The organism is Pedobacter aquatilis, assembly GCF_032678405.1.
Lineage (GTDB): Bacteria > Bacteroidota > Bacteroidia > Sphingobacteriales > Sphingobacteriaceae > Pedobacter > Pedobacter aquatilis_A.
This window is the reverse complement of sequence record NZ_JAVTSJ010000002.1, coordinates 461,372-519,042: the sequence shown is the minus strand read 5'-3', so window position 1 is coordinate 519,042 and position 57,671 is coordinate 461,372. Positions and strand designations below refer to the sequence as shown.

Here is a 57,671-nt window from a genome sequence, read left to right as displayed (position 1 = left end):
CAATTCGGCCTGTGTTACCCTAACACGGTGTATTTTCGATTTTAATATCGTGATAATCATTTGGCAAAGTTAGCAATAAAGGATTGGATGAAAAAAGTAGAAAATGTAAATGGGATGTAATAAGGAAAATGGATGATGGAAAATGGATGATTTCAAACAGGCATACACCCAACTACATCATCCATCGTACATCTTACATCTTATATTATTTTATAATCACATTATCGATCAGCCTTGTTGAGCCTACTTTTGCAGCCACGAGCGCCACAAGGTTATCATTATCTTTTGATTTGGCCGGTGTTAAAGTATTTCCATCAGCGATAGTGAAATAATCTAGCGTTACTCCATCTATTCCTTTATAAAAGGATTTTGCTTTTTCCTCAAGCTCCGGCAAAGTGTAATCATTAAAATGATCGATAACGAATTGTAAAGATTCGCTTAATACCAGTGCATTTTTTCGATCTACAGGAGATAAATGAATGTTGCGGCTGCTCATTGCAAGACCATCATCTTCACGGATAATCGGACAAACGATAATCTCAATTGGCAATTTAAAATGAGCAAGCATGTTTTTAATCATCAATACCTGTTGAAAATCCTTTTGTCCAAACATCGCTATATCAGGTTCAACAGCATCGAAAAGCTTTTTTACAATCTGCGTAACGCCCTGGTAGTGTCCTTTTCTAAATTCTCCCTCCAGCAGAAACTCGGCTTCACCTAAATCTATATGCCAGGTTTCGTCCGCTCCTGATGGGTACATTTCTTTTACATCAGGCATGAAAACACCATTGCATCCGGCATCATTTAACATCGCCAAATCATGCTCAATAGGGCGAGGGTATTTTTCGAGGTCTTTCGGGTCGGTAAACTGGGTTGGATTTACGAAAATACTGCATATAATAATGTCAGCATTTTTTTGTGCCAGCTTAATTAACGAAATATGGCCGTTGTGCAATGCACCCATTGTAGGCACTAGTGCAACTTTTTTGCCTGCAGCCTTAAGCGGTTTTAAGTAAGCTTTAAGCGCTTCTTTTGTTTTAAATACGTCCAACTTAAAAAATATGAGTTAAAGCCGTAAAGGTGTAAATTAATCTAAATGAAACCAAACAAATACTTGCCATATTGCTAAATAGTATTATTATTCTTATCTTTGCAGCTCATTATCTTTTATTTAACTTAATATTTTCTTTAGAATATGGAGATGGCAAAAACGAAGCTGCTGATTGTTACACACGAGATGTCGCCTTTCCTCGAGCTTACTAAAATTTCTGAAATCACGCGTCAATTACCACAGGCAATGCAAGATAAAGGATTCGAAATCCGCATTCTGATGCCTAAATTCGGTAATATCAACGAAAGAAGAAATCGTTTACACGAAGTAATACGCTTATCGGGAATGAACATTATTATTGATGATAACGATAACCCTTTAATTATTAAGGTAGCTTCCATCCCCGCTGCACGTATGCAGGTATATTTTCTGGATAATGAAGAATATTTCCAGCGCAAACAAGTATTTGCTGATGCAAGCGGAAAATTCTTTGACGATAACGACGAACGTACCATCTTTTTCTGCAAGGGCGCATTAGAAACCGTTAAAAAATTAGGTTGGGCTCCTGATATTGTTCATTGCCATGGCTGGATGAGTTCGTTGGTTCCTGCTTATATTAAAACAACTTATAAAAACGATCCTACCTTCAAAAATTCAAGAGTAGTTTATTCTATTTACGAAGGTGGTTTTAGTGAAAAGTTAAATGCTAACTTCTCTAAGAAAGCTGTAATGGCCAATATGACTGAGGCTGATACAAAAGCTTACGAAGGCGCAGATGTAAATAGTTTACACATTGGCGCTGTAAGCCATTCAGATGCAGTAGTTTTAGCCGACGAGAACCTTGATGCAGCTGTGTTAAAATATGTTAAAGATTCAAATAAGCCAACTTTAGCTTATAACTTAACCGAAAATTTTGAAAACTTCTATACTTTTTATGAAGAAATTTCAGATGAAGAATTGGTTTCTGTTGCTTAATTAGGTATTATTATTTTTAAATATGAAATTTATAAAACAAGACTTATTAACCCTGTTGATAGGTCTTTTTCTTTTTGCTTCCTGTAAAAACCCAACGGGTGTAGGTTTAGATGTTGATCCGAATTCTGCTATCCAGGGTACCCTGGTAAGCGATCAGCCGATAACATCGCAAACAGTGCAGGAACCTGCTATTAGCACTTCGGCCTTATCTCGTTATCCTCTTGGCTACATGACTGATCCTGTTTTTGGAAAAACGGAATCGAGTGTAGCAATGACTGTATATCCTTCTGAACTCAGTCTTGATTTTGGAACATCACCCGTTCTGGATTCGGCTGTGTTGGTACTTAACTTAAGTACGCAATTTTATGGCGATACAACATCATCAAAATACAGTATCGACGTTTATCAGCTAACCAATACCATTACAAATTATAAATCATCTGATGTACAGGCACACAACAGTCAGTTATTGGGTAATTTTAACAGCAAGATATTTCCTAATACACCTATTAAGGTTACTGATATAGTAGTTGGCGCCAAAGATACCATGAGAACAGTTCCGGCGCAGATTAGAATCCCTTTAAATAAAGCGTTTATTCAAAGTACTATTTTAAGCTTGCCAACAACGGGTACATCAAGCAATGTAAAGTTTGCCGAATATTTTAAGGGTCTTTACGCTGAAATTAATAAAACTTCATCAACGGGTACCGGAGGTGTTGCATTTCTGGATTTTGCCAGTACGAGTTCTTATCTTCAGTTGGTATACAAAAAAACAAGCTCAACCAGTGGAATTGATACGGTTTCAAAAAGTTTTCCAATTACAGCAACTACTACGCAGCTTGTTGCTGCAAACATAAAACACGATTATACAGGAACGCCTGTAAAAACACAATTGGATAATCCTGCAACGCAATATAATGTCACCTATTTACAAGCGGTTGCCGGAGTTAAAACTAAAATTTCATTCCCTAACTTAAAAAACTTCACAAGTGTTTACGGTAAAGCTGTTATCAACAAGGCTGAGCTTGTGGTAGATTTAAGTACAGGAACATTTGGCTATCCATTCAACGCCCCTCAAAGGCTATCCCTTTACCGTTGGGATATTGCGGAGCAACCAGTGAATGTTCCTGATCATGATCAATCCGGAACTAACTACACCGGCGACTCGAGGGCATTTACCGATGCTATTTTTGGTGGTTACTTTGATTCAATTAATAACAGATATGTATTTAATGTTACCTCATACGTACAGGATTTGATCGATAAAAAGAAAACTGATTATGGCACTTTTATTGCGCCGTCTTCATTGTCTGAATTTGATATCACACCATCAGGCTCGTCTGCTGCACGTGCTGTGATAGGCACTTTCGGTAGCACAACTAACCGTTTAAAACTAAACATTTACTACACTAAGATTAATTAATCTGGTTATAAAAATACGCAAGCCTCGCTGTTATACAGACGGGGCTTTTTTTATTTCAAAAAAGCGGTTCCAAATATAAAGACAATCGTTTGTTTGTTATATTTGCTGCAAACATTTAGAAAAACATGTGTGGAATTGTAGGTTACATAGGCTATAGAGAAGCCTGGCCAATTGTATTAAAAGGGCTTAAAAGATTAGAATATCGTGGTTATGATAGTGCAGGCATTGCGTTAACAAACCAGGATGGGCAGCATATTTATAAAAAAGTAGGTAAAGTTGCTGCTTTAGAAGAGTATGCAGCAGATAAAGACAAAACCGGAAACATTGCAATGGGCCATACCAGGTGGGCAACGCATGGTGTCCCATCAGACCGCAATTCACATCCACACACCTCTAATAACGACAAACTTTCCATTATCCATAACGGGATTATTGAGAATTACGCAACCATAAAGGAAGAACTTTCTTCACGTGGGCATGAATTTAAAAGCGACACAGACACTGAAGTTTTAATTCACCTTATTGAAGAAATTCAAAAGATAGAGCAGATCGATTTGTTCGAAGCTGTGCGTTTAGCTTTGCATGAAGTTAATGGAGCATATGCAATTGTAATTATGGACAAGGAGAATCCTGACCGGTTAATTGCAGCAAGAAAAGGTAGCCCTATGGTTATTGGCGTTGGCAAAGGTGAATATTTCATAGCTTCAGATGCTACCCCTATCATAGAATATACTAAAAATGTTATCTACCTAAACGATAATGAAATTGCTTTAGTTACTAAAGATGATTTATTGGTAAAACACCTAGATAATGTTGTTCAAACACCTTTAGTACAGGAGTTAGAATTAAAGCTTGAAATGCTTGAAAAAGGCGGTTTCGATCATTTTATGCTAAAAGAGATCTACGAACAACCTAGATCAATCAGGGATTGTATGCGTGGCCGTATTTACCCTGAAGAAGGAAAAGTACAACTAGGCGGTATTAAGGAGTTTGTGGAGAAACTAAAGAATATCGATAGAATTATTATAGTGGCATGTGGAACTTCATGGCATGCTGGCTTAGTTGGCGAATATCTGATTGAAGAATACGCCCGTATACCTGTTGAAGTAGAATATGCTTCAGAATTCAGATATCGTAATCCAATCATAACCGAAAAAGATGTTGTAATTGCGATTTCGCAATCGGGAGAAACAGCTGATACTATGGCCGCCATAGAAATGGCTAAAGAACGTGGTGCTACCATTTTTGGAATTTGTAACGTAGCCGGAGCTTCAATACCGAGACTAAGCCATGCGGGTGTTTATACACATGCCGGGCCAGAAATTGGGGTCGCATCGACGAAAGCTTTCACGGCGCAGGTAACGGCACTAACCCTGATGGCTTTTTATATGGCGCAGCAGAAAGGAACCATTACACAATCTAAAATGATTAGCCTGTTAACAGAGCTGGATCATGTTCCGGAGAAAATTCAGGCTGCTTTAGCTTCGAATGAATTAATTAAGGAAGTAGCAGAAAAAATTAAAGACTCCAGAAACTGCTTATTTTTAGGTAGAGGAAGCGGTTTCCCGGTTGCCCTTGAAGGAGCCCTTAAACTTAAAGAGATTTCATACATCCACGCAGAAGGTTACCCTGCAGCTGAGATGAAACATGGACCCATTGCTTTAATTGATGAAGAAATGCCTGTTGTATTTATTGCTACACAGAACTCGTCTTACGAGAAAGTAATCAGCAATATACAGGAAGTTAAAGCCCGTAAAGGAAAAGTAATTGCAATTGTAACACAGGGCGATACCGAAGTTCAGAAAATGGCTGATTACTGTATAGAAATTCCAGATTCGGATGAAGCCTTTTTACCACTATTGGCTACCATACCTTTACAGCTTTTATCTTATCATATCGCTGTAATGAGAGGATGTAATGTAGACCAGCCAAGAAACCTTGCTAAATCGGTTACTGTAGAGTAATGACATAAAGAAAAGGCCCCGGATATCCGGGGCCTTTTAGCTTATATATTTTAATTTTCACCTAAAAAGGCAGGTCACCATTTTCATCATCAGGTTGAATGGTGAATTCATCTTCAATTTTCGTTTCGTTATTCTGAACATGATTTACCGTTTGTCCTGGTTCGAAATCGCTCTTCCGGCCCAACATAGTAAAGTTTTCAGCAACAATTTCTGTAACATACTTCTTAACCTTTTCTTTATCCTCAAACGAACGGGTCCTTAATTTACCTTCTATGTAAACGAGCTTGCCTTTCTGAAGATATTTTGAAGCTACCTCTGCCAATCCTCTCCATAAAACGATATTATGCCATTCGGTTTGCTCAACCCGCTTCCCATCTTTATTGTAAGTTTCTGATGTAGCTAAAGGAAAGCTGGCAACTGTTACGCCTCCATCTAAATGTCGCACTTCAGGGTCTTTACCCAAGTGCCCGACTAAAATAACTTTGTTAATACCGGACATAAAATATTTTTTTTGGTTAGTTTTTATTCATAAATGATTTACTAAACCTAATTAAAGAAGGTTAGTTAATCCTTCATTGCATCAGAAATACTCTTCTATAAAATTTCTGATCACATTAGGTTGTGGCAATTCATCTAATGTATTTAAAGAAACCCAATTAAGTTCCTTTTGTTTACTAAAGTTAAATATATAATTTTTTAAAGCAAAAAAACGTACATGGATAATTTGGTGCGTTAAAACATGCTTTCTATAACTGATAAATTTAACAGCTGCTTCCGGCCCAAAATCTGTTTTAACCTTGTTATCAAAGGCTTCACTATCATCCTCAAAAGTATTTGTTTCGATACAGGGAAAATCGTACAAATGCTGCCAGATATCGCCCGCCTGACGCTCTCTGACCAATATTTTATCATCAGCTGTACAAACCAAGTAGTTAAAATACCTGTGCTTTTGCTTTGCTTTCACCAGTTTTACCGGTAATTGGGAAATACGATCGTTTTCAAAAGCATAACAGCTAACACTAACAGGACATATGCTGCAATCGGGCAATTTAGGTTTACATTGTATAGCACCGAACTCCATAATTGCCTGGTTATATAAAGCCGGATTAGCTCGGTCGAGCAGCTCATTCGCAAGCTTAAAAAATTGTTTCTTACCTTCAGGGGAATTGATCGGTGTATCAATTCCGAAATATCGGGCCAAAACCCTGAATACATTTCCATCAACAACAGCTCTGGCTTCGCCTGATGAAAAAGAAGAAATTGCCGCTGCGGTATATTCGCCTATTCCTTTTAACTTTATGAGATCATCATGCAGCGTTGGAAAGTTTCCATCATAATCGTTCATTACCACCTGCGCAGTTTTATGCATATTCCTTCCGCGTGAGTAATAGCCCAAACCCTGCCACAGCTTTAATACTTTGGCTTCAGTAGCAGTGGCGAAATCGGTAACGGTAGGGAAATTCTCCAGAAACTTATTAAAATATGGCAAGCCCTGTTCAACCCTTGTTTGTTGTAAAATAATCTCCGAAAGCCATATTACATAGGCATCATTTGTATGCCTCCAGGGCAAATCCCTTTTATTAATCAGGTACCAGTTTACGATGCTGTTTTGGAATGTCATTGCTGCAAATAACGGTGTAATTATTCATTTTTTAAAAATCTTGCATTCACCTGATATGACCGGAGATAAAAAAATCATCTTTTATTTTCCTATCTCATTAAAAAGCAATACTTTTGCAACCCCAAATCAGTGGTAATATTAAAAATACACAATACACAATACACAATACACAATACATAATAAATAATTAAATATGACTAAGGCAGATATTATTTCAGAAATATCAACAAAAACCGGAATTGAGAAGGTTGATGTGCAGGAAACAGTTGAGGCATTCTTCAAGGTGATCAAAACCAGCATGATTGGCGGTGAGAATGTTTATGTTAGAGGCTTCGGAAGCTTTGTTGTTAAAAAGAGAGCACAAAAAACTGCAAGAAACATCTCAAAAAACACTGCAATAATTATCCCTGAACATTTTGTTCCTAGCTTTAAACCAGCAAAAGTATTTGTTGATAAAGTAAAAAGTAACTCAAAAAAAATTAAAGTAGAAGCCTAAACCATTCGAATCGTGAACAGCAGCATCAGATTAAAACAAACCATCATTATCGGAGCGATTTTATTGCTTGTTGCCTTCTTGTTTACGCGTGATATTAAAGGTTTAGTAAAGCCAACTGAAGAGAATGGTAAGATGCCTTCTTCGGCTCAAATGTCAGAATCAGCTGCTGTTTCTTCAGGCTTAAGTATTCAAACAACATCTCAGGCTGCCAAAAACGTAATTAATAAAAGTCTAGCTACTGATATTACAGCGTTGGAAAACAGTTATAAAGGTGCAAATGGTGCTGAAAAAGTAGCACTTGCCGAACAATTAGCCCAGAAATGGGATGATGTGGAGCAACTTACCCCATCAGCACTCTATTTAGAAGTTGTTGCCCAGGCAAAACCATCATCAACAAGCTGGTTAGCTTCAGGAAACAAATTCTTAAAAGCTTTTGAAAGCACACAAGATAGTTTGGCACAACCTGCTCTATTGCAGAAAGCCAATGCTTCTTTTACAAAAGCACTTGAATTTGACAAGGAAAACATTGATGCCAAAACAGGATTAGGCGTAACAATAGTAAATGGCTTAGGCGCACCAATGCAAGGTATTGCAATGTTGCTTGAAGTTGTTGCTAAAGACCCTAAAAACGTTAAAGCAAATATGAACCTTGGTTTATTCTCAATTAAATCAGGACAGTTCGACAAAGCAATTCCTCGTTTTAATACAGTTATTGCTACAGCGCCAACACCTGAGGCCTATTTTTATTTAGCTACGGCTTTAGAAAACTTAGACCGGAACAAAGAAGCTGTAGAAGCTTATTTAAAAAGCAAAAAATTAGCGGCAAACCCTACTTTATCATCGTTTATTGATAAAAAAGTTGCTGAACTAAAGAATAAAAATTAATTAACAGATTAATAAAAACATTTAAAACTTAAAATTATGCCAAGCGGTAAAAAAAGAAAAAGACATAAAATGGCTACCCACAAACGTAAAAAACGTTTAAGAAAAAACAGACATAAGAAAAAATAGTTTCTTTTGATTTAGCCTTTTAAACCTCATAGTAAAACACTATGAGGTTTAAAATATTTATATGATTTTATAAATTGTATAGATTGTGCTATATCTCTGTTTTCTTATTTTTACTATCCATTTGTTAATAGGCGAAAGCCTTAAATCTGTAGCTGTTGGTAAAAGAATTAATAATCAATTCGACTCCTGCCGGAGTTACCATAGCTTTGATTGAAGACAAACAACTTGTTGAGCTTCATAAAGAACAAATCAATAATAACTACGCCGTAGGCGATATTTATTTAGGCCGCATTAAAAAAATTATGCCCGGCCTGAATGCTGCGTTTGTGGATGTTGGTTATGAAAAAGATGCATTTTTGCATTATTTTGATTTGGGCCCTCAGGTACAATCTTTAATTAAGCTAACTAAAATCAAGCGTAATGGCTCGGTTACAGGCACTCTATTAGACAATTTAAAGCTGGAAGCCGATATAAACAAGGCAGGCAAAATTTCTGATGTGCTTAGTAAAAACATGCTCCTTCCAGTACAAATTGCTAAAGAACCAATTTCTACGAAAGGACCACGTTTAAGTTCCGACCTATCTATTGCCGGCAGGTATGTGGTACTGGTGCCATTCTCCAATACCATATCCATATCAAAAAAAATAAAAAGTAATACCGAACGTAATCGTTTAAAGAAGATTATAGAAAGTATTAAACCTCAAAATTTTGGGGTAATTATCAGAACCGTTTCAGAAGGAAGAGGAGTTGCCGAAATGCAAAAAGATCTTTTAGATTTAGTTGCAAAATGGGAGAACTTCATAAAAAAACTTCCTACAGCCGAACCTTCGAAAAGGGTTTGGGGAGAAATGGACAGATCATCGACGTTAATACGCGATATTCTGAACCCTGATTTTACAAATGTTTACGTGAGCACTCCAGAGCTGTTCGACGATATACGTTCTTATGTACACGATATTTCTCCTGAAATGGAAAAAATCGTAAAACTATACAAACAGAAAGAACCAATATTCGATCATTTTGGAGTAGAAAAGCAGATTAAAAATGCTTTTGGCAAAACAGTAAACTTACCGGGTGGTGCTTATCTTGTTGTAGAACACACAGAAGCATTACACGTAATCGATGTTAATAGTGGTAACCGTACTGCCAGTAAAGAAAATCAGGAAGAGAATGCTTTACAGGTAAATAAAGAGGCGGCGAAAGAAATTGCCCGTCAGTTGCGTTTACGCGATATGGGCGGTATTGTCGTTATCGATTTTATCGATATGCACAAACCAGCTAACCGCAAAATATTATTCGATTATCTACGTGAGCTGATGTTGCTTGATCGTGCCAAACATACCATTTTGCCACCGAGTAAATTTGGTTTGGTACAAATTACCCGTCAGCGTGTTCGTCCGGAAATGAATATCGTTACGGTAGAAAAATGCCCTACCTGCGATGGAACAGGTGAAATTAAAGCAAGTATCGTTCTCATGGATGATATCGAAAATAACCTGAACTATATTTTAAGAGAGCAAAATGAAAAAGGTGTTACGCTCTGCGTTCACCCGTACATTGAAGCGTACATTACCAAAGGTATTTTTAATTTGCAACGCCGCTGGTTTTTCAAATATGGCCAGTGGATTAAAGTAAAGGCACAATCTGCTTATCACTTAACCGAGTTTCATTTTATATCTGCAAAAGATGAAGAAATAAAACTTTAAAAATTATCTTTAAAAAACGCCTGATCCCTTTTCCTGGAATCAGGCGTTTTTTTGTGTAAAACTGTTTTAGTTTTTACCCCCGATAAAATCTAAATTCGTAAGACTAAATAAAACATAAATCAATTGGCAAAAACTAAAACAGCATATTTCTGTCAGAGTTGTGGCTATGAATCGGCCAAATGGCTGGGAAAGTGTCCTTCCTGCAATCAATGGAATACTTTTGTTGAAGAAGTTGTTGAGAAAAACCCGACAGCCGTTCCAACCTGGAAAACTGATGCCGTTTCAACAAGAAAAACAAGCAAACCCAATAAAGTAAATGAAATAGAAAGTTCTCCTGAAAGACGCATACCAACCGGTGATAAAGAATTAGACCGTGTGCTTGGCGGCGGTTTGGTTGAAGGTTCCTTAACTTTAATTGGTGGTGAGCCTGGTATAGGGAAATCTACATTGATGCTTCAGCTGGCGTTAAATTTAAAAGGGAAAAAATTACTTTACGTTTCAGGGGAAGAAAGCGAACAACAGATAAAGATGCGGGCAGAAAGAATAACGGCATCCCCATCTGCTGATTGTTATATCCTCACTGAAACCTCTACCCAGAACATATTTAAGCAAATTGAAATTCTCGAGCCTGAAATAGTGGTTATCGACTCGATTCAAACCCTGCATTCTGCACACATTGAATCGACGCCAGGAAGTGTTTCACAGGTTCGTGAATGTACGGCTGAATTGTTAAGGTTTGCGAAAGAAACCGGAACACCAGTATTTTTAATTGGCCATATTACCAAGGATGGCGCTATTGCAGGTCCTAAAATCCTGGAACACATGGTTGATACCGTTTTACAGTTTGAAGGTGACAGACACCATGTATACCGAATTTTACGATCGATAAAAAACAGGTTTGGCGCTGCTGCCGAACTTGGTATCTATGAAATGCAGGGTAGCGGTTTAAGGGAAGTTTCAAATCCATCTGAGATATTATTAACACAACGAGAAGAATCGCTAAGTGGCATTGCAATCGCAGCAATGCTAGAGGGTGCAAGGCCAATGCTCATTGAAACACAGGCATTGGTTAGTACTGCAGCTTACGGTACGCCTCAGCGATCGGCTACAGGTTTCGATACCAAAAGAATGAACATGCTCTTAGCTGTCCTGGAGAAGCGCTGTGGGTTCCGCCTGAGCACGCAAGATGTATTTTTAAACATAGCAGGAGGAATAAGGGTTGAAGACCCTGCAATTGATCTGGCCGTACTGATTGCTATAATTTCATCCCATCAGGATATTGCCGTTTCTTCAAAAAATTGTTTTGCAGCCGAGGTTGGACTATCGGGTGAGATCAGAGCTGTAAACCGTATTGAACAACGTATTGCCGAAGCAGATAAACTTGGCTTTGATACCATTTATATTTCAAAGTATAATTTAAAAGGGATAAGCAAAGAAAAATATAATATCGAAATTAAGGCCGTAAGTAAAATTGAGGAAGTTTTTAGCCATATTTTTGGGTAAAGATGATAAGCAAATTGGGGAATATAGTGCACGAAATTCCACAACTAGGATATTGATTTCCCCAATTCCCCAAAATAAAAATAAAATGGCAAAACCACTTAAACAAATAAAAACCTGAAATACAAATAGTTACAAGCAAACCTATTAACAATTAAGTTTTGGATTAACATTTGCCTAATGTATTATGTTGTACGTCATGGGATGTGATCTATAACAATAGGGATGATTTTCCTCGTTAGTGAGAGCTAGCGAGGATTTTTTTTGCCTTCACTATTTAGAAAAATTTTAAATAACTTTGCTACAGATAATTACCGGAAAAATAAATTAATATAATCTCAAAAAACAATGTTATGAAAAAAATTATTTTAAGCTTAGGATTTTGCCTGATTACAGCCCTCACTTTTGCGCAAACAGCATATACAGGTCAAAAATTTGGTGAGGCCGTTACACCTGGTGATGTTAAGCCTGCTGCTAAAATGGAAGCTGCAATGGGCGACAAAACAACTACGGATATGAAAATTGAAGGTAAAGTTGTTGATGTTTGCAAGAAAAAAGGCTGCTGGATGACTTTAGAAATGGCAAACGGCGAACCAATGCGTGTTACTTTTAAAGATTATGCTTTTTTTATGCCAATGGATGTGGTAGGTAAAAAAGTCGTTTTAGATGGTATCGCTAAAAAACAAACCATTTCAGTTGAAACACTTCGCCATTATGCTGAAGACGCGAAGAAATCTCCTGAAGAAGTTGCCAAAATTACTGAACCTAAAAAAGAATTAGCTTTTGAGGCAAAAGGTGTTGTAATCCTGGATAAATAATTAAAAAACCTTAAAGGTAAAAGCAAAAAGCTTTGCCATAAAAAAAGCCCCACACTAAAAAGTATGGGGCTTTTTTTATAAGCTGAATATTGCTGTTATAAAACCCAATTCCAGCCAAACTCATCTGGAGCAAGGCCGTAACGGATATCATTTAATCTTTTTGCGATACCATTTGAAATGGTCCTGGTTGAAGCATCGGTAAGTTTATAAGTTTTACCCAAATAACCAATTTCTCCGATATGAGTTACCGTTGCGGCTGTACCAGCAGCAAAAGCTTCAGTTAAGTTTCCGTTTTCAATCCCGTCAATAACTTCCTTAACCGAAACCCTTCGCTCTTCTACTTCTACGCCAGCATCCTTTGCCAATTTAATGATTGTATCTCTTGTTACACCATCCAAAACAGTGCTCCTAACTGATGGCGTAACTAATTTACCGTTAATTACAAAAATCAGGTTAGCTGTACCTGCCTCCTCAATATATTCATGATTAATAGAATCAGTCCATATTAACTGGTCAAAACCTTCTTTTTTTGCTTCTTCAAAAGGATAAAGCGAACGGGCATAATTTCCTGCAGTTTTTGCAAAACCTACACCACCATCATCTGCTCTTGTATATTCCGTTTCAATCTTAACTTTCAACGCATTGCTGTAATAAGGACCAGTTGGTGTGGTAAGCAAAGCAAATTTATAGGTATCTGATGCTTTAACGCCTAAATAAGGATCTGTTGCATACATTACCGGACGAATATATAATGCATAATCATCCTGAGAGGGCACCCATTTCTCATCGATGTTGATTAATGCTGCAAGGCCCTGCATAAAAATTTCTTCCGGGATAGTCGGCATCGACATTCTCGCAGCAGATTTATTAAAACGCTCGAAATTCTTGTCTGCACGAAAAACGCTAATCTTTCCATCCGGCTGACGATAGGCTTTTAAACCTTCGAAAATTGCCTGACCGTAGTGAAGTGCAGAAATTGCTGGGCTCATTGGAATTGGTCCATATGGCAAAATCTGAAGATTTTTCCATTCGCCATCTTCATAATCAGCGGTAAACATGTGGTCGGTAAAAACTTTACCGAAAGGTAATTGCGAAAAATCGGTAACCGATAAACGTGTTTTATCAGCTTTTGCAATTTTTATATCTAATGTCTCGGTCATACTTTTATTCATTTTGAATGACTGATTTAGGAATGAGTGAAATGATTCGCTTCTTGCAATCCAAACCTTTTGTCATTCTTTAATTCAATCATTAATTATTTTGCGCAAATTAAGAAAAATGCGGCTATCTTAATAGTATTTTCAGATATTAATCTTTGTTCTTTAGTGTTTTAAGCACACTAAGCACCCAACCTTTGCCCCATTCATCCATCTGTTCTTCAGTCCATAAAAAGGGATAAAAAATTCTTTTCTGGAAACGGGGTGGTAAATATTTTTGCCAGTTAGTTCCGCCTGTTGCAGCTACATCTACCGGATCTTTCTCCAGGTAACGAACAGCCGATTTATAATGCGCCAGCGGCCACTCTACATTTACATATAAATCGAGTTTGCGAAGCTCCTCACCTAAAGCTGTTACATCGCTTCCATTTGCTTTAAATTGCTGATAAAGTGCTGAGAAATTCGTCAGCGTTCTATCTTTTGCCAATTGTAAAAACTGAGCAGAATATTTTTTAATGAATTGTTTTAGTGTAAGCGTTTGTTTGCCAGATGAGAGTTCAGTGGCACCAAATTTCCAGTAAATATGCTCAAACTGATCTTCCAATGTTGCTGTACTTAACTCGGCTCTCTTACTTTTATCTACCAGCCGGATAAAATCGGTTGCACAGATTTCGATCATCCGGTATTGTCCCGACTGAAAACCACTTGCCGGCAAAAGCGACATTCTGAATTTCAGGAACTGTTCTTTCTCCATGCCCTCAACCATTACCTCGAATGAAGTGGTCAGTGCATTGAAATAAGCATTAATACGTTTTATGCGGGCCGTAAAAAAATCAACGGTTAAATTCTGATATTCGGCAATTTGCTTGCATTCATGTAAGGTTAACTTGAAATAAAGCTCTGTAATCTGATGATACATGATAAAAATTTCTTCATCAGGAAAAGGTGTTTTCGGGCTCTGTAAGCTTAAGAGTGTATCAAGATGGATATAATCCCAATAGGTAAGAAAATCTGCGTAAAGCAATCCGTCGAGATAGGAGGCCATATCCTGTCCCATTGCGGTATATTTTTCCTGAAGCTGATCGAGCTTATCTTTTATTTCGGGCGTAAATTCCATACAACAAAGTTAATATTCCTAAATTGATAAACATATTTTGCAGCAAATAGTAAATTTTATACATTTGAATAATGGCGATGGGGTACCGCCAAAACCGCCCAAACAGGCTGATGACTCCTACGATTTTATTTAAAATTGATTTCTAATGCCTGTTAAAAAATTAACAGAAGGTTTTCTTCTGTCTTTCAATCGCTTTATCAAACTCGAGTTTGGTGTTTTATTATTGAGCAGTTTCAAATGGCTGCTGATATCTTCTATTTTAGGTAGCATAATAGGTTCTGCATCGGCGCTTTTCTTAGAAACGTTAAATCTGGCAACCGATTACCGCGAATCTCATTTATGGATAATTGTTTTTTTACCTCTTGCGGGTTTATTAATAGGCCTTACTTATCATTACTGGGGAAAAAATGTTGTAAAGGGAAATAATCTTTTAATTGAAGAATTGCAAAGCCCAAGGAATGTGATTCCCTTACTTATGGCCCCCTTAATTTTTGCGGGGACAATAATTACGCATTTGTTTGGCGGCTCGGCCGGAAGAGAAGGTACAGCCGTTCAAATTGGCGGCGCATTCGCTGATCAGTTTACAAAGATCTTCAGGCTGAAACCAAGAGACAGAAAAGTTATTCTTATTTGTGGGATAAGTGCAGGTTTTGCTTCGGTATTTGGCACCCCCTTAGCCGGAGCAGTTTTTGGCCTCGAAGTTTTCATTGTAGGCTCACTTGTGTACAATGCAATACTACCTTCTTTTTTAACCGCAGTAATTGCCGATTATATTTGTAAAATGTGGGGAGTTGGCCATACACATTATTCAATCGCATCGATTCCACAAATGGATGGTATTAAAATCCTTTTATCGCTTGGCGCAGGAATAATTTTTGGCTTGGTTGCCCGCAGTTTTTCCGGCTTAAACCATCGCCTGTCTGCATTATTTGGCAAAATAAAATATCCGCCACTACGCCCTGTTATTGGTGGTTTTATGCTAATCGTTATTATTTTCCTTTCTGATACAACAAGATATGTTGGACTGGGGATTCCGGTTATCTCCGAATCCTTTACTTTTCAGGAACCTTACTACACTTTCGCTATTAAACTTTTTTTAACGGCATTAACCTTAAGTTCGGGTTTTAAAGGGGGCGAGGTTACACCTTTGTTTTTCATTGGCGCAACATTAGGCAGTTTTTTAAGCCTTTTTATTCCACTACCCGTTGGATTACTTGCCGGAATGGGTTTTGTGGCCGTTTTCTCGGGAGCGGCAAATACCCCGCTGGCCTGTATTTTTATGGGTATAGAATTATTTGGCGCAGCATCGGGCATTTATATCGCACTGGCCTGTGTTGTTTCCTATTTATTTTCAGGACATACCAGCATTTACCGCTCCCAAAGTATTGGCAGCCCTAAACACCTGTTATTAAAAAGGCATCAATTTTTGAAGTAAAAACGCATGTTATAAAATGGTCTGTATGCCACAAACCATTTTATGTAGCTATTGATTTGCAAAAATATTCTTAATACAACACCCTGAATTTTATCGTATGTTCGATTTTTTTAAGGGCTTTAAATAACTGCTTATCATATTCGGTATTAATATCGGTAATGGCATAACCAATTTCCGGGTTTGTCATTAAAAACTGGCCAACAATATTAATATTGTGTTTTGCAAAAACAGTATTAATCTGCGCCATTATACCCGGAACATTTTTATGGATATGGATTAAACGATGTGCTTTATCGATTTTTGGAAGCTGTAAATTTGGATAATTCGCACTTAAATAGGTCGTCCCCGTATTCATAAAATCGATCATTCTTTTTGGGATAAAATCCAGGTTACGGGGATTAGCTTTCACATCATCAAAAACAACAATACCCATTTTTGTACAAATGCCGGCATCAATCTTATTCTTCGAATTGCCCAGGTAACCAATAGTTTTTAACTTAACCGCATTTTTCAACTGCTCTTTATCAATTTTTTCACCATCTGCCAAGAGCATGATCCCAACATCCTTGACATATTTTTCTTCGAATGATGTTTTGTGCCTGATTGATAAACCATCATTTTTAAGCAGCGCAATGCTCCTTGGGTCTACATCACCAATAACCAGACATAAAATCCTGTTCTTTGGATAAGAAATCGCTCTTGGTAAATCGTTAACATATAAAAACTCATCAAAACTTGGCGTAATGTGATCTGCTTTTTCTATAATGGTTTGGCGGGCAATGTTCTCAGTGAAGGCAAAAAATTTATTAATCATACCGCTTTCGCGAAGCTGAAAATCAGAATAACCATCTCCTATACCAAATAATTCGCCTTCTAATTTCAAATGCTGAAGTAGTTTAACTTTACCGCCTTCTTCACTCAAAGGATTTGCATGATCGTAATCAATAATTTTGCCATCACCGGTTGTTACAAAAGTGTTGGCATAAATATTCTCCTTTTTGATATGATACTGGCTTACAACTGGTGTAATAAACTCTTTAAATCCTCCAGATACAATTAAAACCTCATCGGCATGTTTTTTAAAAAAAGCGGCATTACGTGAAAAAGATGTCGAAACTTTTTTCTTAAGGTGCTTGATCAACTGCTTTAAATGGTCTTCATTTGCTTCCAGTAATTTTACCCGCTGCGCAAGGCTTTCGGAAAAAGAAAGCTTTCCTTCCATCGCCTGATTGGTATAATCTTCAATTTTTTGAAAAATCGCCTCTTTTTCAGGATGTTTTTTTAAAGATATTCTGGCAAGCTCATCTAGTGCTTCAACCTGGGTGAAAGTGCTGTCAAAATCAATAATGTAGTAGGCTTTTTGTTTAGGCATTATTTTAAGTATTGAGTAATTTCCTGAATGCTTTGTGCTATTGGTTTAAACTGAATACCTGTAGCACTGATTATCTTTTGGTTATCGTAATAGCTTAATGCAAGGCTGCTTTTTGCTGTATCTTTAGTAATTGATGGTTGTTTACCGGTAAAAAAGGCGAAAAATTTCAAGGCTCTCCATGCGATTCCAAGCATCCATGGCTTTGCTTCTTTTACCGGGGGCTTAACGTCAAAACCATTCGCTATTGCTGTAAACAAATCTTTGTAATGGTAGTTATCTGCCGAAATAATGTAACGCTCGCCACTAACCGGGGTTTCCATCAGCAATATCATGGCTTTAGCAACATCCTCCACATCAACAAATCCCGAAGCACCATCCGTGTAGAATGAAAAACCATCTTTAATTAACTTAAATATGGCACCACTTCCTTCAAAACCCACATTTTTCCCTATGATAACAGATGGATTTACGATCAATGCATCTAAACCTTCGGTAATGCCCCGCCACACTTCCATTTCGGCTTCATATTTTGACAAACCGTAAGCATGTGCGTTGGCATCGTACTCCCAATAATCCATCTCTGTGATTTGTTTGCCTCTTTTAGCATCGCCTAATGCAGCGACTGAGCTTACGTGTAAAAGGCGGCAGTTATTTTCAAGACAAAGGTTAACAATGTTCGAAGTTCCTTCAATATTTACATGGAACAGCTGCTTTTTATCTTTAGGATTAAAAGAGACGAAAGCCGCACAATGAAACACTTTTGTAATCCCAACAAAAGTATCTTCTAAAGCAGCAGGTTCGTTTATATCCGCTTCAACCCAATCAACAAGCTGATTATTTGCGATGATAGCAGGAATTACAGAAGTTTTTCGTTTTAATGCCCGAACGGCTAAACCGCTATCGGTTAACTGTTTTATTAATTCAGATCCTAAAAATCCCGTGCCACCTGTTACGAGTATCATTTATTTTTTTTGGGCTACATGTGAAAATACGCATTCAAAAATAGATATTTGAGGCGATAGTTTTAAATATATGTCACTAACCGATTTCTTTTCACCATTAAATGCCGAACAGTTTACGCCAAAAGATGGGTTTTATACCAGTCAGCTGGGTTTAAAAACTCAATTTTATACCGAATCTTTTCCTGATCTGGAGGAATCGAAATTCGACATTGCAATTTTTGGTGTGCTTGATGGCAGAAGTGCCATTAATAATGAAGGTTGTGGCATTGGCCCGGATTATTTCAGGGAAAAATTTTACCGCTTAAATGAGGGTGCTTTCACCAGTCGTTTGGTCGATTTAGGTAATATTCGTCCTGGTGCATCACTTGCCGACACCTATATTGCCGTGAAAATGGTTGTTTCTGAACTGATAAAAAACGACATTGTTCCGGTGATTATTGGCGGCGGACAGGATTTAACCTATGCGCAATATATGGGCTACGAAGACCTTGAGCAAAAAGTTGATCTCGTTATCGTAGATAATCAGTTTGATATTGATGATGACAGTCATGATGGCATTGCAACACGTTCAGATTGTTACCTGAATAAGATTTTTCTTCATCAGCCAAACTATTTATTCAATTTCAGCAATATTGGCTACCAGACTTATTTTGTAAACCAGGAGAGTTTGAGTGTGATGGATAAACTTTATTTTGATGTGCATCGCCTTGGAGAGTTTGCACAGGATATTACTTTAACCGAGCCCATTATCCGCAATGCAAATATGATAAGTTTTGACATTGGCGCCATTCGTTCAGCTGATGCTGCTGCAAATGCCAATACTACACCTAATGGTTTTGATGGCGAAGAAGCCTGCAGAATTACCCGTTATGCCGGAATGAATGATAAACTTACTTCCATTGGTTTTTACGAATTTAATCCTGCTTACGATAATAATGGCCAAACAGCTTTTTTGCTGGCGCAGATGGTATGGTACTTCGTAGATGGGTTTTATGCCCGCAAGAAGGATTTCCCGCTTACCCCAAAATCGCAGTTTATCATTTACAGAACCAGTTTAAAAGATGGCTCCGGAGAGATGACCTTTGTGAAAAGCAAGAAATCAGACCGCTGGTGGATGCAGGTTCCATACCCAACCGGGGAATCAAAAAACGAACGATACCATTTGGTTCCTTGCCGTTATGATGATTACCAAACAGCAATAAACGGGGATATGCCCGACCTATGGTGGCGAACTTATCAAAAGCTATCATAATTTTACACAACAAGTTACGTTAAAGAACCACAAATATTTACCTTTACCAACTGACGAAAATTATAACCATGAAAAAAATACTCTTATCTGCAATGGCTTTATTGCCTTTGGCAGCATTAGCTCAAAAGCCATTTACCATAAAAGGCGATGCAAAAGCATTAAAAACAGGTGATAAAATATACTTTGTTTATACTGCAAATAGTGAGCGTAAAACTGATTCAGCTGTAGTAGCAAATGGCAAGTTTGAATTTAAAGGGACTACTGCTAACGACCCGGTTATGGGGAACCTTTTTAAAAACGTAAATCCTTACGTTAAAGGGAGCAATACCCGTAACATGGATTATGCAAGCTTATATGTTGAACCCGGAAATATCACGGTAAGTTCTACAGATTCTATTAAATCTGTTAAAGTAACTGGCACACCTGCAAACGATGATAATACAAAATTAAAAGCTAGCCTAAAACCAGCAACCGATAAAATTGAGGCTATAAATACCGAATATGCTAAACTTAGTGCAGAGCAAAAACAAGATAAAGCCATAGTGGCCGGTATTCGTGAGCGCTATGAAAAAGCATCAGAAGAAATGACACCAATTTATCTGGCTTTTGCTAAAAACAATCCAAAATCTTATGTTAGTTTAGTTTCCTTATCACAATTAGCCAGTGATCCGGATGCTCTTATACAAGTTGAAACGGCTTATGCTGGCATAAGTCCTGAATTAAAAGCGACTAAAATTGGAACCACTTTAGCGAAAACTTTAGAGGCTTCCAAAAAAACTGCTGTAGGTGTTATGGCAATGGATTTTACACAAAATGATGCTGAAGGAAAGCCGGTTAAGTTATCTGATTTTAAAGGTAAATATGTATTGGTAGATTTCTGGGCATCGTGGTGTGGCCCTTGCCGCCAGGAAAACCCGAATGTGGTTGTTGCATACAACAAGTTTAAAGATAAAGGCTTTACCGTTCTAGGTGTTTCATTAGATGGAGGTTCTACTAAAACCACTAAAGAAGCATGGCAGAAAGCAGTTGTAGACGATCAACTAACATGGACCCATGTTTCTGACTTACAAGGCTGGAGCAATGAAGTTGCCGTAATGTATGGTATCCGTTCTATTCCTGCCAACTTCTTAATCGACCCGACTGGTAAAATTATTGCTAAAGGTTTAAGAGAAGAGGCTTTGCAAAACAAGCTTCAGGAACTTTTAGGTAGTAAAACTAAATAGACTGGAAGATTGACTTATTCAGTTTTCTTGTAAAATAAAAGCCCTGATGTTGCATCAGGGCTTTTATTTTTTATGCTGATTTTAGAAAATCCAAAGCATTTATAAAGTAATTTTCTAAGCCTTTGTAAGGGTCTTCTCCAGGAATCCAGGAGGCAAATTTCCAGTATTCCCATTCCTCATTTTCTGACAATGGCGGTATCAGGAGAAAATACTGCTCTTCATTTCTGCCGCCAATAACAATGCTTCTTGATAGCTTAATGGCAACATCAAGTAGTTCATCATTATTAATCCAGATTTCAATTAATTCCGGATCGATATCTTTTAAATAACCGACATTGGTTACCGATTCAAAAGAAGGTTCGGTATTTTCATTAGGTGAGGTAAAACCGTTAGTTATTAACAGAAATTCTTTATAATCCTTTGGTAAGATAATCTGCAATTGTGCCTCCAGCTGTTTTATTTCAGTTAAAGATGCTGCTTGATTACCTAACCATCCTGAGGTTACCTGCTCATCTGTAAAAATAAACTCCCCTTGCCTGATGGCTGTTTCTGAAATCTTTTTTAGTGTTTTCTTCAAAACAAATCCCCTTAAATTAAATCGAAGCCAATATCCTCCCTGAAATATTTACCATCGAAATAAATTCTTCCGGCATCAGCAGTTGCTGATTGCAATGCGGTAAACATATCTTTTTGTAAGCTGGTAATTGCGATAACACGCCCACCGTTAGTTTTAATTACATCATTATCCAATAGTGTTCCGGCGTGGAAAGCATTAGAGTGGCGTAGGTTTTCGATCCCCGAAATAGCCTTACCTTTAAGGTATTCGCCAGGATAACCTCCGGCAACAATCATTACAGTAGCAGCAGTTTGTTCTGAAATAACAAGATTGACCTGATTTAAAGTTTTATTTGCTGTTGCGATAAAGAGTTCAACCAAATCGTTTTCAACCCTCGGTATCACACTTTCTGTTTCCGGATCGCCCATGCGGGCATTGTATTCGATTACAAAAGGTTCATCGCCAACCTTTATCAAACCAAAAAATATAAAACCGGTATAATCGATATTATCTTTCTTTAAGCCCTCAACTGTTGGTTTTATGATTCTTTCTTCAACTTTTGATAAAAATTCAGGAGTTGCAAACGGCACCGGAGAAACAGAGCCCATACCACCAGTATTTAAACCAGTATCGCCCTGGCCAATTCTTTTATAATCTTTTGCAGAGGGAAGAGTAATATAATTTTCACCATCGGTTAAAATAAAAACAGAGAGCTCTATCCCGCTTAAAAACTCTTCGATAACTACGGTTGCACCCGCAGCACCAAATTTGCCCCCAAGCATCAGTTTTAATTCTTCCTGTGCCTCAATGGTTTCAGTACAAATTAACACACCCTTTCCCGCAGCCAAACCATCAGCTTTTAAAACTACCGGCAAGCTATGTGTTTGAAGATACGCCAAGCCATCTTCTAAAGTTTCAGGTGTAAACGATTTTGAAGCGGCAGTTGGAATACCATGGCGTTCCATAAACTGTTTAGAAAAATCTTTACTACCTTCTAAAATTGCGCCTTCTTTTTTTGGTCCGATAACCGGAATATGCGCAATTGCATCATCAGCAAGGAAAAAATCGTGAATGCCGTTTACCAAAGGTTCTTCGGGTCCAACAACAACCATGTTGATGTTTTCGGCCAGTACAATTTTCTTAATGGCATCAAAATCATTTACATTGATATTGATATTAGTACCAAAAGCACCCGTACCACCATTTCCCGGCGCAATAATTAATTTATCACAGTGTGAAGACTGGCTTATTTTCCAGGCGAATGCACTTTCTCTGCCACCTGAACCTAATAGTAAGATATTCATACGGGCAAAGATAAATAAAAATGTAAGAGGGAAAATTAAAACAATGGAAAATGGATGATGTAAAAGGGAAACGGAATCATGCGCTCATGTGCCCCACTTACATCTTATCTTTTACATTATTTAGCGTTTCTGGTCATTTGCTCCAGCATGTCCCACATTTCGTTTGGAATTGCTTCAAGTCCGTTCATTTGGCCGGCACCTTGCAACCATTCTCCGCCATCAATGGTAATTACTTCGCCATTAATGTAACCAGAAAAATCGCTTACTAAAAAAGCAGCAAGATTTGCCAGTTCCTGATGCTCGCCAACCCTTTTCAGTGGAACGCGGTTTTTGAAATCAAACTTTTTGGCCAAGTCACCAGGCAGTAACCTTTCCCAGGCGCCTTTTGTTGGGAAGGGGCCTGGAGCGATAGCATTAGTACGAATACCATACTTACCCCATTCAACCGCTAAAGAACGGGTTAAAGCCAGAACACCTCCTTTAGCACAGGCTGAGGGAACCACGTATGCTGAGCCCGTAAAAGCGTAAGTAGTAACGATATTTAAAACGGTAGCCGCTTGTTTTTCTTTTATCCAATGTTTACCGAATGTTAAGGTGCAGTTTACTGTTCCTTTTAAAACAATATCGATAATTGATGAAAAGGCATTTGCCGATAAGCGCTCCGTTGGAGAGATGAAATTACCTGCAGCATTGTTTAACAGCACATCAATCTGCCCGAATCTTTCCAATGTTTTCTCAAGCACGCTTTCCACCTGTGTAACATCACGTACATCACAGGCAACTGCCAGAACCTTGCCTCCTGTTTTTTCCTCCATTTCATCGGCAGTTTTTTGAAGCACATCCTGCTTTCTGCTGGTGATTACCAGGTTGGCGCCTAACTTTAAAAAGTAGATCCCCATGGCTTTTCCTAAACCGGTTCCGCCGCCGGTAATCACAATGGTTTTTCCTTTCAGGGCATCATCCCTAAGCATAGGCTGATTAAATGCAAACATAATTTCGGGTTGTTATACTGGTTAAAAAATTGAATTGATTAGCACGGTGCCATCTTCACACAAATTTTGAATGAGCTATTATGCAGCGGCTATTTTCTTTGAAGATTCTCCAAAATTGTTTTCAGGATGTGTCGTGTGCTCGGTGACCACCACTGCTCAAGCATCTTTGCTAAGGTTGCAGATTGATCGGCACGCATCGAAACAATTAGTTCTTCACGGATATTAAGCTTACTCTGCGACCAGGTATTGCTTTCGAGCTCCATGAATTTTTTGATTTTTCTTTCGGCAGTTGTTAAAAGGGATTCGCCTTTAACAATTTCATCTACCAAACCCACTTTTAAAGCCTCGTCAGGATTATAGAGTTTTCCGGTAAGCAAACTTCGGCTTGCTTCGGCTTTGCCTATCCAGAAGGCATAGAGCTGGAAAATACTGTTCGGAACAATAATACCAACTGGGACTTCGTTCAAACCAATAATGTATTGCCCTTCGGCCATGATACGATAATCGCAAGCGAGGGCCATTACACAACCACCTGCGGGGCTATGCCCACTAATGGCAGCGACAATTGGTTTTTTAAAGGCAACCATATTTGCCGCAAAACCAAAGAATAACTGAAAGAAAGATTTTGCCTCTGCTTCGTTGTAATTATAAAGCTCGATCAAATCTAAGCCTGCTGAGAAAAACGGTGCACTTCCTGTTAAGATAACACCGCCTATATTGTCATCAGCAGCGATATTTTTCAACATGTCATCAAGCTCGGTAATCAGCTCACGATTTAATGCATTTGATTTCCCTTTGGCTAATGTTATCGTTGCTAAACGGTCTTTTACACTTACTTTAATCGTATTCATTTTAGTTGTATTTCAGGCAAAATAATAAATTTGAATTAGTATGCATGCATACTAATTCAAATTTATTATTTTTTAGCTATTTAACACTATAGGTATATACCTTTCTTGCTAAATGCCCTGAAATGTCGATTCCCTCAATAATCATTCTGTAATTGCCAGGTTCGTTGGCATTATAAAATTCAAAACGTCCGCTCCCATCATCATTTGTAATAATTTCGGGATTCCAATAAACCGTATTTCTGGTATCATCAATATCCAGCTCTTTGGGTTTATCATATTGAGGAGAATAAAAAACCTTAGAAACCGTAATTCCTTTCGGGTTTAGATTAACAATGCCTTCGGGCTCATATTTATATGATAAGTCGGTACCTTTCTTGGTTGTTATAACAATTACGCCCCCACCTGCTTCCATGCCATAAATTGTAGTCAGCGCAATGGTTTTCAGTAATTCAATACTTTCAACATCGGCAGGCCTTAATCCATCCAAAGTACCTGGATAAATTCCATCAATAACGTACATCATTGGTGTATTCTTTAGTGTTGAAGAACCAAATCCTCCCCTGATCAACCGAGGTGTATCCATTCGCGAAACCTCTACCCCGGGAAGCATTCTCCAAACTGATCCCCAGGTAACGAGGTCCTTTATTTTACTGCCCGGCAAAATATAATCAGCTACTCCAGCTCCATTATAATTCGAAGAATTAGGCGTCAGGTTCTTCTTACCCGCGATGATTACCTCATTGAGTTTTATCCCTTCATCCATTAAACCTAAACGCCTCATCTCGTCAAAATAAGTATCATTGGCTTTAATATAAGGCATTAATGCTTCATTAACATTAACCTCAATGTCGGCAATATTTTTGTTTTTAGTAATGACCTGATTGGCTATCCGCTCTAAAATTATATTTACTTTTTTATCATTATCTTTGGTTCGGGCCTGAACAACAAATTTTGTACTGTCTTTAAATAAAAGGTTCTGAAATTTAAACCTTCCATTGGCATCCGTTATCGTATCTAATACAAATGCTTTAGAATCTTTAGCCATTAACAGCACCTTTCCCCCGACTACTGGTTTTCCTCCCTTTTTTACCTGGCCACTTATTATACTGGATTGCTCAGGCGCAAAAGTAATATTCGGAAAAACATTGTTAATTACATTTTTCCATACAAAACGGCTCCATCCCTGGGTAAGCATTAAGTTATCCAGCTCCTGATTGGTTTTATTATCATCATTGAGAAAATAGTAATTGGGACTTTCTACATATCCTGCTAAATCTGAAGTGAGCAGCAGGCTGCTTAAGATGTTACTTTCATTATTTTCATCGGGTTTTATTTTACTGATATTGGCAACAGAAACAGAGAAGCTTCCAATCGATGCCTTATCGTTACCAGATGCATTAAAAGCAAAAACAGTTTTACCTTTTCTCGAAGCAGAAACCGAATCGGTTTTTATATCTATGGTTATTTGATTGTTGCTGTGCTTCACAAAAACCAGTCGTTCAGCAATTGGCTGATTTTCTCCTGAAAATAATGTGAGCTGTGTTATTCCTGAGGGTAGCTTGTTCTTTTCTATTGAAGTAGTAACTAGTTGCTTATTAATTTTTGCTTTGGCCACATGAAAAATAGAACCGCTTTGTTGCGCAACAACTTTAAGCTCCTCTCCATTTACTACATCTGCCGAAGACAATATTTTTATTTTCAGTGTTTCTGCATTTATATCCTCTACTGAAAGCGAATGACCTTTTTTCTGTATTTCAGGAAATTTGAATTCCTTTTCAGAACCATCTTTGAATTTAACAATTGCAGTGTAAGTTTTTCCTGGTTGTACGTTGGTGATAAAATTGCCCATACCCAAATGTTCGGTTTGAAAAGTGGTAATTACATTGCGGCTGTCATCCAAAACCACTCCGGAAATATTTTCACCTTTACCCGAAGAATTTACTGCTTTTACGGCAATCTTTTGAGGCAAGTCTTCCAAAAGAATGCCACTTTCGGGTAGAAGTTGTACATCTACCTGATTGGAAGTTGCCAGAATCGGAATTGATTTCGTTACTTTAATTCTATTCGGAAGATTTAAAGTTGCCAAGATTTTGCCTGGTTTATTTACCTGGCTGCTTGTGAATTTGAACTGTGCATCGCCGTTTAAATCGGTTTGAGCTCTGCCTCTAGATTGTGTTTTATCATCAAATACAACCTCATAGCTAATATCATCCTCGCGATATGGAACACCGCTTTTATCTTCGAAATGAATCGTGGCAACAACAGTATTAAGGTTGTTGTCTTTACTGAATTTATAAGCCGTTTTTGTGAAAACTTTATTTGAAATGCTGTTGCCTATTTTAATTGTTTTATCATAGAAAAAATCTGTTTCGAAGTTTCGCATGTAGTTGGTATAAGCACGAATCCGATAATTTCCTTCAGCTAAAGTATCGGCAATTTTTATATTCCCCCAGCTCACACCATTCATTAGAGGCAATTTAAGCTGTCTTCTTAACGAATCCTTTTCATCAATTAATTCAACATATACTATTTTACTCAATAAGGAAAGTCCTTTGGCATTTGAGTTGGTAGCATAGGCCTTAAACCAAATATCATCGCCAACAGCATAATAAGGTTTATCAAGGTGGAGATAAATTTTTTCGTGGGGGTATTTAACGTTGTAATCAACAAGTTTTTTAAGGATGGCGTTAAAAGGGTCATCATCACCTTTAAATGCCAATATTGATACAAACACTGCTGAGAGCACCAGTAGGCGGGTAATTAGGTTTTTCATATCGGTTAGGTTAAATGATTATGCCTCAAGTTAATAAACCTGAGGCATAAGGAAAGAGCATAACACTAACTTTTTAGTTATTTCAACATTTATTTTACATCATAAGTGAAAACCTTACGTGCAAGATGACCTTCTGCATCTATGCCTTCGATAACAACCCTGTAAGTTCCAGCCTCATCGGCATTGTAGAAATCGAATTTTGCCTTGCCATCTTCTGCCGCTACAACCTGTGGATTCCAATAAATTGTACTTCTGTAATCCTGTTTACTATTTGTTGTTTGCGAATCGTATTTTGGGGCGTAAAAATCACGTGAAACAGAAAATCCTTTTTGATTTACAACAACAACACCAGGTGCATAATTATTGTAAGATACTTCTCCACCCCCACGTTTGGTAGTAATTACAAGTACACCGCCACCACCACGGCTACCATAAATAGCAGTATTGGCAATCGACCTTAATACCTCAATGGTTTCGATATCAGTAGCATTTAGGTTGTCTAAAAATTCTGACTCAACCTGCATTCCATCAACCATGATCGACATTGGTGTATTCTGGCTCCGTGTAGAGTATGGCACGCCATTTCTAAATATTACAAATGGGATACGGCCATTAAGGCATTGAGAAAGCGTAACACAATTTGATAAATCTTTTGCCGTAAGTATATAATCGGCATTGCCAGCACCGTTTAAATTTGAAGAGTTTTTAGCAACGTTCCTTTTCTCAGTTATCACCACTTCATCAAGTTTAATTGTTCGCTCTAAAAGCCCCAAACGCGTCATCTCGTTAAAATAGTTATCACTTTCCTTGATGTATTTCATCAGAGAATTATTAACGTTAATGTCAATATCTGCGCTGTTTTTATTTTTTGTTACAATCTGGTAGGGAACTGCATCTACTTTAATTTCAACAAATTTCCTGTCGGCTTTGGTTCTGGCCTGTACAACAAATTTTGTACTGTCACTAAATACCAGGTTATCAAAATTGAACTTTCCTTCAGCATTTGTAACAGTATCAACAACGAATAAGCCGCCTTTGGTAGACATCAGCATTACTTTTCCATTGGCTACAGGTTTACCACCTTTTGTAACCGTGCCACTAATTGATGTAGATAGCTCAGGTTTATAGGTAATGGCAGGAGCGAGATCGCTGATTACATTTTTCCATAAAAACCTCCTCCATCCCTGGGTTAACATCAAATTATCCAGCTCGCGGATGGTTTTTAAATCATCATTAAGAAAATAATGATTTGGCTTTTCAACATGTCCCGCCAAATCTGATGTCAGCCATAAGCCAGCGATAATATTACTTTCATTATCTTCGTCAGGCGTAACCTTACTGGCATTTGTTACTGAAACTGAAAAACTCCCCAATACAGATTTATTATTGTTTGATGCCTCAAAGCTGAAAGCTGAAAGACCTTTTTTCACTGCCGATAAACCTGTGGAATTTAATTTCAGATCAATCAAATCGGTTTTGTTTTTATTGAAAATCAAACGTTCGGCAATAGGTTGGTTAGTTGCTGAAAAGAGGGTAAACTGAACAATACCTGAAGGCAGTTTACTCCTCGGAATTGTTGCCAGTAAAACCTGCTTATCTACTTTAGCTTTCGAAACGTAATAAACATTTCCACCTTGTTGTGCAACAATTCTAAGTTCATCACCCGTAGTTAAACTGGCGCTGGCCAATAGTTTAATTACAACCTTACCCGTATCTAAATTATTAACAGCTAATGCATAGCCACTCTTTTGCGCCGTAGGAAGTTTAAAATCTTTTTCAGAACCATCTTTGAACTTTATCTTCGCTGTATAGGTTTTTCCAGGTTGGGCATTTAATGTGAAATTACCCATACCTAAATAAGTGCTTTCAATGTTTACCATTTCTACACCACTCTCATCAACAATTTTCCCGGTGATATTTTCTCCGTTGCCGCTATTATTTAAAGCTTTTATTGCGATTTTTTGAGGAAGCTCTTCAACAAGTGTTCCGCCCTCAGGTAAAAACTGAACATCGACATCGTTGCTTGTAGAAGTTATTGGAATCGATTTAATAACTTTTTGCTTATTATCGAGCGTTATAGTGGCTACTATTTTTCCTTTTTTATTGAGGAACGACTGGCTGTTGGTAAAATTTATAACAGCATCTCCTTTTAAATCGGTTTTGGTTCTACCCCTGGCAATGCTTCTGAAATCCAACTGAACATCATAACTAACATCACTTTCTTTGTAGGCAACACCATTTTTATCTTCAAAGTGAATGGTAGCCGTAACTTTATCTGCATTATTCTCTTTGGCAAATTTATAATCAGTAAATGTAAAAACCTTGTTAGCCCAACTGTTACCAATCTTGATGGTTTTATCAAAAAAGAAGTCGGTACCGAAGTTGCGCATATAATTTGTATAGGCCCTTATACGGTAATTTCCTTCGCCTAAAGAATCGGTAAGCTTAAAATCGCCCCAGGTAACGCCACCCATAATAGGTAGTTTAACTAACCTTTTTAACGAATCTTTTTCATTAATAAGTTCTACATAAAGTATTTTACTAATACCAGAAGGTGCCTGTGTTTTAGTATTTAACACATAAGCCTTAAACCAGATATCATCGCCTATGGCATAATATGGTTTATCTAAATGCAGGTAAACTTTTTCCTGTTGATATTTAGTAGTATACTCATCTAGTTTTTTAAGGATTTGCGTAAAGGGATCGTCCTCTATTTTAAATGCAACGAAACCAATAAGCACAGCGAAGAAGCTCAAAGCGAGCGAAATTTTGATTTTCATTTGATGTGAGGTAAAAAAATATGCCTCAAGTTACAAAACCTAAGGCATAATTTAATGAAGATCAAATGAATTATTAAGTTAGAAGCTGTTCTTCCACATCATACTTTCTACAGGCTTGGTAGTTTTATTGTTGTATTTTGCATTACCCTTAGAGTTATACATGGTTTCGATGTTTCCTTCAACAACAAAGTAAATTAATTGTCCGATTGGCATGCCCGCGTAAACTTTTACAGGTTGTGCTACCGAAATTTCGAGTGTCCAGGTATTGCAAAAACCGACATCACCTTTACCGGCAGTGGCATGGATATCAATACCAAGGCGACCGGTACTGCTTTTACCTTCTAAGAAAGGCACATGATTGTGCGTTTCTGTATACTCTAAAGTTACGCCAAGATATAAAGTTCCGGGTTGAAGCACATAACCATCTTTTGGGATTTCGAAATGCTCGATTTCATTATGCTTTTTGGCATCGAGCACACGGTTTTTATAGGTAGCAAGGTATTTACCCAGGTGTACATCGTAAGAATTAGTTCCTAGGCAACCCCGATCAAAGGGTTCGATAATGATTGTTCCCTTGTCTATTTCCTCCAAAATCCTTTTATCTGATAATATCATTTTTATGCGTATTTTTGGCCTAAATTATCATTTATTTAAGATAATTTTGCATGCTAATCTCAATTTTATAAATGCCCGTAGTTTATAATAAAAATATTGATGAGCACTCCGTTCTCGCAATTTGGAAAATTGAAGAAACTGAGGCTGAACTTCTTGCAGGCTTACAACTTAAGCAGCATGAGTGGGATATCATTACATCGTTTAACAACGGAAAAAGATTGCTTCATTGGTTAAGTACAAGGCTTTTACTGAGAACACTCCTTAACACCGAAGAATATATAGACTGCCAGTTTGATGAAGATGGCAAGCCTTATCTTACCAATTTCGATTATAAAATATCGCTAAGCCATTCATACGATTATGCCGCAGTTATGATAAGTAAGGATTACGCCGTTGGTGTTGATATAGAACTGATCAAGCATAAAATAAAAAGCATAAAGCATAAGTTTTTAAACGATGTAGAACTTGCACAGAAACAAATCGGTGATAATACTGAAGGGCTTTATGTTTGCTGGTGCGCTAAAGAGGCTATTTACAAATGGCATGGTAAAAAAGGATTAGAGTTTAAACAACATATCCACATTAAACCATTTAAACTAAAGAGTGAGGGCGACCTGAATGCCATTGTAGAATTACCTTCGGGAACGCGTGAATTAACCGTTCACTATTTTAAAACCAAAGATGGTTACATGTTGGGTTATGTGCAGGCACCTGCCTGAATTTAAAGCGGAGATAAGATGAGTGACATCAAAGGAGAAATGTTAACTACAGAAAATACAGCCGAAAAAGCTATTCCTACACAATTTATTGATTGGGGCTTAACTGATTATCAGGATGCGTGGGACAGGCAGGAAGATTTATTAAATAAAACTGTTGCCATTAAAAGCGAAAACCGGGTTAACGGAACACATTTACCAACACCGAATTACCTGATCTTTAATGAACACCCTCATGTTTATACTTTAGGAAAAAGCGGGCACCCGGAAAACTTACTGTTAGATGAGCAGGGCTTAAAAGAAAAGCATGCTACCTATTATAAAATAAACAGAGGTGGCGATATTACCTATCATGGGCCGGGGCAGATTGTAGGCTACCCGATTTTAGACCTAGATAACTTTTTTACCGATATACACCTCTACCTGCGAACCCTCGAAGAGGCTGTTATTTTAACTTTACAGGACTACGGAATAAGTGCTGGCCGTTACCCAGGGTACACGGGTGTCTGGCTTGATGCCGATAATGATAAGGCACGTAAGATTTGTGCCATGGGCGTTCGATGCAGCAGATGGGTAACCATGCATGGCTTTGCCTTTAATGTTAATGTAGATTTGGATTATTTTAAAAACATAGTTCCTTGTGGCATTGATGATAAGGCAGTAACTTCTCTGGAGAAAGAATTAGGGTATAAGCTAAATATGGAGGAAGTAAAGGAAAAGCTTAAAAATCATATCGCCGCATTGTTCAAGATGGATTTACTTTAAATCCGTACATAGCCTTTTTGCGTAAATTGGCTTATGAAACTTTTATTCAGTATCGCTTTATTTTCTTTATTATCTTCGGGCTGCACTAAAGAAAAAAATATGTCTGTGGCCAGCCCTACTGAAAACCCGTTTATTATGCCGAACACAACAGGTAATTACACTTACCTGGCTCTCGGCGATTCTTATACCATTGGGCAATCAGTTACGCAGGCAGAATCATTTCCTTATCAGCTACAGACATTGTTAAAGAAAAATGGCCGTAATGTAGAAGATCCAAAAATTATTGCTGTTACCGGCTGGACAACTGACGAACTTCAGGGTGCAATTACACAGGCAAAGGTTACACAAAAATTCGATTTCGTTACTTTGCTGATAGGTGTAAACAATCAATACCGCGGTTATCCGCTGGAAACCTATAAAAAAGAATTTTCGGCGTTACTACAAACTGCAATTGGTTTTTCAGGTGGACGAAAAGCAAGAGTATTTGTAATTTCTATACCCGACTGGGGTGTTACACCTTACGCCAAAAACTATTCTAAAAGTCCTCAAACTATAGCTTCAGAAATCGATGCTTTTAACGCTGCCGCAGAACAAATCACATTGGCCGCTGGTGTGAGTTTCACTAATATCACGCCCGACTCGCGAATGGCAGCTAACGATATTTCTTTAATAGCCAGCGACGGCTTACACCCAAGCGCAAAAATGTACACTAATTGGGTAAATGCCCTGGCACCTAAAATTATGGATGTTGTTAAATAAATAGGCAACGATATATTTCATTATTAATCAAAAAGTTATAATTTTAGTTTAACTATCTAATCGTTAAAACTAAAACTTTTATTAATTATGGACGAGTATCAATCATCCGCGAGTTCCGGTGCCCTTGCTGCATTTTTAGGCGCCTATTTTATCTTCATTCTGGTCATTTCAATTGCTTCAATAGCTGGCATGTGGAAGGCCTTTGAAAAGGCAGGTAAACCTGGCTGGGCTGCAATTATTCCAATCTACAATTTAATTATTCTTTTAGAAATTGTTGGCAAACCAATGATCTGGATTTTATGGCTGATCATTCCTTGTGTTAACATCGTATTTTCTGTCTGGCTGCAAAACCTGGTGAGCAAAAGCTTTGGAAAATCTGAAGGTTTTACTGTAGGCTTAATTTTACTCCCATTTATCTTTTGGCCAATATTAGGTTTTGGTGATGCCAAATACTTAGGTCCTTCTGCCGCAGAAGCACAAAACGGGGGATTTGGAAATAACCCTTTCAACAATCAGAATAACCCTTTTGGCAATCAGAATAATCCATTCAATAACCCTAACGATACGCCTACACCTCCGGTTGTTTAATGGCATCGATAATACTATTTCAAATGATTTGCAGCGCAGTTAACTTGTTTAACTGGCTGCAAAATCATTTAATACCATGTCCTTTTAAAACATTGACGAGCATCGATTGCCCAGGCTGTGGTTTTCAAAGGTCTTTTATTTTTCTTCTTCAGGGAAACCTAATAGCAAGTTGGAAAATGTATCCTCCTACAATACCGCTACTTTGCTTATTCTTATTTGCAGGTATTTCTTATCTCAAACCTTTTAAAAACCGTTCTCTGATCATTAATATATCAGCAATATTAGTTGGCAACTTTATTATGGTTGTTTACTTATATAAAATCTTTTTACGGTAACGATTAGCTTAATGTGCCATACTAGCCGTTAAGTAGCTGTAGTCTTTCATTACAGTTTCCAAAAACTGTAATTCGTTCATTCCTTCGGGGATCACCGGGGTAATATGTTCTTTAATTTTGGCAGCCATGGCATAAATCAACTGTGCATTTCCTGTTTGGTAGAAACCTGTCAGAACTTCATGGATCAACTCTACTTCACGGTCGTTTAGGTGTAGTACTTCTTTAAAAACAGGTTCATAATTTTCAGGCAGTGAAAAGCTAAAAGCAACGTTATCGATTTTTGTTCGGGGAACCGTTTTGATAAGTGTTGTTTTCGCGAGCATATCGCCAACACGTTGATGGTTTTTTGATGCAGCCACGCAGATTAACGCTACAACACCCCAACCCAAGAAAAAACCAAAATCTATAATTCTGAAAATCCAGCGCATCAGGTACTGACCGAAAGTAGGTTGTCCGCCATCAAGACTGATCACCTTTATTTTCATAATTTTCTTTCCAAAGGTTTGCCCATCCATAAAGATTTCGCATACCAAATCGTAAAACAAAAAAATAACCGAAAATATAACGATAAGCGCAATAAATAGCGTTTCAGAGCGACTAATTGAAGCCACAATCATCAATATTATGGCAACCACATATAATATGACAAAACCTGCCAGATCAATTAACCGGGCAACAATGCGTTCACCTAATCCTGCAACTTCATAATCGATATCTACATTCTGAGCAGTGTTAATCCTAATGGTTTCCATATTTCAAACATAATTTTTTTTAACCATAAAGAGGTGTTCAATGCTTCAAAAAATTATCATATAACTTTTAGCTGCTATTTTGCAGCTAAGAAAAATTAAACTATTTTAACCAAAGATTTGAGTAACTAATGAGAGAAGCCTTATTTGTAAAACAAAATACGGAAAAGTGGAAACGCTTTGATGAAATGCAGTTAGCAAATCCCGATGAGCTTGCCGATCGTTTTATAGAAATAACCAACGATTTAGCATATGCTAAAACTTTTTACCCAAATTCCAAAACCACAGCTTACCTTAATGGTTTAGCCTCAAAACTACACTGTTCAGTTTATAAAAACAGAAAAGAAAATTCGAACAGGTTTATTTTCTTCTGGAAAACAGAACTTCCTACACTTTTTTTTGAGCACAAAAAACAAGTAGTTTATTCGCTTGCTTTTTTTCTGGTATCGTGTACTATAGGTGCAATTTCTGCTAAATATGACGATTCTTTTATTCGTTTAATTTTAGGTGATGGCTATGTAAACATGACCAACGATAATATTGCCAAGGGCGATCCATTTGGGGTTTATAAACAACAAAACCCAATTTTAATGTTTATTCAAATTGGAAGCAACAACATTTTTGTTTCGTTTTTAACGTTTGTAATGGGCATTATATTCTCGTTTGGTTCGATAGTCTCTCTTTTCAGGAATGGAATAATGCTAGGCTCGTTTCAGTATTTTTTCTTCAGTAAAGGACTGGGATTGCAATCGGTTCTGGTAATCTGGATTCATGGAACCCTCGAGATATCGGCAATTGTTTTAGCTGGGGCAGCTGGTTTAGTTTTAGGCAACAGCATGTTGTTTCCTAAAACTTACACACGCAAAGCTTCGATATTAAAAGGGGCAAAAGATGGCTTAAAAATAGTTTTCGGTTTGGTTCCGATATTCATTTTTGCAGCCTTTTTAGAAAGCTTTATAACAAGACATACCGAAATGCCCATGTTTTTAAGTGGCTTTATTTTACTCGCTTCGGCTGCATTTATAGTATGGTATGTTTTTTTCTATCCAAAAATAATTTATAATAAAACACGTATCTAAAAACGTATGCTTTCAAAAATAGAATTCAAAAAAAGACGGAATTTTGGTCAGGTTATAAATGACACTTTTACTTTTATCCGCCAGAATTTCAAGCCGCTTCTTAAAACCTATTTGATATTTTGTGGTCTTTTCGTTTTAGGCGGAATGCTGTCTATGATTTTGCAGCAATATAAAACCGTACACCTGTTTAACAATATCGATTTCGCTAATCCAGCAGGGAAGAACGATTTCAGTTTCTCTGAACGTTTTGGGCTGGAGTACATTCTCGCTATCCTGTTTTCTATTGCAGGTTACGCAAGTACAACTGTTGCCATCTTATCTTACATCGCAATTTACATCCAAAAAGGGAATCAAACACCTACAACCGATGAGCTTTGGGGTTATTTTAAGCATTACTTTTTAAAAATTTTCGGCAGTTCAATTCTGTTAATATTGTTGGTATGCATTGGCTTTCTTTTTTGCCTTGTTCCGGGTTTTTGGCTTTTTCCTTTTATAACCATGGTATTTCCAATTATGGTAATGGAAAATGGCAGTTTCAGTTACTCATTTAGCCGGAGCTTTAAAATCATCAAAGACAATTTCTGGCTAACTTTTGGAATACTAATTGTTGTTTGGATTATCGTTTATGCCTGCATGACCTTAGTTGTTCTGCCAACAACTTTAGTTAGTATGATTGGGCTCTTTTCTACATCAAAACCACAAATGTCGATGATCTTCACTATGTTTACTACCGTGCTTCAATACCTCTGCCAGGCATTTACAATAATACCGGTGGTAACAGTTGCTTTGGTTTATTTTAACCTTGTTGAAGCAAAAGAGAACACAGGACTAATGGAGCGCATCTCTAATTTTGGTTCAACTGAAAAACCTATCGACACCAGGCCGGAAGAGTATTAACATGTTTGATTTTGCCCGTAAATCCTTTTTGATTATTTGTCTGCTTTTTGCTTCAGTGAATAACTATGCCCAAACGGCAAAGCCTGCCGTTCAAAAAGTAATACAATTCGACAGCAGCAAGGTTACACCCGCAAAATTTAACAAAGAGGCACTGGAAAGCTACGCTGACCAGAAAGAATTTCAATACGACAGTGCTGTAGCAAGGGATTTATCGCTTTGGGACAGGTTTTGGATGTGGTTCTGGCAAATGGTAAGCGAACTTTTTCAGGGTGCTGCGTCAAATCCGCTTTCCAAATACTTTTTCATTGGTTTAGGTGTAGCAATTTTATCATACATTGTGATTAAAATTATCGGTGCAGAAAATATCTTTAGTAAAAAATCAAAAGAAACGATATTGCCTTACGATGTTTTAAATGAAAACATCCATGAAATTGATTACGAAACTGAAATTCAGAACCTCATCAATCAAAAGAAATATCGTCTTGCTGTCCGATTACTTTATCTAAGAACCTTAAAGAAATTAAGCGACGCCGATATTATTCAATGGCAACCTGAAAAAACCAATTATACTTACCTTACAGAAATTACCAGGCCGGAAATGAAGAACGAGTTTGGCTTGCTTACACACCAGTTTGATTATATCTGGTATGGCGATTTCCCGGTAGATGAACACAAGTTTGAGCCAATAAACCAATCATTTAGTCATTTTAATGCGCAGATTAGATGAAAGGATATAAAATTTATTTCGCCATTGGCATTATCTTAATATTGATTTATCTGGTTGCCCAGTTTAACAAACCAACGCCTACTGATTGGTCATCAACCTACGCTAAAAAAGATAAAATTCCTTACGGGACCTTCATTTTTTATAACCGTATAAAAGATATACTTCCAAATGTAACCGTTAAAAATTCAAACGTGGCAATTTATAATACCATCAAAGGTAAGGGCTACACAAACAGTACCTATATTATTATTGCTCCACAGATTAAAATAGAAAAAGTTGATCTGGAACAACTGAAAAAATATATTGCAGCGGGCAATAATGTATTTATAGCAAGTTATGATTTAGGCGATATTGCTGAAAAGGATTTAAAACTTAAAACATCAAGTGCTTTTTCACCGAATGGAAGTTCTCTGAATTTCACCAATCCAAATCTTAAAACTGTAGTTAACTATGGTTTTGAAAAGGGCATAGGTAGCCAGTATTTTAGCAAAATAGATACCGCAAAAGCAACAGTTCTTGGTGTCGATGCAAATAATCATCCTAACTATTTAAGGTATTCATTTGGTAAAGGTTCACTTTATTTAATTGCGGGCCCGGGGTTTTACAGCAACTTTAATTTACTCGATAAATACGGTGCCGAATATGCTTCCAAAACACTTAGCTACCTGCAGGGCACAAAAATACTTATCTATGATGAGTATTTTACTTTACCTAAAACAGGAGAAACAGATGTTCTAAGGGTTTTCTTTAAGCATCCTGAATTAGAATATGCCTATTATCTTGGTATCTTCAGTTTACTATTATTTGTTTTTTACGATATTAAACGCAGGCAGCGGATTATTCCAATCGCCGACCCCTATGTAAATACTTCTGTGGCCTTCGCCCATGTAGTTGGGAGCGTATATTATCATGAGCGCAACAACCTTGACATTGCGCAAAAGAAAATAAATTATTTGATGGAACATTTACGCACGAGGTATTACCTGAAAACGAATGAAATTCAAAGCAATTTTGCAGAAACCTTACAACTTAAAACAGGCATTAATGAAACACTCGCTAAAACTTTAACCAGGTATTTCATGCAGCTACCAACACTTAGCGATTTTAGCGATACCGATTTAATCGGCCTTAACGATATTATAGAACAATTTTATAAAAACACTACACCTAATGGAGCAGGAACAAGAGCAATTTAACCAGCGAACAGATTTAAGCGCACTAAATGAAGCGGTAGCCCAAATCCGCAGCGTGTTGGGCAGTATTATTATTGGCCAGAAACAGGTTATCGATTTTTTAATTGTAGGCTTGCTTGCCGATGGACACATTCTTATTGAAGGTGTACCAGGTGTTGCCAAAACATTAAGTGCAAAACTACTGGCTAAATCTATCGATGCACAATTTTCGAGGGTGCAGTTTACCCCTGATTTAATGCCTTCAGATGTTCTTGGAACACCAATATTTAACACCAAAACCGGTGATTTTGAGTTCAGAAAAGGGCCTGTTTTTGGAAATATCATTCTGGTGGATGAGATAAACCGGGCACCGGCAAAAACGCAATCGGCACTTTTTGAGGTAATGGAAGAGCGTCAGATCACTATTGACGGGACCACTTATACCATGGATGAACCTTTCATGGTATTAGCTACGCAAAACCCAATTGAGCAGGAAGGAACTTATCGCTTACCCGAAGCACAACTCGACAGGTTTTTGTTTAAAATAGAAGTAAAATATCCTTCGCTGGAAGAGGAAACAGAAATACTAACCGCACAACATTCATCGGTTAATAAAACTTTGCTTAACGAGGTTAAACCAGTTTTATCTGTTCAACAGATTCAGGATGCACGCGGCATTATCCGAAACTTATTTGTCGAGCCAAAACTCCTGGCCTTTATTGCAAAAATTATTAATGAAACACGTAACAATCCGTCGCTGTATCTCGGAGCTTCTCCAAGGGCATCTTTGGCCATAGTACATAGTGCAAAGGCCCTGGCCGCAATTCAAAACCGCGATTTTGTAACACCCGATGATATTATAACCGTTGCCGTGCCTGTATTGGCCCATCGTATTTTATTGGCTCCTGAAAAAGAGATGGAAGGATTAACCACTACCGATGTTGTAAATCAGATTATCAAACGATTAGAAATACCAAGATAACAGGAACATAAATTAAATAGTTAAACCATTGAAAAAGATATTTAAGCAATATTACACCAATCTTTTTTTAACCGACCGGCTTTTTGGAGCATTGGCTTTTTGTGTATTGCTTTTTATACTGAAATTCTTCTTCAACTGGTTTGGCGAAATTCCGGAAATAGTAACCGGATTGGTTTTTACCTTACTTGCTTTAGATATTATTATCCTGTACAGGAATAGCAAGGGTATTGAAACGCATCGTTTTACTCCAAAAAGATTAAGCAATGGCGATGAAAATCCCATAAGGATTGAAATAAAAAACAAATACGGCTTTGCAGTTAAGTTACGTGTTATTGATGAAATCCCTTTTCAATTTCAGCTCCGAGATAAAGACTTTAAACTTAGTCTCAGTGCAGGCGATTTTAAGTCTATTCACTACAATTTACGTCCAACAAAGCGTGGTGAATATGATTTTGGTTTCATCAGGGTTTATACAGGATCATCAATCGGCCTGGTTAAAAGGCGGTTCAATTTCGATGGTTCGAGGATTTTACCTGTTTATCCTTCATTTATAAATCTGGGGCAATACGAATTAATGGCAGCTTCAAACCATTTAACTGAATTTGGGATTAAGAAAATCAGAAAAGTTGGACAAAGTTCAGAGTTCGACCAGATTAAAAACTACGTTGGCGGCGACGACATTAGAACAATTAACTGGAAAGCTACCGCCCGGAAAGGGAGTTTAATGGTAAATACTTATACAGATGAGCGATCGCAGAACGTGTATTGTATCGTGGATAAGTCGCGGGTAATGCGCATGCCTTTCGAAGGTTTGAGCTTGCTCGATTATGCAATTAATGCAAGTGTGGCCTTATCAAAAGTTGCCATGCTTAAACAGGATAAGGCAGGGTTGATTACAATAGCTGAATCGATTGGTAACGTGGTTCCGGCCGACCGTAGGGCGGCACAGCTTGCGCATATTATGCAGGTGTTGCACAAAGAGAAAACCCGTTACCTGGAAAGTAATATGGATGCCTTATTTACAACAATACGTTCGGTAATTAAGCAAAGAAGCCTTGTTGTATTTTTTACAAATTTTGAGAGTTTATCAGCCTTGCAAAGACAAATGCCTTACCTGAAAAGGATTTCAAAATACCATTTACTTTTAGTTGTATTTTTTGAGAATACCGAATTAAAAAGCCTCAGCACTGAGCCTGCCACAGATGTGGAAGGGATTTATCATAAAACAATTGCCGAAAAGTTTATTTACGAGAAAAAACTAATGGCGCTCGAATTGAACAAGTATGGAATACTATCGATTTTAACGCCTCCTCAAAAGTTAACCGTTAATGTGATTAACCGTTACCTTGCATTGAAATCACAGCAACGTATTTAATAAAGAAGGTTAATTTTACTCTTCTTCGCGGAAATAAACTTTGTAAAAGTTCATCGATTTATCATCATCATATCCTTTCTCAATCATATCCTTATTACCATGAATGTAGATATGGAAGTTTTTATCGAGCTTTAAAACGCTTTTATAGGTACGGGCCTGTTTTTTCACCGCAGATTCAGCGATTTCAAAGGAATCTGCAATTGGCGACTCATACTCCTCTTCGTAATTTTTCTTGTAGTTTTTGAAAGATTCTATCCCTTCTGCATTGCCAATTACCTCATTGCCGAACTCCTCAATATCGAAAGTTTCTTTTTCTTTAAAATACTTCATCGAACGGTTTAGCAAATCAATTTTATCAGCCTTGCTTATTTCATATTCTTCATCGAGTTTTTGCGTAACGAAATTCTTATAAACACCTAAAACGTTGTTGGTTTGGTTATAACTGTCGTTACGTATTTTCAATTTCAGAAATTCATCTTTCCAGTAAACAGCGCTATCATTACTGCTTTTAGCCTGATCCAGCACAACAACTTTGTAGCCATCCTCTTTGTTAACGTTAAAAATTAAACAGCCTTTGTCAAGCTTATTAATGCTGATGGCCTCCTGTTCATAGCTCATACCAAAACCATCCTGTTCTGGATAAACCTTAAGGTAAGTGTCTTTTGTTTCTGATTTAAAAATGCCGATTACATCCAATTGCTCGCCCTCAATCTGCACTTTTTCGAAATAGGCTACATACATTTCACCCGATTTAATTTTCGGATGATTGGCAACGTCGTAAAGGTGCTTTGCCAGTTGTTGCGAATCTTCATGAAAAAGCTGGTTATTTTCAAAAATTTCTGTGGCAAAATGAAATACTTCGTTTAGCTGCAGATTATCGTTAGGGTGATAAAAGTGATAAACCTCATTAACTTTTTCAAAAGGCTTAAGGAAAAACTGCATTAGCAAATTACCCAACAGTTCATCATCAATTTTTAACGGCGCATCCGAAAGTTTATAATATTCTTCAACTAATTTATTGCCCGTATGGTGGATAGAAAGTTGCTTAAGCGAAGCTTCGAAAAATGAAATCATAGCTGCAAAAGTAATCAATTAATCAGCTTTATGGGGAAGCATTTTGTTGACTTTTAAACAATGTAGCGTTAATCTGATGCTTTAAGTTGGTTTAAAAAAGAAGAAAATTTCTTGTTGGCATAATTTGCAATACCTTCATGCCTGAAGGCTATCCGGCCTTTTTTATCAAAGATTATCGTTGTTGGTAAAGAACCTGCAAATATTTGCTCAGGCATATCGGTTTCGGGTTTGTAAACCGGCATATCAAACTTTCTATCGACCATGAATTTTGTTGACTTTGCTAAATCACCGTCTGCATCAGCAAAAATAAAAACAATGTTTTCATCATTTTTAAACTGATTATGAAGCTTATTTAGCGAAGGCATCTCGGCTCTGCAGGGCGGGCACCAGGTAGCCCAGAAATTCAAAAAGATTACCTTGCCTTTTAAATCACCCAAATCGATCAGGTTACCTCTGGCATCACTGAATTTTAGACCTGAAAGATTAACTGGTTTCGTTTTTACCGTTTCTACTTTAGGCGAGTAAAAACCAATTTCCATTAATCCCTTTAAAAAGAAGGCTTTTGCATCGGGCACAAAAATCATCGCCAAAAGTAAGGCAATAAATATTGTGTTAAGTAGGTACTTCTTTATGAATTTCATTCCTTTAATTGCATGCTAATGATTTTAATCTTTTAAACCCAATCTAAACTTTCTGGCAGTATCCTTTGCGATATCATAACCAGCATCGGCATGACGTATAACGCCCGTTGCAGGATCGTTATGCAACACACGCTTTAGCCTTATCTCAGCTTCAGGCGTACCATCGGCTACAATTACCATACCTGCATGGATGGAGTAGCCAATACCGACGCCTCCACCATGATGTAAGGAAACCCAGCTTGCACCACCAGCAGTATTAATCATAGCATTTAAAACAGGCCAGTCTGCCACGGCATCAGAACCATCGAGCATGCCTTCAGTTTCACGGTTTGGCGATGCAACAGAGCCTGTATCAAGATGATCTCTGCCGATTACGATTGGTGCCTTTACTTTCCCCTCTGCTACCAGCTTGTTGAAAGCCAGCCCAGCCTTTTCTCTTTCACCCTGACCAAGCCAGCAGATCCTGGCAGGTAGCCCTTGAAAAGCAATTCGCTCCTGGGCCATTTTAATCCATCGGTGTAAACTTTTATTTTCAGGAAAAAGCTCCAGAATTAATTTATCTGTTTCGTAAATATCCTGCGGATCGTCGCTTAAAGCTGCCCACCTGAATGGCCCTTTCCCTTCACAAAAAAGCGGACGGATATACGCCGGAACAAAACCCGGGAAATCAAAGGCATTTTCTACCCCAACTTCGAGTGCCCTTCCACGGAGGTTATTGCCATAATCGAAAGTTATAGCACCACGCTTTTGCAACTCAAGCATTTGTTTTACATGTTTTGCCATCGTTGCATAAGATAACTTCACATATTCATCAGGATTACCTTTCCGCAAGTCGGCAGCTTCATCAACCGTTAATCCTTCAGGGAAATAACCAATAAGCGGATCGTGTGCCGAAGTCTGATCAGTTAAGGTATCAGGGGTGATATTTCTATCGATAAGCCTTTGCAATAATTCAACAGCATTGCAAACCACACCAATGGAAATAGCTTTTCCTTCTGCTTTATATTTTAAGGCCTTATCGATTGCTTCATCGACATCAAAAATAATTTCATCAATATAACGGGTTTCCAAGCGTTTTCTAATGCGCCATTCTTCTACTTCAGCGGCCAGACAAACACCTTCATTCATGGTAATAGCTAAAGGCTGTGCACCTCCCATGCCACCTAAGCCAGCAGTAACATTTAATTTCCCTTTCAAACTGGCACCAAAATGTTTAGCCGCCAATGCCGAATAGGTTTCATAAGTTCCCTGAACAATTCCCTGCGAACCAATATAAATCCATGAGCCAGCAGTCATTTGCCCGTACATCATTAAACCTTTATCTTCCAGTTCGTCGAAGTGCTTTTGCGTAGCCCATTTGGGTACCAGCTGCGAATTGGAAATCAGTACCCGGGGTGCATCCTTATGTGTAGGAAGAATAGCTACAGGTTTTCCCGACTGGATTAAAAGGGTTTCATCATTCTCTAAATCTTTTAAAGCTTTTATGATTAAGCTTAGCGATGCCTTGTTTCTTGCGGCCTTACCACGTCCACCATAAACAATCAAATCTTCCGGGCGTTCGGCAACATCTGGGTCTAGGTTATTCAACAGCATACGTAATGCCGCTTCCTGAATCCATCCCTTGCAATTTAATTCAGTGCCCGTTGGGGTCTGTTTTTGGCTCAAGTTTAAACCGTTGGTTAGTGTTGTAGTCATAAGTACTATAAAAGCAATGTTACCTTTCAAAGATATATAATTGAATACTAATTGCTACTTTTGACGCATTGAAAAAGCATAAGCAAAATATTAACCGCCTTTTATCAGCAATTATGCTGATGGTTTTTGCTATTGCACTAACACCATGGAACCTTATTCACCACCATCAGCAAGTTCCGGTGGTTACCAAAGAAATTAACTGCAAGCACTTAAGCCATGTTCAGGCACATGCCGACAATTGCTTGATTTGTAATGCGGGTTTCGAAAAAAATTACGTACACACGCACCATTTATATAAAATCTTTCTTTCGGTAAAAATATTCGGCCAGTTAGATCCGGTGCTTAAAAGTTCTTATGCTGAAATAAAGCGTACCAATTTACGCGGTCCCCCTTTAGCTTAATTTTTCTGTCTAAAGCACCTGCTAAAGGTGTTTATCAAATTTTTTATTTATGAGATACTAAAGCATGAATGCCTTTTAGGCCTATTTGTTTTGGCTATCCACTATTTTTCAAAACACACAGATCATGAAAAAATTACAGCTTATAGGCTTTGTAATTCTATATACATTATTAAGTACGCCCGTTTTTGCGAACGTATTAAAAGACATAAAAGGTAAGGTGGTTGATGCATCGACCAAAGAAACATTACCAGGTGCAACCATATTTATTCCCGATTTAAAAGTTACCGCACAAACGAATAATGAGGGTGAATTTACCTTAAATAACCTTCCATCAAGAGGTACCTATCTTGTTGAAGTGCATTACGTAGGTTATAAAACAGCTACTCAGGTAGTAAATCTTGCAAATGCTGCTTCGCTCGAGTTTGCACTTCAATCTACTGCTATCGAAACTAAAGAAGTAGTAATCACGGGGAGTTTAATCAGCAGTACAAGCAAAAGAAACAGTGCCTCATCAGCGGTTGTTGGTAAAGATGAGCTTTTACAGCCATCAACAAACTTAATTGATGCATTGACGAAAATCCCGGGTGTTTCGCAGATAACTACCGGTCCATCTATTTCTAAACCTGTAATAAGGGGTTTAGGTTATAACAGAATTGTAACCTTAGATGACGGAATTAAACAACAAGGTCAGCAATGGGGTGATGAACATGGTATCGAAATCGACCAGTTTAAATCAGACAGGGTTGAGGTTTTACGTGGCGCTGCATCTTTAATGTATGGTTCTGATGCATTGGGTGGTGTTATTAATTTACTTGAGCCAAGTACAGCTCCTGAAGGACAGGTTAAAGGTGAATTCATTACCAACTATTCTACAAATAACGGTTTAACTGCAAATTCATTAATGTTAAATGGTAATGAGAATGGTTTTGTTTGGAGAGCACGTGGTACTTATAAAAATGCTTATTCGTTCAAAACACCAACAGGTTATTTCCCAAATTCGGGTTTTAACGAAACTGATTTAAGTGGAATGATTGGTTTGAACAAAAGCTGGGGTTACACACACTTAAATGTTTCGAATTTCCGCAACAACATTGGTTTTTATGAACCTTCTTTAGATGCCTCGGGTAATTTCCTTAAAGAAGATGGCGACCCTTTTACATCAGCTGATTTCAAAAGCAGGGATTTAGATTATCCCCGCCAGGATATCAGACATTTTAAAATCGCTTTAAATAACAATTTCATTATTGGTGATGGAAACTTAAAAGCAGATTTTGGTTACCAGCAAAACCAACGTCGTGAGTTGGAAGACGGACCAGAGCCTTCTTTATTCTTCGACCTTAAAACTTATAATGCCGATTTAAAATACTACATCCACGAAACCAGCAACGGATGGCAGCCAGTATTTGGTTTCAGCGCCGATGCAGGTAATAGCCAGAACAAAGGAACTGAATTCCTTGTACCTGCTTATAATACTTATGGCATTGGCGTTTTTGCTTATGCTAAAAAGAACTGGGAAAACAACACCTTCAGTTTAGGTGCCCGTTACGATTTCCGCAAGAACACTGGTAAACAGTTATTTGTTGATGGTGATGAACAGTTTGCGCCATTCGTAAACAAATCTTCGAACGTAAGCGGTGCTTTAGGCTTTACACACCAGTTTAATGAAGAATGGAACTTTAAAGCAAATGCAGGTTCTGCATTCCGTGCACCAAACCCTGCAGAGTTAGGCTCAAATGGTGTACATGAAGGTACATTCAGGTATGAAATCGGTAACCCTAATTTAAGCCCTGAGCGCAGTTACCAGGTTGATGCTGCTTTGGAATATGAAGGTAAAATTGTAAGTGCAAGTGCAAGTGTTTATAACAATTATGTACACAATTTCATCTATGCATCTAATAACGGAGAAACCACTATTGCCGAAGGTGATCAGTATCCTGTTTACCGTTACGGGCAAGTGGATGCAAACCTTTATGGTGCTGAAGCAAGTTTAACCATCCATCCGGTTTCATTTATCCACTTCGAAAATACTTTTGGTTATGTTCATGCGCAGAACAATACTTTAGGCCGGCCGTTAGCTTTTATTCCTGCCGGAACACTTAGAAACGAGTTGCGTTTTGAGCCTAAACTAAAAGGCACAAATGATGCTTATCTTTCAGTTGGCATCAACTCAGCATTTAAACAAACCCGCGTTGATGAGGTTTTCGAAACGCCTACAAGCGGTTATACTTTATTAAATGCCGGAATAGGAGCTACTTTTAACCTGGGTAAACAACCCGTTAAGTTATCAGTTTCTGCGAACAACTTATTAAACCAGAAATATTATGATGCTTTGAGCAGATTTAAACCTGGTCGTTTAGATTATGAAAATCCAAACTTTGGTATTTATAACCCAGGAAGAAACATCACCTTTGGTTTATACGTTCCTTTTACATTGGTAAAATAAATTTTAGCTAAGCATATGGCGAAAGTATTTGCTTAATGAATTGATTAGATAATAAAAAACCGGCTTATGCCGGTTTTTTATTGAGGTACTACTTTTTAAAAGTTTCTCTTTTTGCCCGAACATATTGGTTTGGCCACTCTGTTTCATCGCCTAAAATTTGTGCAGCATGTGTTGGAAAGTAAGCATCTCGTAACGACTCGCGGGCAATGAAAATTAAATCAGCCTTTTCTTGTTGCAGGATTTCCTCTGCCTGGTGGGCATCAACAATTACACCAACGGCACCTGTATAAATTCCAATTTCGTTTCTGATTTTATCGGCAAAAGGAACCTGATAATTTGGGCCGGCCGGGATAAATGCATCGGGAACATTTCCACCTGATGAAGTATCAATTAAATCCACACCTCTATCTTTTAATACTGCAGCCAACTGAAGGGAATCATTTTCATTCCAGCCGCCCTCCGTCCAGTCTGTAGCAGAAATACGCACGAATAAAGGTAGGTTTTCAGGCCACACCGACTGAACTGCTTCAACCACATCAATCACCAATCTGATTCGGTTTTCGAAACTACCACCATAAATATCGCTTCGTTTATTGCTTAGGGGGCTAAAAAACTCATGTAGAAGATAACCATGTGCTGCGTGAATTTCCACAACCTTATAACCAGCAGCCAATGCACGTTTAGCAGCAGCACGGAATGCAAAAACAACATCCTGGATTTCTTCGATACTTAATTCGTGAGGTGTTTTTTGTCCATCTTTAAATGGAAGTGGCGATGGGGCAACAGGTACCCAGCTGTTTTCACCAGCTGTAATCTGTTCACCGCCTTCCCAGGGTAAATCGCAACTGGCTTTTCTGCCGGCATGCGCCAGCTGAATTCCTGCAATTGCACCATTATCATGAATAAAGGATACAATCTGTTTCAGTTTATCAACATGTTCATCTTTCCAGATTCCTAAATCGGCATGGGTAATTCTACCTTCAGGTACAACCGCTGTGGCTTCCTGAACAATTAATGCAGCACCGCCAACAGCCCTGCTCCCTAAATGAACTAAGTGCCAGTCGTTGGCAAATCCATCAACAGCAGAATACTGGCACATTGGAGAGATTACGATTCTGTTTTTCAGCGTGACATCCTTTATCGTAAAAGGATAGAATAATTTCGACATTTATATTTTTGTATGTATATTATAATTGTTCAATTTATTGAGTTAGAAACCTGCGTTCGCCAATTCAGCATTAATAAACTGAATTTCATCAGCATTTAATTTCACATTTATTGCCTTGGCATTCTGAACAGATTGCTTTTCATTTCTTGCACCTGCAAGTGCGATGGTAATTCCAGGACGTTCAATTGTCCAACGCAATACCAATTGTGCCAAAGTAGCATTTTTTTCATCAGCCAAAGGCTTAATTTTAGCTAAAAAGACATTAGTTCGTTCTATACTTTCTGCGGTGAAGAATTTATTCCCTTTACGATGGTCTCCTTCTTCAAACTGATAATCTGCGGTCATCTTTCCGGTTAACAAGCCTCGTTCCATCGGGCTATAGGCTAAAACTGATTTGTTATGCTCCATGCAATAAGGAACAGTTTCATTTTCAACAGTCCGGTTTACCATACTAAATGGAATCTGGTTTGAAACAATTTCAAGGGTTTTATCAGCTTCTTTTAATTGTGCCACGTTATAATTGCAAACACCAGCATAACGCACTTTACCTTGCTCAATTAACCTGCTTACCGCTTCAAAAGTTTCGCTGATCGGTGTAGTTAAATCAGGCCAGTGAATCTGGTATAAATCGATGTAATCTGTACCCAGGCGTTTAAGCGATTGTTCACATTCATAAATTACACTTTCCTTTCCGGCATATTTATAAACATCGATATCATGGCCGTCATTATCTTTCGATTTCATCGCCAGGTCGCCTTTTGCCAAATCCCAACGCATTCCGAACTTGGTTACCAGCTGAACTTTATCCCTTGAAATTCCTTTAATTGCGTCGCCGACAATTTCTTCACTATCGCCTTGTCCGTAAATAGGCGCAGTATCAATTGAAGTTACACCCAAATCATAGCCCGCTTTAATAGCTTTGATGGCATCATTTCTATCGGTGCTTCCCCACATCCATCCACCTGCAGCCCAGGCACCAAATGTAATTGCCGAAAGTTCTAAGTCTGAATTTCCAATTTTTCTGTATTCCATAATTATTTTTTTAGGATTTTATCTGCGGCATAACTATTTAACGGCAGGTATGCCAATAATATGGATAAAAATGCAACATGGATAAGCTGTGAGGGCAAAGCCTCCCAGTTTTCGATCATGGTAGTGCCAAAAATCAATACCAATGAAACCCCACCGGCAAGTAACAAACCTTGTTTCGTAAATAAGCCCAAAATAATCATCAGGCCAGATACAAATTCGAGAATCGGTAATAGATAGCTAAAAGGTAAAACCAGAAAATCAGGTAAAAACGATTTTGAAAACTGTCCGGTCATCCAGTTGCTAAACCCTGCAAGCTTTGGTAAACGTACCAGGCCATGACCAAAAAAACTTAATCCAATTGCTAAACGGCTAAGTAAATATGCCAGATTTTTATCCATAAAACGGTGCTTTTTACAAACATACAATCTGCATGTTAAGGATGTTTTATTGCAACAATTATTAAACCCACATTTTACAAAGGCGTTATAAAATGGTTCAAATCAAAAAATAATTAAGAAATAATTTGGAGGTAATTGAAAAACGATATACTTTAGTGTATTATTTAACTAATACAGTAGATATGATAAAAATTAACAATCTGAATTTTGGTTACAGCAAGCATAAGCCATTATTTAAAAATATGAGCATGCAGTTAAGCAACGGCCATATTTATGGTTTGCTTGGTAAAAATGGTGCTGGGAAATCTAGCCTTTTAAAAAACCTTGCAGGTTTAGTTTATGCGCAAAGTGGAACTTTGGATGTTATGGGATTCAACCCTGCGAAACGTGAGCCACAGCTTTTAGAGCAAATCTGTTTTATCCCTGAAGAGCTTTATTTGCCCTCAGTTAAAATAGACGCCTACTTAAAAGCAAATGCGCCATTCTATAAAAACTTCAATCACAACTATTTCGATTCGCTGATTAAGGAGTTTGACATTCCGGCAGGAAATAAGCTGATTAACATGAGCTACGGACAGAAGAAAAAATTCATTATAGCTTTTGGCCTGGCTACCGAAGCAAAGCTGATTATAATGGATGAGCCAACGAACGGTTTGGACATTCCGTCGAAAGCGCAATTTAGAAAAATTATGGCTTCTGCCTTAACTGAAGATAAATGCATCATTATTTCTACCCATCAGGTTAGAGACTTAGATAACCTAATCGATACGGTAATTATGCTTGATAATAATGATGTAGCCTTGAAAGCATCGGTACAGGAAATCACCGAGAAATTAACTTTCAAAAAGATAAAAGAGATTGATGACAGCATTATTTACGCTGAACCATCACTTGCTGGTTATAATGCAGTAATGCCAAATTACCACGACGAAGATAGCAGATTAGACATGGAATTACTGTTCAATGCTATCCTTGCAGAACAAACAAAGTTTAAACCTCTATTTAACTAAGCGATGAACAATACATTTAACATAAACCGATTTGGACTTTTGCTAAAAAGACAATGGTTAGATTTTGGTAAGATATATTTGATAAGTCTGGTTGTAATTGTTGGAATAATTATAGGCTTTTACGCCTGGTATGCACCTTCACCATTAAAACATAACAACTACGATAATGATGGAAATCTTGATATGCGATTTAGATATGGTTTATTCCTAATATTAGGCTTTCTTTTTATAAGCATTGTTGCGAACAGCTACTTTACTTTATTTGGGCAAAAAGCCAGGGCTATTCTTGAGCTAATGAATCCAGCATCTCAATTTGAAAAATTTTTAGGAGGCATTTTTTATACTGCGATTCTTAGTCTGTTCACTTATTTAATTTTATTTTCCCTAGTAGACTTATCTTTTGTAAAATACATTAACGCAAATCTTAGTGATTTTAAAGTTGACCAAGGAAGAATTTCAGCAGTAAAACCTGTAGAAAGTATTGTTGCACAACTATTTGATGATTCAAACTACAGAACATATTTATTCAGTTTTATACCTGTTCCTTTTCTTGTTACCAGTGTATTTTTACTTGGTTCAATCTATTTCAACCGATTTCATTACATAAAAACAGCCATTTCAGTTATGATTTTTATTGGCGCCGCAAGCTATATCATCTCTGAATCGGCACACTTTCTAACACGTAATATGATAAGTATAAATCATAGTGTTCATCAGAATAATAAAGAAGACTTAGCATTTTTGTTAATTTTCTTGATAACAACAGCCTTAACATTAATTTTTTGGGCGATTACATATATCCGCCTTAAAGAAAAAGAGGTTTAATTTTTAATTGGTTAAATATGGAATTTAGAGATAATAAGGCGATATACCTTCAAATAGCAGATTATGTTTGCGAACACATTCTGTTAGGAAAATGGAAAGCCGACGAGAAAGTCCCTTCTGTAAGAGAACTGGCTGTAGATATGGAAGTAAATCCAAATACTGTTATGCGCACTTACGAATTACTACAAAATAAAGGCATTATTAACAACAAGAGGGGCATTGGTTTTTTTGTTGATGAACATGCAATTGATAATGTAAAAAGTTATCGTAAAGTTCAGTTTATAGACGATGAATTACCTGTAGTTTTTAGAAACATCTATTTACTAAATATTGGTTTTGATGAACTTGAAGCCAAATACAAATCATTTGTTAAAGAAAATTTTAACGCTTAATACTATGAAAACAAGTAATAAATTATTAATCGCATTAGCCGTTTCGCTTATCATTATTCCAATTATTGTAATTGCGATAAATGTTAAGGTGAACTATAAAAATGAGAAGGCTTTTTATAAAAATTTAAAAGAAAATACAGAACTTAAATCTGCATTGGATGGCTACACAAGCAAAGAATTACCACAATTTTCTACTGTAAGTTTAAGCGATGGTAACGATGCATATATCAACTTCGTAGTTATCAAAAGTGATAAACCCGGCATCAAAATCCCAACAGATTTGATGGAAATTTATGATGTTAAAGTTGATAATAATGGTATCCTTCAGTTTGTGTTGAAAAATGCAGACAAGAAACTAAAATATTCTTTAACAGCCTACATTTATTCCAATAATGTTAAGGCTTTCGATATTGCAAAAGCAGCCGGATTTACTTTAGATATTAAAACAGATTCAGTTAATATTAATGCTAAAGATGTTAACCGTTTAAATTTTGCAGATTCAACATCAATAAAGTTATTAAGCATTAAAGCAGATAAAGTTGGCGACTTAAGATTTGATAATGCAAAAAACGGCATCGTTAATGTTGAGTTGAACAACTCAAACTTTAGCACTTTAAAATCGCCATTTCAATCTTTAAGTATAAATTCTACAGGTCAATCCAATATCGAAATATTTGGAGATAACAGAGAAAAAACCATGTATAAAATCGACGAGTTGAGCATTAAAACGGCGGGCAAAACAGAATTAAATATTGATGACATCAGGGTGCTTAAATCTTCGGGTAATTTATCTGATTCAACTAAAGTGAATGCTTCTGCATCAATAATAAAATCAATGTTTAATAAATAGATTAAATCATGCTCGGTAAGTTTTATGCACCAAAATTCCGCATAAAGCTTACTGAGTTTTGTATATCGACAGACAATATTCTATCTGCATCATTAAAACTAACTTCCTTTCTATAAGCACTTAAAATTTCTTCAATTTTTGGAGATGATTTTAATGGCCGCCTTAAATCCAAAGCCTGGCAAGCAGTTAATAGTTCTATGCCCAGGATATTTTCCAAATTGTTAACCACCCGAAGGCATTTAGTAGCACCATTTGCGCCCATGCTTACATGGTCTTCCTGTCCGTTGCTACTCACAATACTATCAACAGATGACGGTGTGCAAAGCTGTTTATTCTCGCTTACAATTGATGCCGCCGTATACTGCGCAATCATTAAGCCCGAATTTAGACCTGCATTCTTTACCAGAAACGGTGGTAAACCTCTTTGGCCGGAAATAAGCTGAAAAACCCTTCTTTCTGATATGGATCCGATTTCGGCCAGGGCAATGCAAAGGAAATCCAGACTTAGTGCTAAAGGTTGCCCATGGAAATTCCCTGCAGAAATAATGCGATCTTCATCAGGAAAAACATTTGGGTTATCGGTAACGGCATTAATTTCCGTTTCAAATACACTGCTGATGTAAGCGATACTATCTTTACTTGCACCATGAACCTGAGGAACACAGCGGAAAGAATAGGGGTCTTGTGTTTGTTTGCCTTCCTCGTTAATAATTTCACTCCCTTGTAAATAAGAATAAATCGTGTGTGCAGTTTCGAGCTGTCCTTTATGTGGTCTAATCTGGTGGCTTAAAGCATCAAAAGGATCAATTCTGCAGTCAAATGCATCTATTGAAATTGCAGCAATTTTATCAGCCCATTTACCTAGTTTATTTGTTTTTATCAGGATGTAAATTCCATAGGCACTCATGAACTGTGTACCATTAATCAATGCTAAACCTTCTTTTGATTGAAGAGAAAGCGGTTCCCAATTTAACTTCTCATATAATTCGGCAGTACTAATCCTATTATTCTGGTAGTAAACCGCTCCTTCGCCAATTAATGGTAGGGCCAGATGCGCCAATGGAGCTAAATCGCCAGATGCACCCAGTGAGCCTTGGGTGTAAACCACCGGATAGATATCATGTGTATAAAAATCCACTAAACGCTGTACCGTTTGTACAGAAATGGCAGAAAAACCATAGCTAAGCGATTGGATTTTTAAAAGCAACATTAACTTTACAATTTCTTTTGGAACTTCATCACCTGTACCACAGGCGTGAGAAAGCAATAAATTATGTTGCAGTTTGGTCAGGTTTTCCTGTTCGACTTTCACATGTTGGAGGTATCCAAAACCTGTATTTATTCCATAAACTGGCTCATTATTAAGCTTTAACTTATCGTCAAGATAACTTCGGCACTTGCTTATGCGGTCAATGGCCTGCTTACCCAAGGCAATGGAATATTTGCCTGAAATAATTTCCGAAATTAAATTTATACTGAGCTGGCTCTCGCCTATATAAAAAACGGGCATGGTTTTTAATCTATCTGGTCGGCTCAAAAGTATTAATTATTATTAAATTAGGCCGATTAGCAAATCACATTGCCACAAATTATTTTAAAATGAAAAAATTTTTCCTTCTTATTGCACTCTCTGTACTGACTGTAAACATTTACGCTCAAAAAGTTGATACGGTTTCAATTACCCTGGAAAACATAAAATACCCATACCAGGTTAAATTTTTACCGCTTACTGTTGAAGGGCAGGATATACGCATGGCTTACATGGATGTGGCACCAACGGCCAATGCTAATGGAAGAACAGTAATGCTTTTTCATGGGAAAAACTTCGGTGGTTATTATTGGGGCCATGTAATCAGAACGCTGGCAGCAAATGGCTTTAGGGTTGTTGTACCTGACCAGATTGGCTTCGGCCGTTCATCTAAACCGATTATAAACTACAGCTTTACACAACTTGCTCAGTGGAGTAAAAAGTTACTGGATACGCTTGGTGTACAAAAAACATCAATTTTAGGCCATAGTATGGGTGGTATGCTGGCGACACGTTTTGCCTTAATGTTTCCTGAAAGAATGGAAAAGCTTTTGCTTGAAAATCCAATCGGTCTGGAAGATTATAAGACTTTTGTGCCTGCATCAACTGTTGAAGAACAATATCAGCGTGAGCTTAAAAATACGCCCGAAAGCATCCATCAGTACTACAAAAGTTATTTTACGGTATGGAAACCGGATTACGAGCCACTGGTTAATGCAGGTGCAGGCGTAATTTTTAGTGCTGAGTATCCAAGATATGCAAAAGTGGCAGCCTTAACTTACAACATGATTTATAATGAACCTGTTATAGATGAGTTTCAAAACCTGAAAGTGCCTACCATTTTATTTATTGGTAAGGAAGACCGGACCATTATCGGAAAAGCCCTATTGAGCGATGACCAAAAAGTAATTCATGGTCAGTACAGATTTTTGGGGAAAAATACAGCACTAAAAATTCCGGGGTCTAAAATTGTTGAGTTTGAGGCATGCGGGCATATTCCCCATGTAGAAATCATGACTGAATTTCTGGTTGCATTAACTGGTAGTCTGTAATTTTTAGTTGGCCTCTTTTCCTGTAATTTTGTTTATACCTTCCATATCAAATTCGGTTTCCTGATCGGTTGCTTTCATTTTCCCATAAAGTTCAATACGCGTATGGCTGTTTAAAATGATACCTGTTTTGATATCAACCTGGGCATCACCGAAATTCATACCTTTTAAATCTGTTTGCATTTTATTCCCAAGGCTTTCAAAATCTCCCTTCGACATTAAACTTCCTTTAATGCTTAAAATGGCAATGTTATCCTTAATCTCTTTTAAAGTATAAGTTGTAGTCGTTTCAATAGGCATTGCAATCGTTGTTTTTGTATTTACAATCCAGCTTTCCCCAACTTTAACGGCTTTATCTGGAAAAATCTTTAACGAAGATTCCATCGTTTGCCTGATTACTTCAGCATTAAATTGTTTACTCAGGGAGAGTTTCACTTGTCTGAGTTGAGTTGTGTCCGTAGTCATTTTAGATGCAATACTATCGACCATTTTTTCTAATCCGGAAACTGATTTCACTGCACCATTTGGTGCCAGAAGCATACTGAAACTCGCGTTCTTTAAACCTGAAAACGGATTTAATTTACCCGCCTCATCTTTATCAGAATCGAGTATAAGCTCATTACCCATACCTACAGATTTAATCGTTAATCGTTTGTAAATTACTTTAACTGTTTTATCTAACCCTTTTGCACTGGTAATATCGAAAGTGTAATCCGTACCAACATTCTGGATATAATTCGTTTCCTTCCCGCCGATTTTCTGGGTAATAATCTGGTCTGAATTAATGGTATAGCTGTATTTTTTTCCTACCGGATAATCTTGCTTCAACAGATAAGTTTTCTGTGCAAAAGTGCTTATCGAAGCCATGAAAAAAATAACTATGGATATATGAAGTGCTTTCATTTTTTGTTTTTATTAATGTTTTATCCTGCCGGCTGTTGCGAAAAAATCAGGCTCAACTGGTGATACAAATCTGGGTGTTTATCTTTTAGTAATTCAGGCTTTTCGAAAAAATATTCGGATACCACAGCAAAAAATTCAGCCTGATTGGTAATTGCGTAAGGGTTAATATCCGACTTATTATCTTCAATACGTTCAATTTCTTCATGCATCATTTTAATCCATGGCAATGTATATTCATGCCCCATCAGGTTTTCGGGCACACCATCCGTAGCGCCATCAGACTTATCTAAAAGATGAACAAACTCATGAATTGCCGTATTTTCCTTTCCGGCGCTTTTCGAAAATCCATGCCTTAAAGCCGAACGAGATAAAATCATCTGCCCGTTCATGTAGCCACTGCCCACCATCCCCATGATGTTTCTTTCTCCTCCTTCAAACTGAAAATCATGATTAAAAGTATCGGGATAAAGCAAAACGCTCGATAGGTTTTTATATTGCCAGTCGCTGAAACCAAAGATTGGAATTACTGCACTCGAAGCAATTAAAAGTTCATCGAGTGTGGTCATTTCCAAACCAACACCTTCAATTTTTACCGTACTAAAAAATTCAGCAACCTTTTGTTCAAACCTTAATTTATCAGTAGAATCCAAATGATGATAATAACCCACATAATCATTTAAGATTTGTTTATCAACATCTGTTAAGGGCTCAATGGCAGGTTTTCTCTTCCGAAGAATAAGATATAAAGCAATCAGAAATATTGGTATCAGGTAAGCAAAGGGCAACGAATTCATATTTGGTTTAAGTAGTCGGGACTGGTAAAATGGTATAGGTAATTCTTTGTTTAAGGCTCATCCAAAACAGATAAGCCTTAAACAGTTTCAAAAATTTAACTTTCAAGAATTTCCAGCTGTGTTAAAACATCAACCCTGGTAACCGGATAAGGTTTATTTTGTGTTAAAGCATTGTAAACCGCGTCGAATAACGGTAGATAACTACCTGTTTCTGAAGGGATAATTTCTTCCATTCTGTTACCATTTTCATCAACAGTTGTCAGTAAACCATCTTTTCCTGCAGCTTCAATTCCATAGCCATCGTCAGTAAGTTTCATTCCCGCTAATAATTGTTCTTCCTGGCTATCAGACCTTTGTTTAACAAAACTTC

The 57,671-nt window shown here is 37.5% G+C and carries 55 protein-coding genes and 1 riboswitch (2 of these 56 running past the window's edge); of the genes, 29 read left to right on the top strand and 26 right to left on the bottom strand.

The genetic code is table 11. The features are described 5' to 3' along the window. Positions 1-60, bottom strand: the 5' portion of a protein-coding gene (panD, locus tag R2R71_RS07705; RefSeq protein ID WP_316830683.1) for an aspartate 1-decarboxylase. It extends 291 nt beyond the left edge of the window; only the first 60 of its 351 coding nucleotides appear in the window; its start codon is at positions 58-60; its stop codon lies beyond the left edge, outside the window. Positions 61-205: 145 nt separating this feature from the next. Then, positions 206-1,051, bottom strand: a complete 846-nt coding sequence (gene panC / locus R2R71_RS07700) for a pantoate--beta-alanine ligase (protein ID WP_316830682.1) — start codon at positions 1,049-1,051, stop codon at positions 206-208. A gap of 150 nt (positions 1,052-1,201) precedes the next feature. Between panC and R2R71_RS07695 the strand changes: the two genes are divergently transcribed. From R2R71_RS07695 to glmS, 3 genes are all read left to right on the top strand, one after another. After that, on the top strand, positions 1,202-2,026 hold the full coding sequence (locus tag R2R71_RS07695) for a glycogen/starch synthase (RefSeq protein ID WP_316830681.1): 825 nt from the start codon (positions 1,202-1,204) through the stop codon (positions 2,024-2,026). Positions 2,027-2,048: 22 nt separating this feature from the next. Next, complete coding sequence (locus R2R71_RS07690) at positions 2,049-3,449, top strand: DUF4270 domain-containing protein (RefSeq protein WP_316830680.1); 1,401 nt, start codon at positions 2,049-2,051, stop codon at positions 3,447-3,449. A gap of 125 nt (positions 3,450-3,574) precedes the next feature. Further along, a complete protein-coding gene (glmS, locus tag R2R71_RS07685; RefSeq protein WP_316830679.1) occupies positions 3,575-5,413 on the top strand; it encodes a glutamine--fructose-6-phosphate transaminase (isomerizing) in 1,839 nt (612 codons plus the stop codon). Between the two features lie 61 nt (positions 5,414-5,474). Here glmS and R2R71_RS07680 read toward each other — a convergent pair whose 3' ends face one another. After that, positions 5,475-5,912 carry a single-stranded DNA-binding protein gene (locus tag R2R71_RS07680; protein WP_316830678.1) on the bottom strand — a complete coding sequence of 146 codons (438 nt, stop codon included), beginning with the start codon at positions 5,910-5,912 and terminating at the stop codon, positions 5,475-5,477. Positions 5,913-5,993: 81 nt separating this feature from the next. Beyond that, entirely contained in the window at positions 5,994-7,034 is a 1,041-nt protein-coding gene (gene mutY / locus R2R71_RS07675; RefSeq protein ID WP_316830677.1) for an A/G-specific adenine glycosylase, read from the bottom strand. Between the two features lie 193 nt (positions 7,035-7,227). On the opposite strand from mutY, the gene R2R71_RS07670 reads away from it, so the two are divergent. The 5 genes from R2R71_RS07670 to R2R71_RS07650 all read left to right on the top strand — a co-directional run bounded on the left by R2R71_RS07670 (position 7,228) and on the right by R2R71_RS07650 (position 12,565). Continuing rightward, complete coding sequence (locus tag R2R71_RS07670; RefSeq protein WP_055909222.1) at positions 7,228-7,530, top strand: HU family DNA-binding protein; 303 nt, start codon at positions 7,228-7,230, stop codon at positions 7,528-7,530. Between the two features lie 12 nt (positions 7,531-7,542). Further along, on the top strand, positions 7,543-8,415 hold the full coding sequence (locus tag R2R71_RS07665) for a tetratricopeptide repeat protein (protein WP_316830676.1): 873 nt from the start codon (positions 7,543-7,545) through the stop codon (positions 8,413-8,415). A 281-nt stretch (positions 8,416-8,696) separates the two neighbouring features. Continuing rightward, complete coding sequence (locus tag R2R71_RS07660) at positions 8,697-10,247, top strand: Rne/Rng family ribonuclease (protein ID WP_316830675.1); 1,551 nt, start codon at positions 8,697-8,699, stop codon at positions 10,245-10,247. Positions 10,248-10,370: 123 nt separating this feature from the next. Continuing rightward, complete coding sequence (gene radA, locus R2R71_RS07655; RefSeq protein WP_316830674.1) at positions 10,371-11,750, top strand: DNA repair protein RadA; 1,380 nt, start codon at positions 10,371-10,373, stop codon at positions 11,748-11,750. A 350-nt stretch (positions 11,751-12,100) separates the two neighbouring features. Next, positions 12,101-12,565, top strand: coding sequence for a DUF4920 domain-containing protein (locus R2R71_RS07650; RefSeq protein ID WP_316830673.1), 465 nt, complete (start codon positions 12,101-12,103; stop codon positions 12,563-12,565). Between the two features lie 95 nt (positions 12,566-12,660). Here the strand turns inward: R2R71_RS07650 and R2R71_RS07645 are convergent, their stop codons facing one another. Both R2R71_RS07645 and R2R71_RS07640 read right to left on the bottom strand, forming a co-directional pair. Beyond that, positions 12,661-13,725: a branched-chain amino acid aminotransferase gene (locus tag R2R71_RS07645; RefSeq protein WP_316830672.1), complete on the bottom strand. Its 1,065-nt coding sequence runs from the start codon at positions 13,723-13,725 to the stop codon at positions 12,661-12,663. Between the two features lie 148 nt (positions 13,726-13,873). Continuing rightward, positions 13,874-14,839 (bottom strand): tryptophan 2,3-dioxygenase family protein, encoded by a 966-nt coding sequence (locus R2R71_RS07640; RefSeq protein WP_316830671.1) that lies wholly within the window; start codon positions 14,837-14,839, stop codon positions 13,874-13,876. Between the two features lie 64 nt (positions 14,840-14,903). Continuing rightward, positions 14,904-14,966: riboswitch (Fluoride riboswitch) on the top strand. Positions 14,967-14,984: 18 nt separating this feature from the next. Between R2R71_RS07640 and R2R71_RS07635 the strand changes: the two genes are divergently transcribed. Beyond that, positions 14,985-16,274, top strand: a complete 1,290-nt coding sequence (locus R2R71_RS07635; RefSeq protein ID WP_316830670.1) for a voltage-gated chloride channel family protein — start codon at positions 14,985-14,987, stop codon at positions 16,272-16,274. Between the two features lie 70 nt (positions 16,275-16,344). Here R2R71_RS07635 and R2R71_RS07630 read toward each other — a convergent pair whose 3' ends face one another. Next, a complete protein-coding gene (locus tag R2R71_RS07630) occupies positions 16,345-17,646 on the bottom strand; it encodes an HAD-IB family phosphatase (RefSeq protein ID WP_316830669.1) in 1,302 nt (433 codons plus the stop codon). After that, entirely contained in the window at positions 17,646-18,608 is a 963-nt protein-coding gene (locus R2R71_RS07625) for an NAD-dependent epimerase/dehydratase family protein (protein ID WP_316830668.1), read from the bottom strand. The genes R2R71_RS07630 and R2R71_RS07625 overlap by 1 nt, the downstream gene beginning before the upstream one ends. Before the next feature lie 70 nt (positions 18,609-18,678). On the opposite strand from R2R71_RS07625, the gene R2R71_RS07620 reads away from it, so the two are divergent. Both R2R71_RS07620 and R2R71_RS07615 read left to right on the top strand, forming a co-directional pair. Then, a complete protein-coding gene (locus tag R2R71_RS07620; protein ID WP_316830667.1) occupies positions 18,679-19,860 on the top strand; it encodes a formimidoylglutamase in 1,182 nt (393 codons plus the stop codon). A 68-nt stretch (positions 19,861-19,928) separates the two neighbouring features. Next, entirely contained in the window at positions 19,929-21,083 is a 1,155-nt protein-coding gene (locus R2R71_RS07615; protein WP_316830666.1) for a TlpA disulfide reductase family protein, read from the top strand. Positions 21,084-21,153: 70 nt separating this feature from the next. Here the strand turns inward: R2R71_RS07615 and R2R71_RS07610 are convergent, their stop codons facing one another. The 7 genes from R2R71_RS07610 to dcd form a co-directional block, all read right to left on the bottom strand. Then, positions 21,154-21,660 carry an SMI1/KNR4 family protein gene (locus R2R71_RS07610; RefSeq protein ID WP_316830665.1) on the bottom strand — a complete coding sequence of 169 codons (507 nt, stop codon included), beginning with the start codon at positions 21,658-21,660 and terminating at the stop codon, positions 21,154-21,156. 11 nt (positions 21,661-21,671) lie between these two features. Next, a complete protein-coding gene (gene purD, locus R2R71_RS07605; protein WP_316830664.1) occupies positions 21,672-22,943 on the bottom strand; it encodes a phosphoribosylamine--glycine ligase in 1,272 nt (423 codons plus the stop codon). Positions 22,944-23,059: 116 nt separating this feature from the next. After that, positions 23,060-23,935 (bottom strand): SDR family oxidoreductase, encoded by an 876-nt coding sequence (locus R2R71_RS07600; protein WP_316830663.1) that lies wholly within the window; start codon positions 23,933-23,935, stop codon positions 23,060-23,062. An 89-nt stretch (positions 23,936-24,024) separates the two neighbouring features. After that, the gene (locus R2R71_RS07595) at positions 24,025-24,786 is read right to left on the bottom strand and encodes an enoyl-CoA hydratase/isomerase family protein (protein ID WP_316830662.1); all 762 of its coding nucleotides are present in this window, start codon (positions 24,784-24,786) and stop codon (positions 24,025-24,027) included. A gap of 76 nt (positions 24,787-24,862) precedes the next feature. Beyond that, positions 24,863-27,559, bottom strand: coding sequence for a TonB-dependent receptor (locus R2R71_RS07590; protein WP_316830661.1), 2,697 nt, complete (start codon positions 27,557-27,559; stop codon positions 24,863-24,865). Positions 27,560-27,648: 89 nt separating this feature from the next. Beyond that, a complete protein-coding gene (locus R2R71_RS07585) occupies positions 27,649-30,339 on the bottom strand; it encodes a carboxypeptidase-like regulatory domain-containing protein (protein ID WP_316830660.1) in 2,691 nt (896 codons plus the stop codon). Positions 30,340-30,417: 78 nt separating this feature from the next. Then, positions 30,418-30,954 (bottom strand): dCTP deaminase, encoded by a 537-nt coding sequence (gene dcd, locus R2R71_RS07580; protein ID WP_316830659.1) that lies wholly within the window; start codon positions 30,952-30,954, stop codon positions 30,418-30,420. A 71-nt stretch (positions 30,955-31,025) separates the two neighbouring features. On the opposite strand from dcd, the gene R2R71_RS07575 reads away from it, so the two are divergent. From R2R71_RS07575 to R2R71_RS07555, 5 genes are all read left to right on the top strand, one after another. Next, positions 31,026-31,673, top strand: a complete 648-nt coding sequence (locus tag R2R71_RS07575) for a 4'-phosphopantetheinyl transferase family protein (RefSeq protein WP_316830658.1) — start codon at positions 31,026-31,028, stop codon at positions 31,671-31,673. 39 nt (positions 31,674-31,712) lie between these two features. Continuing rightward, positions 31,713-32,435: a lipoyl(octanoyl) transferase LipB gene (gene lipB / locus R2R71_RS07570; RefSeq protein WP_316830999.1), complete on the top strand. Its 723-nt coding sequence runs from the start codon at positions 31,713-31,715 to the stop codon at positions 32,433-32,435. Between the two features lie 33 nt (positions 32,436-32,468). Then, positions 32,469-33,194 (top strand): SGNH/GDSL hydrolase family protein, encoded by a 726-nt coding sequence (locus R2R71_RS07565; protein ID WP_316830657.1) that lies wholly within the window; start codon positions 32,469-32,471, stop codon positions 33,192-33,194. Positions 33,195-33,281: 87 nt separating this feature from the next. Then, a complete protein-coding gene (locus R2R71_RS07560; protein WP_316830656.1) occupies positions 33,282-33,782 on the top strand; it encodes a DUF5684 domain-containing protein in 501 nt (166 codons plus the stop codon). After that, entirely contained in the window at positions 33,782-34,117 is a 336-nt protein-coding gene (locus tag R2R71_RS07555; RefSeq protein ID WP_316830655.1) for a DUF2752 domain-containing protein, read from the top strand. The genes R2R71_RS07560 and R2R71_RS07555 overlap by 1 nt, the downstream gene beginning before the upstream one ends. Before the next feature lie 8 nt (positions 34,118-34,125). On the opposite strand, the gene R2R71_RS07550 is transcribed toward R2R71_RS07555, so the two are convergent. Continuing rightward, complete coding sequence (locus tag R2R71_RS07550) at positions 34,126-34,869, bottom strand: RDD family protein (protein ID WP_316830654.1); 744 nt, start codon at positions 34,867-34,869, stop codon at positions 34,126-34,128. 128 nt (positions 34,870-34,997) lie between these two features. On the opposite strand from R2R71_RS07550, the gene R2R71_RS07545 reads away from it, so the two are divergent. From R2R71_RS07545 to R2R71_RS07520, 6 genes are read left to right on the top strand one after another with little or no spacing between them, the layout of a single operon-like run. Beyond that, positions 34,998-35,945, top strand: a complete 948-nt coding sequence (locus R2R71_RS07545) for a stage II sporulation protein M (protein WP_316830653.1) — start codon at positions 34,998-35,000, stop codon at positions 35,943-35,945. A gap of 6 nt (positions 35,946-35,951) precedes the next feature. Continuing rightward, positions 35,952-36,842 (top strand): hypothetical protein, encoded by an 891-nt coding sequence (locus tag R2R71_RS07540; protein WP_316830652.1) that lies wholly within the window; start codon positions 35,952-35,954, stop codon positions 36,840-36,842. Between the two features lies 1 nt (position 36,843). Continuing rightward, positions 36,844-37,569 carry a DUF4129 domain-containing protein gene (locus tag R2R71_RS07535; protein WP_316830651.1) on the top strand — a complete coding sequence of 242 codons (726 nt, stop codon included), beginning with the start codon at positions 36,844-36,846 and terminating at the stop codon, positions 37,567-37,569. Then, the gene (locus R2R71_RS07530; protein ID WP_316830650.1) at positions 37,566-38,765 is read left to right on the top strand and encodes a DUF4350 domain-containing protein; all 1,200 of its coding nucleotides are present in this window, start codon (positions 37,566-37,568) and stop codon (positions 38,763-38,765) included. Before R2R71_RS07535 ends, R2R71_RS07530 begins: the two co-directional genes overlap by 4 nt. Further along, positions 38,740-39,723, top strand: a complete 984-nt coding sequence (locus R2R71_RS07525) for a MoxR family ATPase (protein WP_316830649.1) — start codon at positions 38,740-38,742, stop codon at positions 39,721-39,723. Before R2R71_RS07530 ends, R2R71_RS07525 begins: the two co-directional genes overlap by 26 nt. A gap of 28 nt (positions 39,724-39,751) precedes the next feature. Then, a complete protein-coding gene (locus R2R71_RS07520) occupies positions 39,752-41,098 on the top strand; it encodes a DUF58 domain-containing protein (protein WP_316830648.1) in 1,347 nt (448 codons plus the stop codon). Between the two features lie 15 nt (positions 41,099-41,113). Here the strand turns inward: R2R71_RS07520 and R2R71_RS07515 are convergent, their stop codons facing one another. From R2R71_RS07515 to hutU, 3 genes are all read right to left on the bottom strand, one after another. After that, on the bottom strand, positions 41,114-42,172 hold the full coding sequence (locus R2R71_RS07515; RefSeq protein WP_316830647.1) for a nucleoid-associated protein: 1,059 nt from the start codon (positions 42,170-42,172) through the stop codon (positions 41,114-41,116). A gap of 68 nt (positions 42,173-42,240) precedes the next feature. Next, entirely contained in the window at positions 42,241-42,813 is a 573-nt protein-coding gene (locus tag R2R71_RS07510) for a TlpA disulfide reductase family protein (protein WP_316830646.1), read from the bottom strand. Between the two features lie 24 nt (positions 42,814-42,837). Next, positions 42,838-44,508 carry a urocanate hydratase gene (hutU, locus tag R2R71_RS07505; RefSeq protein ID WP_316830645.1) on the bottom strand — a complete coding sequence of 557 codons (1,671 nt, stop codon included), beginning with the start codon at positions 44,506-44,508 and terminating at the stop codon, positions 42,838-42,840. 68 nt (positions 44,509-44,576) lie between these two features. Between hutU and R2R71_RS07500 the strand changes: the two genes are divergently transcribed. Then, the gene (locus R2R71_RS07500) at positions 44,577-44,909 is read left to right on the top strand and encodes a hypothetical protein (RefSeq protein ID WP_316830644.1); all 333 of its coding nucleotides are present in this window, start codon (positions 44,577-44,579) and stop codon (positions 44,907-44,909) included. A 124-nt stretch (positions 44,910-45,033) separates the two neighbouring features. After that, complete coding sequence (locus R2R71_RS07495; protein ID WP_316830643.1) at positions 45,034-47,352, top strand: TonB-dependent receptor; 2,319 nt, start codon at positions 45,034-45,036, stop codon at positions 47,350-47,352. Between the two features lie 88 nt (positions 47,353-47,440). Here R2R71_RS07495 and namA read toward each other — a convergent pair whose 3' ends face one another. The 3 genes from namA to R2R71_RS07480 are packed head-to-tail and all read right to left on the bottom strand — an operon-like array spanning position 47,441 to position 49,950. Continuing rightward, the gene (namA, locus tag R2R71_RS07490; protein WP_316830642.1) at positions 47,441-48,520 is read right to left on the bottom strand and encodes an NADPH dehydrogenase NamA; all 1,080 of its coding nucleotides are present in this window, start codon (positions 48,518-48,520) and stop codon (positions 47,441-47,443) included. 42 nt (positions 48,521-48,562) lie between these two features. After that, positions 48,563-49,552, bottom strand: a complete 990-nt coding sequence (locus tag R2R71_RS07485; protein ID WP_316830641.1) for an aldo/keto reductase — start codon at positions 49,550-49,552, stop codon at positions 48,563-48,565. 2 nt (positions 49,553-49,554) lie between these two features. Continuing rightward, on the bottom strand, positions 49,555-49,950 hold the full coding sequence (locus R2R71_RS07480) for a DoxX family protein (protein ID WP_316830640.1): 396 nt from the start codon (positions 49,948-49,950) through the stop codon (positions 49,555-49,557). A gap of 182 nt (positions 49,951-50,132) precedes the next feature. On the opposite strand from R2R71_RS07480, the gene R2R71_RS07475 reads away from it, so the two are divergent. Genes R2R71_RS07475 through R2R71_RS07460 form a run of 4 tightly spaced genes read left to right on the top strand, consistent with a single transcriptional unit; the run spans position 50,133 to position 53,027 of the window. Then, entirely contained in the window at positions 50,133-50,960 is an 828-nt protein-coding gene (locus R2R71_RS07475; RefSeq protein WP_316830639.1) for an ABC transporter ATP-binding protein, read from the top strand. 3 nt (positions 50,961-50,963) lie between these two features. Next, a complete protein-coding gene (locus tag R2R71_RS07470) occupies positions 50,964-51,785 on the top strand; it encodes a hypothetical protein (protein WP_316830638.1) in 822 nt (273 codons plus the stop codon). Positions 51,786-51,802: 17 nt separating this feature from the next. After that, the gene (locus tag R2R71_RS07465; protein ID WP_316830637.1) at positions 51,803-52,177 is read left to right on the top strand and encodes a GntR family transcriptional regulator; all 375 of its coding nucleotides are present in this window, start codon (positions 51,803-51,805) and stop codon (positions 52,175-52,177) included. 4 nt (positions 52,178-52,181) lie between these two features. Beyond that, on the top strand, positions 52,182-53,027 hold the full coding sequence (locus tag R2R71_RS07460; protein WP_316830636.1) for a GIN domain-containing protein: 846 nt from the start codon (positions 52,182-52,184) through the stop codon (positions 53,025-53,027). Positions 53,028-53,049: 22 nt separating this feature from the next. Here the strand turns inward: R2R71_RS07460 and hutH are convergent, their stop codons facing one another. Continuing rightward, a complete protein-coding gene (gene hutH / locus R2R71_RS07455; protein ID WP_316830635.1) occupies positions 53,050-54,537 on the bottom strand; it encodes a histidine ammonia-lyase in 1,488 nt (495 codons plus the stop codon). A gap of 89 nt (positions 54,538-54,626) precedes the next feature. Between hutH and R2R71_RS07450 the strand changes: the two genes are divergently transcribed. Beyond that, a complete protein-coding gene (locus R2R71_RS07450) occupies positions 54,627-55,607 on the top strand; it encodes an alpha/beta hydrolase (RefSeq protein ID WP_316830634.1) in 981 nt (326 codons plus the stop codon). 3 nt (positions 55,608-55,610) lie between these two features. Here the strand turns inward: R2R71_RS07450 and R2R71_RS07445 are convergent, their stop codons facing one another. The 3 genes from R2R71_RS07445 to R2R71_RS07435 all read right to left on the bottom strand — a co-directional run. Further along, positions 55,611-56,507 carry a DUF6263 family protein gene (locus tag R2R71_RS07445; RefSeq protein WP_316830633.1) on the bottom strand — a complete coding sequence of 299 codons (897 nt, stop codon included), beginning with the start codon at positions 56,505-56,507 and terminating at the stop codon, positions 55,611-55,613. A gap of 20 nt (positions 56,508-56,527) precedes the next feature. Then, a complete protein-coding gene (locus R2R71_RS07440) occupies positions 56,528-57,301 on the bottom strand; it encodes a zinc-dependent peptidase (RefSeq protein ID WP_316830632.1) in 774 nt (257 codons plus the stop codon). Positions 57,302-57,396: 95 nt separating this feature from the next. Continuing rightward, a protein-coding gene (locus R2R71_RS07435; RefSeq protein WP_316830631.1) for a Gfo/Idh/MocA family oxidoreductase crosses the window boundary here: on the bottom strand, positions 57,397-57,671 show its 3' end. Its footprint extends 751 nt past the window's final position; 275 of the gene's 1,026 nt are visible here — the last part of the coding sequence; the start codon falls outside the window, past its right edge; it ends in the stop codon at positions 57,397-57,399.

Bases quoted from the DNA above. Each gene is read 5' to 3' on its own strand.
- R2R71_RS07460 (WP_316830636.1), top strand. From the start codon at position 52,182: ATGAAAACAAGTAATAAATTATTAATCGCATTAGCCGTTTCGCTTATC.
- lipB (WP_316830999.1), top strand. From the start codon at position 31,713: ATGTTAACTACAGAAAATACAGCCGAAAAAGCTATTCCTACACAATTT.
- R2R71_RS07650 (WP_316830673.1), top strand. From the start codon at position 12,101: ATGAAAAAAATTATTTTAAGCTTAGGATTTTGCCTGATTACAGCCCTC.
- R2R71_RS07550 (WP_316830654.1), bottom strand. From the start codon at position 34,869: ATGGAAACCATTAGGATTAACACTGCTCAGAATGTAGATATCGATTAT.
- R2R71_RS07630 (WP_316830669.1), bottom strand. From the start codon at position 17,646: ATGCCTAAACAAAAAGCCTACTACATTATTGATTTTGACAGCACTTTC.
- R2R71_RS07640 (WP_316830671.1), bottom strand. From the start codon at position 14,839: ATGGAATTTACGCCCGAAATAAAAGATAAGCTCGATCAGCTTCAGGAA.
- R2R71_RS07475 (WP_316830639.1), top strand. From the start codon at position 50,133: ATGATAAAAATTAACAATCTGAATTTTGGTTACAGCAAGCATAAGCCA.
- R2R71_RS07480 (WP_316830640.1), bottom strand. From the start codon at position 49,950: ATGGATAAAAATCTGGCATATTTACTTAGCCGTTTAGCAATTGGATTA.
- R2R71_RS07530 (WP_316830650.1), top strand. From the start codon at position 37,566: ATGAAAGGATATAAAATTTATTTCGCCATTGGCATTATCTTAATATTG.
- R2R71_RS07445 (WP_316830633.1), bottom strand. From the start codon at position 56,507: ATGAAAGCACTTCATATATCCATAGTTATTTTTTTCATGGCTTCGATA.
- R2R71_RS07565 (WP_316830657.1), top strand. From the start codon at position 32,469: ATGAAACTTTTATTCAGTATCGCTTTATTTTCTTTATTATCTTCGGGC.
- hutH (WP_316830635.1), bottom strand. From the start codon at position 54,537: ATGCCCGTTTTTTATATAGGCGAGAGCCAGCTCAGTATAAATTTAATT.
- R2R71_RS07450 (WP_316830634.1), top strand. From the start codon at position 54,627: ATGAAAAAATTTTTCCTTCTTATTGCACTCTCTGTACTGACTGTAAAC.
- R2R71_RS07670 (WP_055909222.1), top strand. From the start codon at position 7,228: ATGACTAAGGCAGATATTATTTCAGAAATATCAACAAAAACCGGAATT.
- R2R71_RS07615 (WP_316830666.1), top strand. From the start codon at position 19,929: ATGAAAAAAATACTCTTATCTGCAATGGCTTTATTGCCTTTGGCAGCA.
- R2R71_RS07635 (WP_316830670.1), top strand. From the start codon at position 14,985: ATGCCTGTTAAAAAATTAACAGAAGGTTTTCTTCTGTCTTTCAATCGC.
- R2R71_RS07625 (WP_316830668.1), bottom strand. From the start codon at position 18,608: ATGATACTCGTAACAGGTGGCACGGGATTTTTAGGATCTGAATTAATA.
- R2R71_RS07560 (WP_316830656.1), top strand. From the start codon at position 33,282: ATGGACGAGTATCAATCATCCGCGAGTTCCGGTGCCCTTGCTGCATTT.
- R2R71_RS07535 (WP_316830651.1), top strand. From the start codon at position 36,844: ATGTTTGATTTTGCCCGTAAATCCTTTTTGATTATTTGTCTGCTTTTT.
- R2R71_RS07540 (WP_316830652.1), top strand. From the start codon at position 35,952: ATGCTTTCAAAAATAGAATTCAAAAAAAGACGGAATTTTGGTCAGGTT.
- dcd (WP_316830659.1), bottom strand. From the start codon at position 30,954: ATGATATTATCAGATAAAAGGATTTTGGAGGAAATAGACAAGGGAACA.
- R2R71_RS07525 (WP_316830649.1), top strand. From the start codon at position 38,740: ATGGAGCAGGAACAAGAGCAATTTAACCAGCGAACAGATTTAAGCGCA.
- namA (WP_316830642.1), bottom strand. From the start codon at position 48,520: ATGTCGAAATTATTCTATCCTTTTACGATAAAGGATGTCACGCTGAAA.
- R2R71_RS07510 (WP_316830646.1), bottom strand. From the start codon at position 42,813: ATGAAATTCATAAAGAAGTACCTACTTAACACAATATTTATTGCCTTA.
- R2R71_RS07485 (WP_316830641.1), bottom strand. From the start codon at position 49,552: ATGGAATACAGAAAAATTGGAAATTCAGACTTAGAACTTTCGGCAATT.
- R2R71_RS07620 (WP_316830667.1), top strand. From the start codon at position 18,679: ATGTCACTAACCGATTTCTTTTCACCATTAAATGCCGAACAGTTTACG.
- R2R71_RS07645 (WP_316830672.1), bottom strand. From the start codon at position 13,725: ATGACCGAGACATTAGATATAAAAATTGCAAAAGCTGATAAAACACGT.
- R2R71_RS07515 (WP_316830647.1), bottom strand. From the start codon at position 42,172: ATGATTTCATTTTTCGAAGCTTCGCTTAAGCAACTTTCTATCCACCAT.
- R2R71_RS07555 (WP_316830655.1), top strand. From the start codon at position 33,782: ATGGCATCGATAATACTATTTCAAATGATTTGCAGCGCAGTTAACTTG.
- glmS (WP_316830679.1), top strand. From the start codon at position 3,575: ATGTGTGGAATTGTAGGTTACATAGGCTATAGAGAAGCCTGGCCAATT.
- R2R71_RS07590 (WP_316830661.1), bottom strand. From the start codon at position 27,559: ATGAAAAACCTAATTACCCGCCTACTGGTGCTCTCAGCAGTGTTTGTA.
- R2R71_RS07695 (WP_316830681.1), top strand. From the start codon at position 1,202: ATGGCAAAAACGAAGCTGCTGATTGTTACACACGAGATGTCGCCTTTC.
- hutU (WP_316830645.1), bottom strand. From the start codon at position 44,508: ATGACTACAACACTAACCAACGGTTTAAACTTGAGCCAAAAACAGACC.
- R2R71_RS07595 (WP_316830662.1), bottom strand. From the start codon at position 24,786: ATGAATACGATTAAAGTAAGTGTAAAAGACCGTTTAGCAACGATAACA.
- R2R71_RS07690 (WP_316830680.1), top strand. From the start codon at position 2,049: ATGAAATTTATAAAACAAGACTTATTAACCCTGTTGATAGGTCTTTTT.
- R2R71_RS07545 (WP_316830653.1), top strand. From the start codon at position 34,998: ATGAGAGAAGCCTTATTTGTAAAACAAAATACGGAAAAGTGGAAACGC.
- R2R71_RS07600 (WP_316830663.1), bottom strand. From the start codon at position 23,935: ATGTTTGCATTTAATCAGCCTATGCTTAGGGATGATGCCCTGAAAGGA.
- R2R71_RS07440 (WP_316830632.1), bottom strand. From the start codon at position 57,301: ATGAATTCGTTGCCCTTTGCTTACCTGATACCAATATTTCTGATTGCT.
- R2R71_RS07575 (WP_316830658.1), top strand. From the start codon at position 31,026: ATGCCCGTAGTTTATAATAAAAATATTGATGAGCACTCCGTTCTCGCA.
- R2R71_RS07465 (WP_316830637.1), top strand. From the start codon at position 51,803: ATGGAATTTAGAGATAATAAGGCGATATACCTTCAAATAGCAGATTAT.
- R2R71_RS07585 (WP_316830660.1), bottom strand. From the start codon at position 30,339: ATGAAAATCAAAATTTCGCTCGCTTTGAGCTTCTTCGCTGTGCTTATT.
- R2R71_RS07470 (WP_316830638.1), top strand. From the start codon at position 50,964: ATGAACAATACATTTAACATAAACCGATTTGGACTTTTGCTAAAAAGA.
- R2R71_RS07495 (WP_316830643.1), top strand. From the start codon at position 45,034: ATGAAAAAATTACAGCTTATAGGCTTTGTAATTCTATATACATTATTA.
- R2R71_RS07680 (WP_316830678.1), bottom strand. From the start codon at position 5,912: ATGTCCGGTATTAACAAAGTTATTTTAGTCGGGCACTTGGGTAAAGAC.
- mutY (WP_316830677.1), bottom strand. From the start codon at position 7,034: ATGACATTCCAAAACAGCATCGTAAACTGGTACCTGATTAATAAAAGG.
- purD (WP_316830664.1), bottom strand. From the start codon at position 22,943: ATGAATATCTTACTATTAGGTTCAGGTGGCAGAGAAAGTGCATTCGCC.